The sequence below is a fragment of the Streptomyces sp. NPDC046727 genome, from assembly GCF_040645635.1.
In the GTDB taxonomy this organism is placed as follows: Bacteria; Actinomycetota; Actinomycetes; order Streptomycetales; family Streptomycetaceae; genus Streptomyces.
On the sequence record NZ_JBEYYR010000004.1, the window covers coordinates 339,318 to 381,633 of the forward strand.

31 protein-coding genes (1 of these 31 running past the window's edge) are annotated in these 42,316 nt (G+C 72.7%); 10 read left to right on the forward strand and 21 right to left on the reverse strand.

Annotation, left to right across the window (positions count from 1 at the left end; genetic code table 11):
* Nucleotides 1–523, forward strand: partial view of an SUKH-4 family immunity protein gene (locus ABZ937_RS07485; protein WP_361686928.1) — the 3' portion only. It extends 74 nt beyond the left edge of the window; the window shows 523 of its 597 coding nt (coding positions 75–597); the start codon falls outside the window, past its left edge; it ends in the stop codon at nt 521–523.
* Between the two features lie 3 nt (nt 524–526).
* On the opposite strand, the gene ABZ937_RS07490 is transcribed toward ABZ937_RS07485, so the two are convergent.
* Nucleotides 527–952, reverse strand: a complete 426-nt coding sequence (locus ABZ937_RS07490) for a hypothetical protein (RefSeq protein WP_361686931.1) — start codon at nt 950–952, stop codon at nt 527–529.
* 149 nt (nt 953–1,101) lie between these two features.
* Here ABZ937_RS07490 and ABZ937_RS07495 point away from each other — a divergent pair, with 149 nt between their 5' ends.
* Nucleotides 1,102–2,112, forward strand: coding sequence for a LacI family DNA-binding transcriptional regulator (locus ABZ937_RS07495; RefSeq protein ID WP_361686934.1), 1,011 nt, complete (start codon nt 1,102–1,104; stop codon nt 2,110–2,112).
* Nucleotides 2,113–2,187: 75 nt separating this feature from the next.
* On the opposite strand, the gene ABZ937_RS07500 is transcribed toward ABZ937_RS07495, so the two are convergent.
* The 4 genes from ABZ937_RS07500 to ABZ937_RS07515 form a co-directional block, all read right to left on the reverse strand.
* Entirely contained in the window at nt 2,188–3,048 is an 861-nt protein-coding gene (locus ABZ937_RS07500; RefSeq protein ID WP_361686937.1) for a carbohydrate ABC transporter permease, read from the reverse strand.
* Nucleotides 3,038–4,000, reverse strand: coding sequence for a sugar ABC transporter permease (locus ABZ937_RS07505; protein ID WP_361686940.1), 963 nt, complete (start codon nt 3,998–4,000; stop codon nt 3,038–3,040). Before ABZ937_RS07505 ends, ABZ937_RS07500 begins: the two co-directional genes overlap by 11 nt.
* Nucleotides 3,997–5,364, reverse strand: coding sequence for a sugar ABC transporter substrate-binding protein (locus ABZ937_RS07510; RefSeq protein ID WP_361686943.1), 1,368 nt, complete (start codon nt 5,362–5,364; stop codon nt 3,997–3,999). Before ABZ937_RS07510 ends, ABZ937_RS07505 begins: the two co-directional genes overlap by 4 nt.
* A 103-nt stretch (nt 5,365–5,467) precedes the next feature.
* The gene (locus ABZ937_RS07515) at nt 5,468–6,559 is read right to left on the reverse strand and encodes a glycoside hydrolase family 172 protein (protein WP_361686946.1); all 1,092 of its coding nucleotides are present in this window, start codon (nt 6,557–6,559) and stop codon (nt 5,468–5,470) included.
* A 240-nt stretch (nt 6,560–6,799) separates the two neighbouring features.
* Between ABZ937_RS07515 and ABZ937_RS07520 the strand changes: the two genes are divergently transcribed.
* The 3 genes from ABZ937_RS07520 to ABZ937_RS07530 all read left to right on the forward strand — a co-directional run bounded on the left by ABZ937_RS07520 (nt 6,800) and on the right by ABZ937_RS07530 (nt 11,214).
* Nucleotides 6,800–8,278 (forward strand): FGGY-family carbohydrate kinase, encoded by a 1,479-nt coding sequence (locus tag ABZ937_RS07520; protein WP_361686950.1) that lies wholly within the window; start codon nt 6,800–6,802, stop codon nt 8,276–8,278.
* 144 nt (nt 8,279–8,422) lie between these two features.
* Complete coding sequence (locus ABZ937_RS07525; protein ID WP_361686953.1) at nt 8,423–10,057, forward strand: fucose isomerase; 1,635 nt, start codon at nt 8,423–8,425, stop codon at nt 10,055–10,057.
* A 59-nt stretch (nt 10,058–10,116) separates the two neighbouring features.
* Nucleotides 10,117–11,214, forward strand: a complete 1,098-nt coding sequence (locus tag ABZ937_RS07530; protein ID WP_361686956.1) for a DUF4185 domain-containing protein — start codon at nt 10,117–10,119, stop codon at nt 11,212–11,214.
* 30 nt (nt 11,215–11,244) lie between these two features.
* Here the strand turns inward: ABZ937_RS07530 and ABZ937_RS07535 are convergent, their stop codons facing one another.
* The gene (locus tag ABZ937_RS07535; protein WP_361687054.1) at nt 11,245–12,141 is read right to left on the reverse strand and encodes an alpha/beta hydrolase; all 897 of its coding nucleotides are present in this window, start codon (nt 12,139–12,141) and stop codon (nt 11,245–11,247) included.
* Nucleotides 12,142–12,277: 136 nt separating this feature from the next.
* On the opposite strand from ABZ937_RS07535, the gene ABZ937_RS07540 reads away from it, so the two are divergent.
* The 4 genes from ABZ937_RS07540 to ABZ937_RS07555 all read left to right on the forward strand — a co-directional run bounded on the left by ABZ937_RS07540 (nt 12,278) and on the right by ABZ937_RS07555 (nt 18,375).
* On the forward strand, nt 12,278–13,048 hold the full coding sequence (locus ABZ937_RS07540; protein ID WP_361686959.1) for a maleylpyruvate isomerase N-terminal domain-containing protein: 771 nt from the start codon (nt 12,278–12,280) through the stop codon (nt 13,046–13,048).
* Between the two features lie 214 nt (nt 13,049–13,262).
* The gene (locus tag ABZ937_RS07545; RefSeq protein WP_361686962.1) at nt 13,263–14,798 is read left to right on the forward strand and encodes an AMP-binding protein; all 1,536 of its coding nucleotides are present in this window, start codon (nt 13,263–13,265) and stop codon (nt 14,796–14,798) included.
* Between the two features lie 305 nt (nt 14,799–15,103).
* Nucleotides 15,104–16,660 carry a GMC family oxidoreductase N-terminal domain-containing protein gene (locus tag ABZ937_RS07550; RefSeq protein ID WP_361686965.1) on the forward strand — a complete coding sequence of 519 codons (1,557 nt, stop codon included), beginning with the start codon at nt 15,104–15,106 and terminating at the stop codon, nt 16,658–16,660.
* A complete protein-coding gene (locus ABZ937_RS07555) occupies nt 16,660–18,375 on the forward strand; it encodes an aldehyde dehydrogenase family protein (RefSeq protein WP_361686968.1) in 1,716 nt (571 codons plus the stop codon). The genes ABZ937_RS07550 and ABZ937_RS07555 overlap by 1 nt, the downstream gene beginning before the upstream one ends.
* Nucleotides 18,376–18,450: 75 nt before the next feature.
* Here the strand turns inward: ABZ937_RS07555 and ABZ937_RS07560 are convergent, their stop codons facing one another.
* The 5 genes from ABZ937_RS07560 to ABZ937_RS07580 form a co-directional block, all read right to left on the reverse strand.
* A complete protein-coding gene (locus ABZ937_RS07560) occupies nt 18,451–19,008 on the reverse strand; it encodes an SRPBCC domain-containing protein (RefSeq protein ID WP_361686971.1) in 558 nt (185 codons plus the stop codon).
* A 53-nt stretch (nt 19,009–19,061) separates the two neighbouring features.
* A complete protein-coding gene (locus ABZ937_RS07565) occupies nt 19,062–19,754 on the reverse strand; it encodes an alpha/beta hydrolase (RefSeq protein ID WP_361686974.1) in 693 nt (230 codons plus the stop codon).
* A gap of 131 nt (nt 19,755–19,885) precedes the next feature.
* A complete protein-coding gene (locus ABZ937_RS07570; RefSeq protein ID WP_361686977.1) occupies nt 19,886–20,332 on the reverse strand; it encodes a type II 3-dehydroquinate dehydratase in 447 nt (148 codons plus the stop codon).
* Nucleotides 20,329–21,693, reverse strand: a complete 1,365-nt coding sequence (locus ABZ937_RS07575; RefSeq protein ID WP_361686980.1) for a cation:proton antiporter — start codon at nt 21,691–21,693, stop codon at nt 20,329–20,331. The genes ABZ937_RS07570 and ABZ937_RS07575 overlap by 4 nt, the downstream gene beginning before the upstream one ends.
* A gap of 34 nt (nt 21,694–21,727) precedes the next feature.
* A complete protein-coding gene (locus ABZ937_RS07580; RefSeq protein ID WP_361686983.1) occupies nt 21,728–22,501 on the reverse strand; it encodes an alpha/beta fold hydrolase in 774 nt (257 codons plus the stop codon).
* Between the two features lie 200 nt (nt 22,502–22,701).
* Here ABZ937_RS07580 and ABZ937_RS07585 point away from each other — a divergent pair, with 200 nt between their 5' ends.
* Nucleotides 22,702–24,360 carry a bifunctional 3-(3-hydroxy-phenyl)propionate/3-hydroxycinnamic acid hydroxylase gene (locus tag ABZ937_RS07585; protein WP_361686986.1) on the forward strand — a complete coding sequence of 553 codons (1,659 nt, stop codon included), beginning with the start codon at nt 22,702–22,704 and terminating at the stop codon, nt 24,358–24,360.
* 140 nt (nt 24,361–24,500) lie between these two features.
* Here the strand turns inward: ABZ937_RS07585 and ABZ937_RS07590 are convergent, their stop codons facing one another.
* From ABZ937_RS07590 to ABZ937_RS07635, 10 genes are all read right to left on the reverse strand, one after another.
* Complete coding sequence (locus ABZ937_RS07590; RefSeq protein ID WP_361686989.1) at nt 24,501–25,448, reverse strand: ROK family protein; 948 nt, start codon at nt 25,446–25,448, stop codon at nt 24,501–24,503.
* Nucleotides 25,424–26,119 carry an HAD-IA family hydrolase gene (locus ABZ937_RS07595; protein WP_361686992.1) on the reverse strand — a complete coding sequence of 232 codons (696 nt, stop codon included), beginning with the start codon at nt 26,117–26,119 and terminating at the stop codon, nt 25,424–25,426. The genes ABZ937_RS07590 and ABZ937_RS07595 overlap by 25 nt, the downstream gene beginning before the upstream one ends.
* A 53-nt stretch (nt 26,120–26,172) precedes the next feature.
* Nucleotides 26,173–27,270, reverse strand: coding sequence for a Gfo/Idh/MocA family oxidoreductase (locus ABZ937_RS07600; protein WP_361686995.1), 1,098 nt, complete (start codon nt 27,268–27,270; stop codon nt 26,173–26,175).
* Nucleotides 27,267–28,427 carry a 3-amino-5-hydroxybenzoate synthase gene (gene rifK, locus ABZ937_RS07605; RefSeq protein ID WP_361686998.1) on the reverse strand — a complete coding sequence of 387 codons (1,161 nt, stop codon included), beginning with the start codon at nt 28,425–28,427 and terminating at the stop codon, nt 27,267–27,269. The genes ABZ937_RS07600 and rifK overlap by 4 nt, the downstream gene beginning before the upstream one ends.
* A gap of 183 nt (nt 28,428–28,610) precedes the next feature.
* Nucleotides 28,611–29,456, reverse strand: a complete 846-nt coding sequence (locus tag ABZ937_RS07610; RefSeq protein WP_361687001.1) for a ThiF family adenylyltransferase — start codon at nt 29,454–29,456, stop codon at nt 28,611–28,613.
* Nucleotides 29,453–30,871, reverse strand: a complete 1,419-nt coding sequence (locus tag ABZ937_RS07615) for a 3-deoxy-7-phosphoheptulonate synthase class II (RefSeq protein WP_361687004.1) — start codon at nt 30,869–30,871, stop codon at nt 29,453–29,455. The genes ABZ937_RS07610 and ABZ937_RS07615 overlap by 4 nt, the downstream gene beginning before the upstream one ends.
* Nucleotides 30,868–31,944, reverse strand: coding sequence for a 3-dehydroquinate synthase family protein (locus tag ABZ937_RS07620; RefSeq protein WP_361687007.1), 1,077 nt, complete (start codon nt 31,942–31,944; stop codon nt 30,868–30,870). Before ABZ937_RS07620 ends, ABZ937_RS07615 begins: the two co-directional genes overlap by 4 nt.
* A 121-nt stretch (nt 31,945–32,065) precedes the next feature.
* A complete protein-coding gene (locus ABZ937_RS07625; protein ID WP_361687010.1) occupies nt 32,066–33,409 on the reverse strand; it encodes an NAD(P)/FAD-dependent oxidoreductase in 1,344 nt (447 codons plus the stop codon).
* Nucleotides 33,410–33,465: 56 nt separating this feature from the next.
* Complete coding sequence (locus ABZ937_RS07630) at nt 33,466–34,266, reverse strand: arylamine N-acetyltransferase (protein WP_361687013.1); 801 nt, start codon at nt 34,264–34,266, stop codon at nt 33,466–33,468.
* 43 nt (nt 34,267–34,309) lie between these two features.
* Nucleotides 34,310–42,301 carry a type I polyketide synthase gene (locus ABZ937_RS07635; RefSeq protein ID WP_361687015.1) on the reverse strand — a complete coding sequence of 2,664 codons (7,992 nt, stop codon included), beginning with the start codon at nt 42,299–42,301 and terminating at the stop codon, nt 34,310–34,312.
* Nucleotides 42,302–42,316 lie beyond the last annotated feature (15 nt).

The following is a 42,316-nucleotide window of genomic DNA, read 5'->3' on the forward strand; positions in this document are numbered from 1 at the left end:
CGCCTTCCCGCCCTCCGTCGCGGACAGTGAGGGCGCCCGCCTCCTGCAGACCGTCGGCGTCCCCACCGGGACGCTCTGGCTGCGCGAGCCCGACGAGGACACCGGCCGGCTGCCCCTCGTCCAGGACGTCGTCGACGCCGAGGACTTCGAGGACTTCGAGGACGCCTTGGAGGACCCGGGCGAATGGCCCGTCATCGGCTGGCTGCTCAACGCCCACCTCGCCCTCGACCCCGTATCCGGCAAGGTGTACGCCGTCGACCCCGACGAGGAGACCGTGCGGGAACTCCACACGGACGTCTCCTCCCTCGTCCAGGTCACCCTCCGGTTCCAGCGCCTGCTCGAAGAGTTCGCCTTCAGCGGCGACGACGGCGAGGAGGAGGCCGACTTCGAGCGCCTGGACGGCGAGGTCGATCGCATCCGGGAGGAGACGAGCAGCATCGACCCGCTCCCCTTCCAGGACGACGAGACCGTCTGGTCGGTAGTGGGCGATGAGATCGCCATGGGTCAGCGCTTCAAGGGCTGATGGTCAGCTACGGTTGCGCTGCTTGCTGGTCAGGATGCACGCGTTCATGTCGTCGGGATCCCCTACGGTCAGCGCCACCAGCAAGCGCCCCTTGTCCCGGTAAAGGTCGAATGGGGTGTGTTCATCCCCTATGACCAAATCGAGTTGCTGCTCGGCGCCGAACTCGTCGATCTTCCAGGTGCCGTCCCCGCTGACCCGCTGCGTGATCTTGCCGTCGAGTCGCATCTCGGTAGGGATGCCGGTGGCGGACGCCGATCCGTCCCGCTTCAAGGTCACCGTGGTGTCGCACTTCCGGGCGCGCCAGGTGCCGATGAGCTGAGACTCGTGGATGTTCTTCGCATGCGGATAGCCGCCCCATCCCATGCACGCCGAGACCGCCAGCGCCATCGGGGCCGAAACCAGCGCCCACTTCCATGCTCGGCTGCTCATCGCCCGACCCCTTCGTACTGGTGGCCTGATCCTAGGCTCGTACCGCTCCCAGTGCCTTCAGCGCCCCCTGGTGATCCTGGGACCCTTGATCGGGCCCGATGAAATCCTTTTCACGCAGGGGGTAGGCTGGTGCTCCACACGGTGAAAGGATGCGCACTCAGGTGGTGACGATCCATGACGTGGCGCGAGCCGCCGGGGTTTCCCCGGCGACGGTCTCGCGCGTCTTCAACGGCGGCAACGTAACGCCGGAACGCGCCCTGTCCGTCCGGCAGGCCGCCGAGGCCCTCGGCTTCGCGCCCAATCGGCTCGCCCGGTCGCTGCGCAAGCAGCGCTCCAGCGTGATCGCCCTGATCATCCCGGACATCGAGAACCCGTTCTTCACGTCGCTCGCCCGGGGTGTCGAGGACGCGGCGCAGCGCACCAGCCTCTCGGTGGTCCTGTGCAACTCCGACGAGGACACCGACAAGGAGCGCCGCTATCTGGAGGTGGCCCTCGGCGAGCAGATGGCCGGCGTGATCGTGGCCGCGGCCTCGCAGGACGAGACCGACCTGGGGCCGCTGCTCGCGCGGGGTGTGCCCGTGGTCGCCGTGGACCGCCGGCCGCACGAGGCGGAGGTGGACGCGGTGCAGGTGGACAACCAGCACGGCGGCGAGGCGGCCACCCGTCATCTGCTGAAGGCCGGATACCGCCGCGTCGCCTGCATCGCCGGCCCGCAGGGCGCGTCCACCTCCGAGGAGCGCCTGGCCGGGTATCGCATGGCGCTGCGGTCCGCGCCCGACACGGCTCGGGCCGGCGACACCTACGTACGGCACGGCGACTTCCGTGTCGAGGGCGGCCGGGCCGCGATGCGCGAGCTGCTGGCGCTGCCCGAGCCGCCGGACGCGGTGTTCGTCGCCAACAACCTGATGACGGTGGGTGTCCTGGACGTGCTCCGCGAGGCCGGGCGCACCCCGCCGTCCATCGGTGTGCTGTCCTTCGGCGACGTGCCGTGGGCCTCGCTGATACGGCCGTCCCTGACGGTCATGGAGCTGCCCTCCTACGAGCTGGGCCGTACGGCGGCCGATCTGCTGCTGCAGCGCATCGAGGGCAACCCGTCCCCGTTGCAGACGGTGGTGCTGCGCACCAGGCTGCAGGTGCGGGAGAGCACCGCGGGGCCGTGAGCGGAGGGAGCGTGCCAAGGGGCGCGGTACCGGTCGGGGGTTTCCGGTGCCGCGCCCCTTTTCGTGGGTCCGGAGCTACTTCAGCCCGGACGTCTTGATCGACTCCACGATCTGCCGCTGGAAGACGAAGAACAGGATCAGCATGGGGAGTGCCGCGACCGTGGCCGCCGCCAGGATGTAGTTCCAGTTGGAGCCGTACTGCGTCTGGAACGAGGCGATGCCGAGCTGGACCACCGTCAGCGACTGGTCGTTGGTGGCGACCAGGGGCCAGACGAAGGCGTTCCAGTTGGCGAGGAAGAAGAAGATCGCCAGGGCCGAGAGGATGGGGCGGGACATCGGCAGGACGATGTTCCAGTAGACCCGCCAGTGGCCGCAGCCGTCGACGATCGCCGCCTCCTCCAGTTCCTTGGGGAACCCCAGGTAGAACTGGCGCAGCAGGAAGATGCCGAAGGCGTTGAAGACGGCCGGGACGATCAGGCCGGCGTAGCTGTCGAGCAGGCCCAGCTCGCGAGCGACCAGGAAGAGCGGGATCAGCACGACGGGGGCCGTGACCAGCAGGGTCGCGAAGATGGCGCCGAAGAGCTTCTCACGGCCGGGGAAGCGCAGCCGCGCGAGCGCGTAGGCGGCCATGGAGTGGAAGAACAGGGCCGCCACGGTGATCACCGCGGAGATGAGGAAGCTGTTCCACAGATAGCGCCCGAACGGCACCTCGGTGAAGACGTAGACGAAGTTGTCGAAGGTGAAGTCCCGTGGGATCAGGTTTCCGTCGGTGACGGTGGCACGTGTCTTGAAGGACGACGTCACCATCCAGAGCACCGGGAAGACGCTGATCAGCGACAGGATGACGGCCAGGACCGTCAGTCCGGTGGCCGAGGACAGCGGCCGGCGCCGGCCGGCCGGTGTGTCGGCCCGGGTCGTCAGGGTGTCACTCGCCATCGTCGAACCTCCCGCCTCTCGTGAGCTTGAAGATCACGGCGGAGATCAGGACCATGATCAGCACCAGGAACGAGCCCATGGCCGACGCGTAGCCGTACTCGCCGAATCCGAATGCCTGCTGGTAGATGTAGAAGATCGCGAGCGAAGTGCCGTTGGCGGGGCCGCCGTTGGTGAGGACGAAGATCAGGTCCAGGCCGCCGGTGATGGCGGAGACGGTCGACATGAGCAGGACGAAGAAGCTGGTGGGGCGCAGCAGCGGCCAGGTGATGGTGCGGAAGGTGGTCCACGGGCCCGCGCCGTCCAGCTTCGCGGCCTCGTAGAACTCCTTGGGGATCTCCTGGAGCCCCGCCAGGAAGATGATCATGTAGTAGCCCATCATCACCCAGACCATGACGGCGATGACGCAGCCGAGGGCCAGGGAGGGGCTGCCGAGCCAGGACTCGCCGTCGAGGCCGGCCGCCCGCATGGCCCGGTTGACCGCGCCGGCCTGGTCGTCGAGCAGGAACTTCCACAGCACGCCGACCACCACGAGGCTGATGACGTACGGCAGGAAGAGCGCGGTGCGAAAGACGCCGACGCCGGGCAGCTTCTGCTTGACCAGCAGGCCGAGGCCGAGGCTGACGCAGAACAGGACGGGGACGAGGATCAGGACGTACTCGCCGGTGATCTTCATCGAGTCCCAGAACAGCGGGTCGTTCATCATCCGCCGGTAGTTGCCGAGCCCGATCCACTCGTACGAGCCGAAGCCGCTGACCTGGAAGAAGCTCAGGACGATGGACAGCACCATCGGGATGGCGACGAAGATCAGCAGACCGAGCACGTCGGGGGCGAGGAAGAGCCCCGCGGCCAGCCATTCGCGGTGTTTGCGGCTGAGTCCCGGCTTGCTCGCGGAAGCGGGTGCCTGCGCCGGGGCCGCGGCACGCCGGCTCTCTTGTGCGGCGACGCTGCTCATATCAGGCTCGCCCCCTTGTAGCTCTTGGTGTAGGCAGCGATGGACCGGGCGGCTCTCTCCGCCTCGCCGGCCACGCCGCGGCCGGCGAGCATGGTGCCCTGGATGGCGTCGGAGATGGCCTTGTAGACGACCGGGGGGTAGCGCGGCTCGGCGCGTCCGCCGGGGAAGATCTCGTCCTTGAACTTCTTCATGACCTCGGAGTCGTAGCCGCCCTTCGCGGCGCCGCGCTCCAGGGCACTGGCGCGGGGCGCCACGTCGGACTTGGCGCCGACGCACCAGTCGACCATCCGGTTGATCGAGTCGTCCTTCATGGATCCCAGCGCCCAGACGCAGAACTCGGCCGCCGCCTCGGGGTTGCGGCCCTGCGCGTTGGCGCAGAAGGACCAGCCGCCCAGCGTGGTGACGTACTTGCCGCCGGGGGGCACCGGCAGTTTGAAGACGCCGTACTTGTACTCGGGTGCGAACGCCTTGAAGCTGGAGACGTTCCAGATGCCCTGCTGCCACAGGGCGACGTTGCCGCCCTTGAACGCGCCGATCACGTCGCCGGCGGCGGGCAGGGTGCGCGGGGCGATGCCGTGGCGCACGGCGTCCTGCCAGAACCCGAGGGCCTGACGCGTGGCCTTGGAGTCGAACACCACGTTGCCCCGGTGGTCCAGCACCTCGCCGCCGCCCTGCCACATCCACGCGTACCAGGTGAAGTTCTGGTAGTAGCCGGGCTGGGTCTCGAAGACGAGGCCGGCCCGGGTCTTCGTGCGCAGCTTGTCGCCGATGTCGAGCATCTGGTCCCAGGTGACGGGGATGTCGGCCTCGGACAGGCCGGCCTTCTCCCAGACGTCCTGGGCGTAGAACATGGCGAGCGGTTCGACCTCCATGGGGAGGGCGTAGACCTTGCCGTCGACGGTGCGGCTGTCGAGTGCGGAGCCGAAGTCGTCGATGGCGGCCTTGTCCATGTACGGGGTCAGGTCGGCGAGGACGCCGCCGTTGTAGTACCGCAGGAAGTCGCCGGGCGAGAGCAGGAAGATGTCCGGGCCCTCACCGGTGGCGAAGGCGGACGGGAGCTTGAAGCCGTTCAGGTAGGTGGGCTGCGGCAGATGGACGAGGTCGATCTGCGCCTTGTGGGTGGCGTTCCACTTCGCGACCATGTCGACGAACCACTGGGACTGCGCGTTGATCGCCGGGTCGGGCGAGCGCTGGGGTCCGTAGAAGTTCCAGAACTGGAGGTTGCCGCCCTTCGCCTGGGCCGTGCCGCAGCCGGAGAGCAGGGGCGTGGCGGCGAGGGCCGCGCCGGCACCCGCCGTCGCGGTGAGGAAACGCCGGCGTGACGAGGTGGCCGGGCGACCGGCTTCGTTGCCGTGCTGGAGCATGCGTGCGCTCCTGTCGGAGTGGGATGAGGTCGAGCGGGACAGGGACTTGGGGAGAGGGCGTGCCGGGGACGGGGGTACGGAGACCGGGCCGGGGAGCGGGGACTCAGTCGACTTCGAGGGTGAGCAGGTCCGGTGTGGCGGGACGGGAGGCGGAGCTGGGGGCGTCCAGGTAGAACAGCGAGGTGCTGGCGATGTCGTCGCTGGTGTGCCGGTAGCGGTGCGGCAGGCCGTTGCCCTGGCCGGGGCCGATGCCGAGGCTCTGCACGGTGACGCGAAGGTCCTGCGAGAAGCGGACGGGATCCAGGACGTGCCAGCGGTACATCCCGAACCGCTGCTGGCTGCGGTAGAGCCCGTCGGGGCGCAGGATCTGGTTCAGGCCCAGGTAGGGGGTGGTGTAGGCGGTGTAGCCCTGCCCGGGGACGTCGAAGTTCCAGGCGCCGCCGAAGTAGTCCTCGGTGCCGGTGCCGCAGATCGTGGGGAACTCGTCGTCGCCGTCGAGGTAGAACTTCAGCTCGCCCTCGCCCCACCAGCCGGGGCTGTTGACGCCCCAGGCGAGGTAGGTACCCACATAGCTGCCGGCGCCGGTGACGCCGTCGAGCAGGGTGTGCACCTCGCCGTACGGGACCGGGTGGCTGCGGCGCCACTGGGCGTGGAAGTAGGAGGCGTCGTCGGTGACTTCGTCCAGTTCGTAGTCGACCTGGTAGTAGAGGGTGACCTTCTCGGCGGTCAGGTTCTCCAGGGTGATGCGTGCCCTGCGGCGGAACGGCATCGGCCAGTACGCGTTGAAGCCGCCGTTGGGGTTGGCGGCGACGGGCACGGACGAGACCTGGCTGAAGGTGTTCCAGCCGTTGCAGAAGAAGTCACCGAGCGGGACCTCGACGGCGGGGGTCTCCTCGCCCTCCCAGTACATCCGCAGCAGGGTGCCCCGCCAGGCCGTGTGCGGGTCGGTGGTGCACCACAGGTGGCGGATGGTGCCCGGCCCCTCGATGTCGGCGAGCACCGCCGTCTCGCCCGCGGCGATGTCGATGCTCGGGGAGATCTTCCAGCCCGGCCCCAGCCTGCTCGCCGCGACGGCTCCGGTGCCCTCGGTGGCGCGGCCGCCGCCTCCCCTGGCACCGGTGAAGTTCTCCGCGCTGATGGAACGGCTCACGGCACGCGTCCTGCGGGAGATGCCGTCGAGTCCAAAAGTCGTCATCGTGTCCGTGCCTTCAAGGGTGGGTGTGCGGGGCGGGCCCAGGGTGGGCCGCGCACCCCTGAAATCCATTTCAGCGAAACGTAAGACGGGCGTCAGAGGGTGTCAAGGGCTGAGACGGGAGCGAATGCCTCTGATGAGAGATGCCCAGGTTGCACGATTTAGGCCGACTCTTCTCAGCCACAAGGCGCAGAACTGCGCGGCCCCTTGACGCTGAAATCGATTTCTGCCAGCGTGCTCGTCATGCCTCGCAACGCAGTCATCGGTGTGGACATCGGCACATCGAGCAGCAAAGGCGTTCTCGTCGGTCTCGACGGCGTCCTGATCCGCTCGGCCGTGCGGGAGCACACCCCGGACAGACCGGGCCCCGGCCGCTTCGACATGGACGCCACCGTGTGGTGGCGCGAGTTCACGGAACTCACCCGCGAGCTGACCGGCCCGGACGACAGCACCGTCATCGCCGTCGGCGTCAGCGGCATGGGCCCGTGCGTCCTGCTCACCGACGAGCACGACACCCCGCTGCGCCCCGCGATCCTCTACGGCGTCGACACCCGCTCGGTCCGCCAGATCCACCGCATCGAGGAACAGCTCGGCGCCGAGGAGATCATCCGCCGGGGCGGCTCCGCGCTCACCACCCAGGCCGCCGGTCCGAAGATCGCCTGGGTCGCCGAGGAGGAGCCCGAGGTGTACGCCCGGGCCCGCCGGCTCTACATGCCGAGTTCCTGGCTGGTCCGCAAGCTCACCGGCGCCTATGCGCTGGACCAGCACTCGGCCAGCCAGTGCACCCCGCTGTACGACACGCTCGCGGGCGAGTGGTACGGCCCCTGGGCCGCCGAGGTGGCCCCCGGCATCGATCTGCCGCCGCTGCGCTGGCCCGGCGAGGCGGCCGGCACCGTCACCCCCGAGGCCGCCCGGGCGACCGGGCTGCCCGTCGGCATCCCCGTCACCACCGGCACCATCGACGCCTGGGCCGAGGCCCTGAGCGTGGGTGCGCAGCACACCGGCGATCTGATGCTGATGTACGGCACCACCATGTTCCTGATCCACACGGTGCCGAAGCCACTCACCAGCCCGTCCCTGTGGGGCACGGTCGGCGCGCTGCCCGGCACCCGCAACCTGGCCGGCGGCATGGCCACCTCGGGAGCGGTCACCAACTGGCTGCGCGACCTGTTCGCCGGGGGCGACCACGCCGAACTGACCAGGCTGGCAGCCGAGTCCGGACCCGGCGCGGGAGGCCTGCTGATGCTGCCGTACTTCTCCGGCGAACGCACCCCGATCATGGACCCGGACGCCCGCGGTGTCATCGCCGGACTCACCCTGTCCCACACGCGCGGCGACCTCTACCGGGCCGCGCTGGAGGCCACCGGGTTCGGGGTCCGCCACAACATCGAGGTCATCGAGGAGGCGGGCGGCGACATCCGCCGCGTGGTCGCCGTCGGCGGCGGCACGCAGGGTGCCTTGTGGACACAGATCGTCTCCGACATCACCGGGCGGCCGCAGGAGCTGCGCACCACCACGATCGGGGCCAGCTACGGCGGTGCGCTGCTCGCGGCGCGGCTCGTCGGGGACGCCGACATCGACGTCTGGAATCCGGTGCGCGAGACGGTGATGCCGCGTGCCGAACACATCGAGCGGTACGACGAGTTGTACGGCCTGTACCAGCGGCTGTACCGCGAGACTTCGGCGACCGTGCATGCGCTGGCCGCGCGCCAGGAGCGCTGAGCTCGAACTCGCCCAGGCAAGGGGCTCCGCCCCTTGACCCCGCCAGGGGGCTCCGCCCCCTGGACCCCCGCCCTATGCCCACCCACCACCCGACTCGGTCGGCCGGAGGGTGGTCGTCGTACGCACATCCCCAACGGAGATCGCATGACCACGTACACCCTGCCCGAGCCCCACCGGCCGCCCGCCGCCGAGCCGCGCACCGTCTACACCGTGGCCAGCGGTGACCTGCGCCCCGCCGCCAATGTCACCTGCTGGCCGACGCAGGAGAAGCTGGAGAACGACATCGCCGCGGCGCTGACCGACCTCGGCTGGCGGGTCCGCCGTGGTCATGCCTTCGACGCGGCCAAGGGGCACGGCTTCATCGACAGCCAGCGCGCCGGCATCGAGGTCTTCAAGACGCTGCCCGAGGACGCGCCGCTGATCGTCGTCGAAGGTGTCTGGCAGTACAGCCATCACGTGCTGGCCGGACTGCGCAGCCACCGGGGCCCGATCCTGGTCGTCGCCAACTGGAGCGGCGAATTCCCGGGTCTGGTCGGCCTGTTGAACCTGGCCGGCAGCCTCACCAAGGCCGGCCGGCCGTACTCCGTGCTGTGGAGCGCCGACTTCACCGACGACTGGGCCCGCGACGGCCTGCGCACCTGGCTGGACACCGGATCCCTCACGCACGACACCAGCCATGTGCGACCCCTGCCGCCGCTGCCCGAGGACCCCGAGACGGAACTCGGTGTGGCCCTGGCCCGGCAGCTGCGCGACGAGAAGGCGATCATCGGCGTCTTCGACGAGGGCTGCATGGGCATGTACAACGCCATCATCGACGACGAGTTCCTCAACCCGCTCGGCATCTACAAGGAGCGCCTGTCGCAGAGCGCCCTGGTCGCCGAGATGCAGAAGGTCTCCGACGCGGAGGCCCAGGCGGTCCGCGCCTGGCTCGACCACGCCGGTATGCGGTTCCACACCGGTACCGACGAGGCCACCGAACTCACCGACGCGCAGCTGCTCAGCCAGTTCAAGATGTACATAGCCGCGCTGCGCATCGCCGACGACTTCGGCCTCGACGCGGTCGGCATCCAGTACCAGCAGGGCCTGAAGGACACCGTCCCGGCGAGCGACCTCGCCGAGGGCCTGCTCAACAACGTCCAGCGCCCGCCGGTACTGAGCCGCGACGGCGCCCGCGAGCTGTACCCCGGCGCGCCGCTGCCGCACTTCAACGAGGTCGACGAGGGCGTCGCCGTCGACTCCCTGGTCACCAACCGCGTCTGGACCGCGATGGGTCTCGACCCGGCGACCACACTGCACGACATCCGCTGGGGCGAGGAGTACGACGGCCGGTTCGTCTGGGTCTTCGAGATCTCCGGCTCGGTGCCCGCCTCCCACCACGGCGGCTACCACAAGTCGTACAGCATGCGGCAGCCCCCGATGTACTTCCCGCTCGGCGGCGGCACCCTCAGCGGCGTCTCCAAGCCCGGCGAGATCGTCTGGTCACGCGTGTTCCTGATGGACCGTCATCTGCACGTCGACCTCGGCCGTGCCACCTCGATCGAGCTGCCCGACGAGGAGACCCGGCGCAGGCTGGAGGCCACCACTCCGCAGTGGCCGATCATGCACGCGGTCCTGCACGGCGTCTCCCGCGACCAGTTCATGGCCCGCCACCGCGCCAACCACCTCAACGTGGCCTACGCCCCCGACGCGGCGACCGCCGACAAGGCGCTGCGCGCCAAGGCGGCCCTCTTCGCCGAGCTGGGCTTCGAGGTCCACCTGTGCGGGGACGTGGCGCTGTAGCCGGCCCCGCGGGCGCGGGCGTTCCCATGCAAGGCCCCTACGATTCCGAGGAGTTCGGCATGACCGGTGCACCACGCTCCCACCCCGCCCCGGCCGCCGACGGCCCGAGCCGGCGCTCGCTGCTGGGCGCCGGCCTGGGCCTCGCGACGGCGGCGACCGGACTCGCCGCGGGGGCGGCACCTGCGAGCGCCGCCCCCGCCGTCACCGGCACGAAGGTCCGCAACCTCACCGGTCCCGCCGAGACCGGCCGGTTCGCGGCACCGTGGACCGACCTGGGCATACCCGCCCGCTGCCCCGACGGCACGATGCTGTTCGTCTGCGGCGACACCTTCGACGGGGCGGGCGTGGGCGGGCCGGACTGGCGGGCCCCGGTGGGCCTGCGCGCACGCCGCCCCGACGTCGACCACCTCGTCATCGACGACAGTGTGGGCGGCTCGCACGCCGTCGGCCTGGTCCCGGAGGGCCACCAGAACAACACGACCGCCATCCCGTCGGACGTGTTCACCATCGGCGACACGATGTACATGCACCTCATGCGCGGGGTGCTCCACCAGACCCACCACTCCGACTTCTGGCGCTCCACGGACAACGGGGAGACGTGGGAGTACCTGTGCCTGTGGCCGGGGGACCAGTACGGCGGCCGGTTCCAGCAGAAGACGTACGCGGTCGCGGACGACGGCCACTGCTACGTCCTGTCGACGGTCTTCAACCGGGACATCGCCTCCGACCTGCTGCTGCACCGCGTCCGCCAGGACCAGGTGGGCAACCCGGCGGCGTACCAGCCATGGGGCTACGCGAACGGCTCCTGGGCCTGGGGCAACTACCCGACCACGATCACCGCCCGTCGCCGCCGGGGCGAGATCTGTTTCCGCGCGATGGGCGGCAAGTACGCCCTGACCTGGCTGAACATGGACCCCGTGGGGATACGGGCGCAGATCTTCCCGCTCCCGACCAGCAACCTGTTCACCACGCCGGAACAGACGGTCATCGTCCCCACGAGTCCCGGCAACGAGTGGGGCAACGCGGTGGCCAGCCCCTACGGCGGCTTCATCGTCCCCGGGTCGACCTTCGCCGACTTCCACATCAACGTCAGCCAGTGGTACGACGACCAGAACTACCGGGTGATGCAGTACCGGATCAGCGGACTCGCTGTCTGAGGACCGGACGGCGTCGGCGGCACCCGCTGGTCACCGGCGGACAGGAGTCGTTCCCTCGGCCAGGCGGACGATCGCCTGCGCCGTGGCCGCCGGCGCCTCCCGGGGCGGGAAGTGACCGACGCCGGGCAGCAGGACCCGCTCGTACGGGCCGGCGAACAGCTCGTCCTTGCCCTCGGTCGTCCCGACGAGGTTGTCCCCGTCACGCTGGCCGTGCAGCACGACACTCGGGACGCGCACCGGCGGCGGCTCGGCCAGGCGGTCTTCGATGTCCTGGTAGGCCGGGTCGCCGTCCGCCTCACCCCAGCGGTGCAGGTAGGCGTGGACACTGATCTCGGCCCAGTCGGGGTTGTCCCACGCCGCGGCCGCCTGGTCGAACGCGGCCTCGGTGAAATCCCACCCCGGTGACCAGGAGCGCCACAGGTACCGGCACAGAGCGCGCCGGTCCCCCTCCAGCGCCGCCCGGCCGCGGGACGTCGCCGTGTACCACTCGTACCAGTACGCGTGCGCCAGCGGATAGGGAACCGCGCTGTCGGGGCGGTTGGTCGCATAGCCCGCGGACAGGGCGGCAAGCGCACGGATCCGGTCCGGGAACAGCGCCCCGGCCACGTACCCGGCACGAGCGCCCCAGTCGTGGCCCGCCACCACCACGTCGCCGAGGTCCAGGCCCTCGAGGAAATCGGCCAGATCCCGGCCGAGCGCGCCGATCTGCCCGCTGCGCGGGCGGGCCGGATCACGGAATCGGGTCTCCCCGAAGCCGCGGAGGTAGGGACGGTACACCCGGTAACCGGCCCGGTGCAGGTGCGGCAGAACGGCCTCCCAGCAGTGGATGTCGTCCGGCCAGCCGTGCACCGCCACCAGGGGCCGGCCGTCCGCCGGGCCGCTGTCGTCGTAGGCGATCCGCAGGACCGCCGTGTCCACATGCCCCATCATGAGCGGCCGGGTAGCCCTCGTCCGGCGCCCGAAACACCCGCTCGCGGGCCAGCGTGCGACGAATGTCGCTGTATGTCCAGTCTGTCGGGTGCGTGCTGGTTTGCGCGATCTGTGCCCAGGTTACTCATGGCGCATGCTTCCCTCCCGGGTCGAGGAGACCCTCCCTGAACTGGCTCCCTTCGTCCACGCCGTGCAGGGCCGTCGACCCGACGACGGCACCTGGTGCGAAGCATGGACGGTACGCGACGTCCTGATCCACCAGACGGGCAACGCCGAGGAACTGGCCCGGGTCCTCCAGGCGTTCATGTCCGGATCGCCGGTGGAGACCAGGGGCTTCGAGCGGGAGGCGCCCTATCGGCGGATGTCCGACGCCGAACTCTGGTCGGCGTTCCTGAACCGGTGTGAACACCTCACCGAGGTCTCCGCGGCCGCCGCGCGGGACCTGTCCCCGGACACGGAGGTGAGGTGGACCGGCCGGACGGTGACGGTTCCCTTCTTCGCGGAGCACATGCGTGAGGAGCTGATCCTGCACCGCTGGGACCTGACCGGCGACGACCGCACGGCGGTGCAGGCGCTCAACGAGCCGTGGATGACGCGGCACAGCGTGGTGCAGGTGGGCCTGCCCCTGCTGGCCAAGGGACGCGCCGGGCTGGATCTGGGTCCCGAGGGGCGGGTCGAAGGACGCCTGCGTACGCCGGGCACGGACGACGTCCTGGTGACCGCCGATGCCGACGGCACCAGCATCCGCCTCGCCGCGCCGGAGGGACCCGCCACCATCGAGAGCGACGCGGCCGTACGCGTCCTGCTCCTGTGGGGACGCCGCCCCGCCAACCCGAACCGCTGGCACAGCTCCGCCGGTCCCGAGGCCATCCGCCGGGTACGGGCCCTCCTCAGCGGCTACTGAGGGCTGCTCCCTCCCGGAACGGGGCGCTCCGAAGCGCGGCGGAACGCCGCGCTCGTCAAGTCCGCCCTCCGGTCGAGTCCGTGCGGGGCGATTCTTCGGTGGGCTGGGCGGGCAGCGTCCCATCGGTCGCGCGGTCATACTCGACCGAGCCGCCACCAGGAACGAACCATCCGGCGTCTGCCGGCAACCCACGCCACTGTTCGGAGGCCACCGAATGCACCGTCCCGTCATCGAAGTCACGCGCGTGCGCAACCCCTTCCAGCAGGAGGCGGTGACCAGGGACGGCGACGGCGTCCCGCGCTACGCGGATGTGCCTGCGACGCTGCTCGACCTGCTGCGGGCGCAGGTCGACGCCCGGCCCGACGCCGAGGCGGTGGTCGAACTCGGCGGCGACCGGCTGACGTACGCGCAGCTGTGGGAGCGCGCGGCACGCGTGGCCGGCGGGCTGCGGGCCGGCGGTGTGCGGCGCGGGGACCGGGTGGCCGTGCGGTATCCGGCGGGGACGAGCTGGGTGCTCGCCTTCTGGGGCACCGTGATGGCCGGCGGTGTCGCCGTGGCGGTCAACACCCGGTCGGCGCCGCCGGAAGTGGAGTTCGTCCTCGGCGACGCCGGCGTGACGGTCGATCTGTCGGCCGGCACTCCCCTGCCCGACGGCGATCCGTACGTGACGCGGGACCTGGTCGCCACCGATGTGGCCGCGTTCTTCTACACCTCCGGCACGACCGGGCGCCCCAAGGGTGTGCCGACGACGCACGAGGCGTTCGTCACCAACGCCGAGAACATGATCCGGTGTTTCGGCCTGCCGCGTGATGCGGGGCCGGCCCTGCGGACGCTGATCTCCGTGCCGTTGTTCCATGTCACGGGCTGCAACTCGCAGTTGCTGGTCGCCGCGTACGTCGGCGGAGCTGCCGTGATCATGCCGACGCTCGGACTGCCGGAGCTGGCACGGGCGTTGGCGACGGAGCGGATCTCCTTCATGGTGACCGTGCCCGCGGTGTACTCCTTGCTGCTGCGGCACCCGGCCTTCGCCGACGCGGACGTGTCCGGGGTGCGGACGGTCGCGTACGGCGGTGCGCCGATCGCGCCCTCCCTCGTACGGTCGTTGCGGAAGGCGTTCCCGGGCGCTTCGCTGGTGAACGGCTACGGCATGACCGAGACGGCCGCGCTGATCACGGCCCTGCCGGACCAGGACACGGAGGAGCACGCGGACTCCGTCGGGTACGCGGCGCCCTCGGTGGACCTCGGCGTCGTACCGATCGGCGCCGACCCCAACGTCGGTGAGCTGGTGGTCCGCGGCGCCAACGTGACGACGGGGTACTGGGACAGGCCGGAGGCCACCGCGGAGACGGTCGTGGACGGGTGGCTTCACACCGGTGACATCGTCCGGGTCGACGACGCCGGACGCGTGCACATCATCGACCGCAGCAAGGACATCATCATCCGCGGCGGAGAGAACGTGTCCAGCGTGGAGGTGGAGGCTGCCCTGCTCTCCGCTCCGGGAGTGGCCGACGCGGCGGTGCTCGCCGTGCCCGACGACGTGATGGGCGAGAAGGTGGGCGCCGTCCTCGTCGCGGACGGGGAGCCGATCGACGTCGATGCCGTGATCGCGCACTGCCGGGACCTGCTCGCCGACTTCAAGGTCCCGCAGTACGCCACGGTCGTCACCGAGGCGCTGCCGCGCAATGCCGGCGGCAAGCTGCTGAAGAACCAGCTGCGCCGGCAGGTGCGGTGGGGCGCTCCGCTACGCTAGCCGTCCGTCCGCCGTCCGGGACGGTTCACCTCCCGGACGGCTCACCACGTCAGCAAGAGTCAAGGGTGAGATCGAGCCCTTCTACGCCTTCGCCGCGGTAGGTAAGAATCCGGTCAATGTCGCCAGGGCGGAGATCGTCGGTGTGCCCAATCTCGCATGCGCGCCCGGCCGCACCAATCTCTCATGAACACTCAAAGTGGACCTTGCGTGCGAGCGTTTCTGCCGGATTCTCGACTACATGGACACCCATGGCTACGGCATTGTCGAACCCGTTCTCGACAAGCCGGACATGGAGCGGGGATCACATGAGCATCTACGACTACGTCATCGTCGGCGCCGGATCCGCGGGCTCAGTGCTGGCGTCACGGCTGTCGGAGGACCCCGAGGTCCGGGTGGCGCTGATCGAGGCGGGCGGCCCCGACACCGCGCAGGAGATCCACGTCCCGGCCGCCTTCCCCCAGTTGTTCAAGAGCGACCTCGACTGGGACCTGGACTCCGACCCGGAGCCGGGGCTCGGCGGCCGGCGGACCTATCTGCCCCGGGGCCGCACCTTCGGCGGGTCCAGCTCGATGAACGCGATGATCTACATGCGGGGCAGCCGCGCCGACTACGACGGCTGGGCCGCGGCCGGGGCCACCGGCTGGTCGTACGCGGACGTCCTGCCGTACTTCCGGCGCTCCGAGGACAACGAGCGCGGCGAGGACGAGTTCCACGGCGTGGACGGGCCGTTGACGGTCAGCGACGGCAGGTCCGGGCACCCGCTCACGTCGGCCTTCGTGCAGGCCGCCGAGCAGGCCGGGCACAAGGCGAACGACGACTTCAACGGCGAGACGCAGTTCGGTGTCGGGCGCTACCAGGTGACGCAGCGCGGCGGCATGCGCTGCAGCGCGGCCGTCGCCTATCTGCACCCGGCCCTGGAGCGGCCGAACCTCACCGTGCTGCCCGCCGCCCGGGCACAGCGCGTGGTGATCGAGGGCGGCCGGGCGACGGGTGTGGAGGTGGAGCGGGGCGGCACCGTCGAGGTGGTCCGCGCCGAGCGCGAGGTGATCCTGTCCGCGGGCACCTACGAGTCCCCGAAGCTGCTCATGCTGTCCGGGATCGGGCCCGCCGCCGCCCTGACCCCCTTCGGCATCGACGTCGTACGCGATCTGCCGGTCGGCCAGGGCCTGCAGGACCACTACATGACGCTGCTGAACTTCCGTACCGATGTCGAGTCGCTGCTCAGCGCGGCGAGCCCGGAGAACGCCGAGCTCCTGCAGAGCGCCGGGCGTGGCCCGCTGACCTCGAACATCGGCGAGGCCGGCGGCTTCTTCCGCAGCCGGGCCGACCTGGACGCCCCGGACCTGCAGTTCCACGCCGCGCCCGTGCTCTTCCACCAGGAGGGGCTCGGCGCGCCCACCGAGCACGGCTTCGCCTTCGGCCCCTGCGTGCTCGCCCCGACCAGCCGCGGCGCGGTCACCCTGCGCTCCGCACGCCCGGACGTCGCCCCCCGCATCGTCCACAACTACCTGACGACGGCCGAGGACCGGGACTGCATCGTCTCCGGGATCCGGATCGCCCTGGAGATCGCGGCACAGCAGGCGGTGGCCGACATCTCCAAGGGCCCGTACGGCGACGCGCCGGCCTCGGACTCCGACGCGGACCTCCTCGCCTGGGCGCGGCGGACGGGGCAGACGCTCTACCACCCGACGTCGACCTGCGCCATCGGCGCGGTGGTCGACCCCGAGCTGCGTGTGTTCGACGTGACGGGTCTGCGGGTCGTCGACGCCTCGGTGTTCCCGACGGTGACACGCGGGAACACCAACGCGCCCACGATCATGGCCGCGGAGAAGGCGGCCGACCTCATCAAGGGAGCCGTGTGATGACAACCTCCCAGCCGGACACCGACCGGATGTGGGCGATCGACCGGGCCGTCGACGACCTGGCCCGCGGCGAGGAGACGTGGGCCGCGTGCGGTCTGGCGAAGCGGCGTGCGCTGCTGGAGCAGGTGGCCGCGGCCGTCACCGAGCAGGCGGAGGCGTGGGTGCGCGCGGCCGTCGCGTACAAGCGGCTGCCGGACGGCAGCCCGCTGATCGGCGAGGAGTGGATCAGCGGCCCGTATCCGGTGCTGACCTCGGCGGGCGCGCTCGCCGAGACCGTCAGGGCGCTGGAGGAGGGCCGCAGCCCGGTCGACGGGTTCTCCGTCCGCGGGGCGCCCGGCGGGCGCGTCGCGGTCCGTGTCCTGCCGCACGGCATCTGGGACCAGTTGCTGCTGAACGGCTTCAGCGCCGAGGTGTGGATGCCGCCCGGGGTCAGCCGGGAGACGGTGCGCGACCGCGCCGGCCTGGCCCTGCGACGCCCGGCCGACACCCAGGGCGTGGGCGTCGTGCTCGGCGCGGGGAACATCACCTCGATCCCGATCCTGGACGTGCTGTACGAGCTGTACGCGCACAACCGGGTGGTGGCCCTGAAACTCAACCCGGTCACCGACGGCCTCCTCGACGTCTTCAGCCGCGTGCTCGCCCCGCTGGTCGACGTCGGCGCGGTCCGGATCCTGACCGGCGGCGCCGACGTCGGCGCGTACCTCGTGCACCACCCGAAGGTCCGCCATGTCCACATGACCGGCAGCGCGGCCACCCACGACGCGATCGTCTTCGGTACGGGCCCGGAGGGCGCCGCCCGCAAGCAGGCCGGTACGCCGCTGCTGGACAAGCCGGTCACCAGCGAACTGGGCGGTGTGTCCCCGACGATCGTGCTGCCGGGCGACTGGTCCGAGGCGGACCTGCGCTACCAGGCCGACCACATCGCCACGCAGCGGCTGCACAACGGCGGCTACAACTGCGTGGCGAGCCAGGTGGTCGTCATCGCCTCCGACTGGCCGCAGAAGGAACGCTTCCTCGCCCATCTGCGCAGGTCGCTGTCCGCCGCCCCCGCCCGTCCCGCCTACTACCCGGGCAGCGACGACCGGGTGGCGCACGCTCTCCGGGCCTACCCGGACGCGGAACGCGTCGGCGAGGGCCGGGTGCTGATCAGGAACCTCGATCCCCTGGCGCCCGGCCCGGCACTGACCACCGAGTACTTCGCGCCGGTCCTCGGCGTCCTCGAACTCCCCGGTGACGCCCGGCTGTTCCTCGACGACGCGGTCCGCACCGCGAACGAGAGCTTCACCGGCACGCTCGGCGTGAACCTCGTCGCCCACCCGCGCACCATCGCCGCCCTCGGCCCCGCGCTGGACCAGGCCGTCGCCCGACTCCGGTACGGCACGGTGGCGTTGAACGCCTGGACCGGCGTCGGCTATCTGACGGCGACCGCCAGCTGGGGTGCCTTCCCCGGTCACACCCTGGACGACGTGCAGAGCGGCATCGGCGTCGTGCACAACGCGCTGCTCCTGGACGGGCCGGAACGCACCGTCGTACGGGGGCCGTTCCGTCCCGCGCCGCGGGCGCTCCTGCACGGGCAGCTGGTCATGTCCCCCAAGCCCCCGTGGTTCGTCACCAACCGCACCGCGGCCACCACGGGCCGGCTCCTCGCCGGCTTCGCCGCGGCGCCCCGCTGGTCCGCGCTACCGGCGCTGTTCGCCTCGGCACTGCGCGGCTGACCCGGGCGCGGGGACGCGCTCGGCGGCCCCGGCGGGCAGCGAACCACCGCCGGGGCAGGCCGCGGTGGGCAGTGGCTACGGCCGGGGCAGGCCGCGGTGGCGGTCGGGGTTCACGACCGTGGACAGGCCGTTGAGCAGGAGGCGGGTGCCGCCGCGGAGGTGGGCGACGTCGTGGCTGCCGTCCCCGGTGGGCACGAGCCAGGTGAACTGCTCGGTCCAGGTCAGGCGGGAGCCGGCGGCCTCGTCGGTCAGTTCGACGGTGACGAGGGAGATCCAGCGGCGGCTGCCGTCGACCACGGCCTCGTAGACGTAGACGATCCGGGTGTCCGGCACGATGTCCAGGAACCGGGAGTGGTGGGCGAGTTGCTCCTCGGTGTCGCCGGAGACGAAGACGTTCCGGATGGTCTCGCCGCCGCCGACCCGGAAGTCCAGCTCGCGCTCGGCCGTGGAGGAACCGCCGGGGAGGCGGAACCAGCGGCACCGCAGGGACGGGTCGGCGAAGCCGCGGAAGACCTCGGCCCGCGGCACCGAGAAGTCCACCTCTACAGAGAACGAGCCGTGCCGAGCGGGGGGTGTGGGATCAGCGGCCGGGGAACTCCCCGACTCCACCTGCGCGAGGTGACCTGCGTCCATTGGATCAACCTAACACGGGCGCGGCGCCCGCCCGGGGCGCCGCCGCCCCTCGGTCAGAGCCAGCCGTCCAGCGACTTGAGGAAGCCGTCGAGATCGTCGCGGTGGACGCAGTGACCGGTGTCCGGGACGTACACCACCTCGAAGCCTCGTCCCCGCAGCCGCTCGGCCAGCTCGTCGGGGACCAGGTGGTGATCGCCGGCGCCCTGGACCAGCGAGGGGACCTCGGCCCGCGCGGGGATCAGGTCCCGGTCGCTCTGCAGCCACTCGATGGCCCGGACGTCCCAGCGGGCGTACCCGGCCAGCTCCGCCTCGATGTCCTCGGGCAGCCAGCGGGGGCACAGCTGCCGGATGCTCTCGGCGGTGGCCGACTTGGTGGCCTCGGCGAACTCCCGTACCTCGTCCACCGATTTGGCGCCGAGCTTCCACGCCGGGTCGCTGTAGACGACCTTGGCCGGGCGCAGGCCGGGCACCGCGAGGGCGAGCACGGGTGCGCCGAAGGAGTGGGCGAGGGCGAGGTCGACGCCGGCCGGGACCGACTCCACGAGGTCGGCCGCGAGCAGCTCGGGGGTGTACTCGTCGGCGTGCGGGCTGTCGCCGTGGCCGCGCAGGTCCGGCATGATCACGCGGTAGCCGCGCTCGGCGATGAGCGGCGCGACCCGGCGCCAGGTGGTCGCCGACGACATCACGCCGTGGACGAGCAGCACCGTCCGGTCGCCGTCGCCGACCTCGTGCAGTGCGAGCTTCATGATCGGGGGTGTCCTTTCGACACGTGGTGGCGGTCATGCGGTTGCCATCGGGCGTTGGCCGACACGTGTTGGCCATCAGGTGTTGGTCATCAGGTGTTGGTCATCAGGTGTTGGCCAACACCTGACGGCCCTCAGCTGTTGGCCGGTGCGACCAGCTCCAGCAGCGCCTTCGCCGCCAGTCGGTAGCCCAGGGGGCCCAGGCCGACCACGATGCCGGACGCCAGCGGGGCGATCACGGACTCGTGCCGGAACTGCTCGCGTGCCCACACATTGCTGAGGTGCACCTCGATCCAGGGCTGCGGATAGGCGGCCAGGGCGTCGCGCAGGCTCCAGCCGGCGATCATCAGCGCGCCCGGGTTGACGATCGCGCCGACGGTGTCGAAGTGGTGCCGGTGGATGTCGCGGACCAGGTCGCCCTCCGAGTCGTGCTGGAGGGAGAGCACCTCCCAGCCCGCGCCGCTCACCTCCGCGGCGACGGCTTTCTCGATGTCGGCGAGGGTGTCGGTGCCGTAGATCTCGGGCTCGCGCCGGCCCAGGATGCCCAGGTTGGGGCCGTTCAGCAGGAGCAGGGTGCTCATGGGTTCACCTCACTGTTGGACGCGTCGGGCCGTCCGGAGTGGTGCCGGGTGCCGGCCGGGCCGGAGTCGTGGTCGTTCAGGGCGAGTTCGGCGTCGGCGGCTTCCTCGGCGCGGGTCATGGCGTACCGCAGGACGGGCGGCGTCATCAGCGAGGTCACGATCGCGACCAGGACGATGATGGTGTAGGCGTCGGTGTCCAGGACGCCGAGCCGCAGGCCGGTCATCGCCACGACGACCTCGACCACGCCACGGCAGTTCATGCCGGCCCCGAGGGCGAGCGCCTCCCAGCGGTTGAGGCGGCTGAACCGGGCGCCGAGGAAGGCGCCGGAGAACTTGCCGATGACGGCGACGGCGAGCACGGCGAAGGCCGCGCCGAGGACGGCCGGCCGGCGCAGGCCGGTGAGGTCCATGCGGAGCCCGGCGGTGGCGAAGAACAGCGGGGCCAGGAAGGACAGGACGCTGGTCTTCAGCGGTTCCAGCTTCTCCCGGTTCAGGTCCTTGCTGGTGCCGACCAGCACACCGCAGACGAAGGCGCCGAAGATCGCCTCCAGCTTCATGGCCTGGGTGGCGGCGGCGCTGAACATGACGAGGACCACGACCGTCGTGATCGTGGGCGCGGAGCCCTCGCCGCGCCCCGCCCAGCGCAGCGCGGCGCCCACCAGCGGGCGGCCGATGAGCAGGGCGAACAGCACGACGCCGACCGGGTAGAGCACGGAGGTCGCGACGACGCCCGCGGTGAGTCCGGCGGTGGCCATCGCGGAGACCACGGACAGCAGGAACCAGCCGACGATGTCGTCCACGACACCGGCGGACAGGATCAACTGGCCGATGTCCCGGTGCAGCAGCTTCATGTCGAGGAGCGTCTTGGCGATCACCGGAATGGCGGTGACGCACATCGCGACGCCGAGGAAGAACGCGAAGACCTTGGAGTCGACGCCGTCGGGCATGAGGACGCCGCTCAGCGCGAAGCCGGTGGCGATGCCGAGGCCGAGCGGCAGCACGAGTCCGGCGATGCTGACCCGGGCCGCGGTGACGCCGCGCTTGCGGACGAGGCCGAAGTTCAGCTCGGCGCCGGTGACTCCGACGAGGAGCAGTACGCCGAGCTGCCCGGCCGCGTCGAGCAGGTGCATCTGCTCCGGCTGCCGGGGCAGCAGCCAGTGGGAGAAGGCGGGCAGCACGTGCTGGAGCACGGACGGGCCGAGCAGCATGCCCGCGCACAGCTCGCCGACGACCGCGGGCATGCGGAAGCGCTCGGCGAGCCGGCCCAGGACGAGTGCGAACAGCAGCAGGAACGCGATCTGGAGGAGGAAGACCAGGAGTGAGTGGGGCGCCATGGTCGGCACCGGGTTGGCGAGCGTCACGGGCTCTTCCCTCGTCGGAGCGGTTCGATGGGGGTCAGCGGGTGCTGTCGGCGCCCTGACCGCTCAGGCTGCGGGCGAGGAGGGCGACGACCTCGGCGCTCCGTTCGACGTGGAAGAAGTGGCCGCCCGGGAAGACCTGTACGTCGGTCGGCCCGGTGGTGTGCTCCTCCCAGGCGCGCGCCTCGTCCAGCGAGGTCCGGGGGTCGGCGTCACCGGTGAGCACGGTCACCGGGCAGTCGAGCAGCTTGCCGGGGTCGTGCCGGTAGCTCTCGATGGCGGTGTAGTCGCTGCGGATCGCCGGCAGGAACATCGCCAGCACCTCGGGGTCGGCCAGCACGGCCTGGTTGGGGCCGCTGAGGGTGCGCAGTTCGGCCAGGACCTCCTCGTCGGTCGCCGCGTGGACGCGTTCGTCGCGGTACTGGGAGGGGGCGCGCCGGCCGGAGGCGAACAGCCGTACCGGGGAGGGCAGTCCGGCCTGCCGCATGCGCAGGGCCACCTCGTAGGCGAGGACGGCGCCCATGCTGTGCCCGAACAGGGCGAGGGGGCGGTCGTCCAGGTGGCGCAGCGCCGCGAAGATCTGGTCGGCGTAGTCGGGGATGTTGTCGATGCCGGGTTCGTGCCGGCGTGTCTGCCGGCCCGGGTACTGGACGGCCAGGACCTCCACGGTCGGCGTGAGGGCCGTGGCGACCGGGAAGAAGAAGCTCGCCGAGCCGCCGGCGTGCGGCAGGCAGACGAGGCGTACCGCGCTGTCCGGCGAGGGGCGGAAGACGCTGACCCACTTCTCGAACTGTGCCGTTGCTCCAGGCATGCCGGATGGCTCGCTTTCACGTCGGAAATCAGCGTCTGATGCGGGGACTTGGGCAGCGTAGGTCGCCCCGGTCGGGGGCCGGTATCCCTCAACCTGATAGCCCGCGGCGGATTCCCGCCGGACGCGGTCGCCGGGCCCGTACGCTCACCACCAGTCACCCGAGCAGGGCCCGTCAGCCGGGCAGCACCGAGGGGGTTTCCATGTCCGATGTGTCACCGAACGGCGCGGCGGTGTCCGGCGGTTCGCCGCAGGCGGGGCCGGAGACGGATGTGCTCGTCGTCGGGTACGGGCCGGTCGGCTCGGTGCTGTCCGTGCTGCTGGCCCAGCGCGGCTGGCGGGTGACCGTCCTCGAACGCCGCCGGCGGCCGTACACGCTGCCCCGGGCGACGAGTTTCGACGGGGAGACCGCCCGGCTGCTGGCCGGCACGGGCGTCGGCGGGGAGCTGGGCCGGATCACCGAGCCGGGCACCGGGTACCAGTGGCGCACGGCGGACGGAAGAACGCTGCTGGACATCGAGTTCACCACCGAGGGCCCGTACGGCTGGCCCGACGCCAACACCATGCACCAGCCCGCGCTGGAGGAGCTGCTCGCCGCCCGTGCCGCGGACCTGCCGAACATCACGGTGCTGCGCGACCGCCGGGTCGTGGACCTCGCCGACGGTCCGGACGGGGTGACGGTGACCGCGGAGGACGAGGAGGGGACGGCGCAGACGTTCTCGGCGCGCTGGGTGGTGGGCTGCGACGGCGCCAACAGCTTCGTACGGGACCGGATGGGCGTGTCCGTGACCGATCTCGGGTTCTCGTACGAGTGGCTGCTGTGCGATGTGGAGCTGCGTGAGCCGCGGGAGTTCGTGCCGACCAATGTGCAGGTCTGCGATCCGGCCCGGCCCACCACGCTGGTCGGGAGCGGGCCGGGGCACCGGCGCTGGGAGTTCATGCGGCTGCCGGGCGAGCGGGCGGCCGACCTGAACCGGGAGGAGACGGCGTGGCGGCTGCTGGCGCCGTTCGGCGTCACCCCGGACACCGCCCGGTTGCTGCGCAGCACCACGTACATCTTCCAGGCGCGCTGGGCCGACGACTGGCGGGCGGGGCATGTGCTGCTGGCCGGGGACGCGGCCCATCTGATGCCGCCGTTCGCGGGGCAGGGCATGTGCTCGGGGGTGCGGGACGTGGTCAATCTGGCGTGGCGGCTGGACCTGGTGCTGCGCGGGAGTGCCCCGGAGTCCCTCCTCGACACCTACACCGAGGAGCGCAAGGCGCAGGTGCGGGAGTCGATCCTGGCGTCGGTGCAGCTGGGGCGGCTGATCTGTGTGACGGACGCGGCGGCGGCCGAGGAGCGCGACGCGACGGTGCTGGCGAACCGGCGCGGGCGGGGGCCCGGCCGGCCGGATCCCGCGCGGCCGATCACCTGCGGCCTGCTGCACCGCCCGGACGACGCCGCCGGCCGGATGCCCCCGGTGGGCGAGGTCCTGCCGCACGGCCGCCTGCTCGGCCCGTCCGACGCGGAGCCGTTGCGGGATCCGGTGGGTGCCGGTTTCGTCCTGTTCCTGGCGCCCCGGGCGGAGTTGGACCTGCCCCCGGACCGGCTGTCGTTCCTGCGGGACCTCGGCGCCCAGGTGATCCGCCTCGGGCCGGCCGCCGGATCGTACGACGGCACGGACGGCGTGGCCGACGCGGTGGACGCCGACGGGGTGCTGCGCGGATACCTCGACCGGTACGGCGCGACCGCGCTGCTGGTCCGCCCCGACTACCACGTCTTCGGCACGGCGTCCGACCCGTCCGGGGTCACCGCACTCGTGGACGACCTGCGCGCCCAGCTGACCGCACCGGCCCCGGCCACGGCGGGCCGCGCAGGCTGAGCGGGGCGGGGCAGTCGCCCGGCGGAGGCCGGCCCGGGTCGACGGCTGCGCCAGGCGGGAGCGGGCGCGAACGACCGAGCCGCCGGAGGAATCAGGGAGAGCGGGCCCGGCGGGTGAGCCTTCCGGCGGCAGCCGGGTTGTCAGAGTTGTCGGGCCAGGAGGAGCGCTCCCCGCAGGGATGACAGGCCGCCCAGGTGGGCCGGGCCCAGGGGCGGTGTGGGGTGGCCCGGGCGGGTGAGGGTGGTCAGGTGGGTGGTGACGGCTTCCAGGAGGGCGGGGATGCCCGCGGCGAAGCCGCCGCCGAGCAGGGCGCGTTCGGGGTGCAGGAGTTCGCTGACGCCGGCGACGGCCGTGGCGAGGGCGCGGGCCGTGCGGTCCAGCGCGGCGACGGCCCAGGGAAGGTGGTCGCGCAGTCCGGTGCGCAGGTCGTCGAAGGTGACCGGGGCGCCGCGGAGTGCGGTGGCGTGGGCGAGGGTGGCCGGGCCGGACGCGGTCGCCTGGAGACAGCCCCGTCGGCCGCAGACGCACGCGGGACCGTCCTGGTCGACGACCAGGTGGCCGATCTCGAAGGAGCCCCGGGCGGGGCCGGGGCACAGCCTGCCGTTCAGGACGAGTCCGCCGCCCACTCCGGTGCCGACGCCGACGTAGAGCAGGTGGGCGCAGTCGGCCGCGTCCGCCTCGGCGAGCGCGCCCAGGTCGCCGTCGTCCGCCCAGGCGACCGCCGCGCCGGGGAACAGCGCGCGCAGAGCCGGGCCGAGAGCGAGGCCGGTCCAGGCCGGGCGGCTGGGCCAGGCGGTGATCCGTTCGTCGGGGCCGACGGTGGCGGGCATGGCCACGCCGACGGCCCGTATGCCGGACCGGCCCGGGAACTCCTTCAGGTGCCCGGCGAGGTCGGCCAGGTCGCGGTCGGCGTCCCGGTGCGGCCCCCAGGTGAAGGACGACTCCTCGGTCCGGCCGTCGTCGGTCTCCGCGCGGAAGGCGACCTTGGTGCCGCCGATGTCGATGCCGAGACAGCCCGGCGCCATGACGGCGCCGGGCTGCTGGTCCCGGGGTGCGCGCACGTTCAGTCGCCCGGTACGGCGGGGCACAGCGCGAGCAGATCGCTGGGCCGGCGCAGCACCGCGTCGGGTTTCGCGGCGAGCAGTTCCTCCTCGTCGGGGCCGACCCACAAGGCGGCGGCGGAGGCGACGCCGGCGCCCCGGGCACTGGCCAGGTCGGTGGGCGCGTCGCCGATCATGATGGCCTGCTCGGGCGGCACGTCCAGCAGGTGCAGCGCGCGCTGCACGATGTCGGGCGCGGGCTTGGGCCGGGGCACCTCGTCGGAGCCGATGACGTGGGCGAAGAACGGCAGCAGGCCGAGTCCGTCGAGCAGGGAGCGGGCGCGGTCCCCGGCCTTGCCGGTGGCCACGGCCAGTCGCAGGCCGCGCACCCGGAGGGTCAGCAGGAGCTCGAGGACGCCGTCGAAGACCTCCACGCGGTGGGCGAGCCGGTAGCTCTCACGGACGAAGGGCTCCTCCATCTCCAGCGGCAGCCCCATGATCCGCATGATGTCGGGGAAGTACCGCCCCTGGTGGCGCACGTACTCCTCGAAGGGGGCCGGGCCGTCGCCGACGACCTCCGCGTAGGCGACGGCGAAGGCCTCCCGCATGACCGGGAAGCTGTCGACGATCACCCCGTCCAGGTCGAAGACGACCGCCCGCCGGGGTGCCGTCAGGAGGTCGGCCGGGACGACGGGCCGGTCGGTCGAGTGGACTGTCATGGGGGCCTCATCTGCTGGTCCGTCTGCTGGTGGGCTGCGGGTGGTCTGTCGGTCTATCCGCTGGTGGTGGGCTGGTGGACGGGTTCGCCCGGTCCCGCGCGGCCGACGGCCCGGGCGGAGGCGTAGATGCGCTCCATGAGCCGTACGGTGGTACGGGCCTCGGCGACGGCCCGGCCGCGGCCGGCCGGGTCGGCGAGGAGGGCGGGCACTCCGTCCAGCTGTCGCCCGTACTCCGCGCCGATCGGTTCGGCGGGCACCGGCAGCCGGCGGGTGGTGCCCTCGCGGGTGAGGGTCAGGACGGATTCGGGCTGCCGGTTGGGGCTGAAGCCGAAGGTGCAGCGCAGTTCGGCGGTGCCGGCGCTGCCCTCGATCCGGATCAGGGAGAGGTCCCGGGCCTCGTGCGAGGCCCAACTGGCTCGTAGGGACACGGAGATGCCGTCCTCACGGAGCAGGAACCCGCGGGCGGTGTCCTCCACGTCCCCGGTGAGGGCGGCGGCGGGCTGCTCGCGGCGCCAGGCCGCGGACCACTCGCCGGCGTTGAGGAAGTCGTCCGAGGTGGCGCCGACGGCCTCGCGGACCGGGGACGGGCCGAGCAGCGCGGTCAGGGTGTCCACGAGGTGCCAGCCGAGGTCGACCAGGGCGCCGCCGCCGGCCTCGCTGCGCCGGGTGAACCAGCCGCCGGCCCGCGGCACCCCGCGGGCCCGTACCCAGGCCAGGTCGACATGCCGGACGCGGCCCAACTCGGGTAGCAGCGCGGCCAGTTCGAGGACGTCGGCGCGGTGCCGGGCGGCGCTGCCGGCCAGCAGCACGCCGCCGTCCCGCTCGGCGTCGGCCAGGGTGTCGGCCTCGGCACCGGACAGGCACACCGGCTTCTCCAGGAAGACGTTCACGCCCCGGCCGAGCAGGCCGGCGGCGACCGTGGTGTGCAGATGGTTGGGTACGGCGACGACGGCGAGGTCGACGGACCGGGCGTCGAGCGCGTCGGGTTCCGCGTGGGCGGGCGTGCCCGTCGCCGCCCCGACGGCCGTCCGGGCGGCGGGGTCGGGGTCGACGACGGCGACCAGGTCGAAGTCCGGGTGGGAGCGCAGCCGGGGCAGCCACAGCTCCCGCCCCGCCCAGCCGAGCCCCACCACGGCGGCCCGTACGCTCATATGGCGGCCACTGCGTCCGCGATGATCTCGGCCGTGATCTCCAGGTCCCGCTCGCCGGCGAGGAGGGTCCGGTGGTGCAGCCAGACGCAGTCGCCGCTGATGGCCTCGGTGTTCGGGCAGCGCTCGGCGATCTGCTCCACGGTCTCGTCGGGGGCGCCGATCTCCCAGAAGGCGTCGGTGCGGTAGATGGCGCGGAACGCGGCGAACGCGGGCAGCCCGGCGTCGACCAGCCGGTCGACCAGGGTGTTGCGGTCCTCCTCGGTGATGCCGGGGATGCGGAACATCGCCATGTAGTGCGTGTTCTGGTCGGCGCGGACGTCGCCGCCCTGCGGGACGACGCCGTCGATGGCGCCGAGCAGCCGGGACAGCAGTGCCCAGCGCTTGTCGCGCAGTTCGGTCTGGGCGGGCAGGCGGCGCAGCTGGGCGCGCAGCACGGCGGCGGAGAACTCGTTGAGCCGCATGTTGGTGCCGGCGACCTCGTGCAGGTAGCGGCGGTCGGTGCGCGGCCGGCCGCAGCTGTGCCGCAGGAACGCCGCCTCGTACCGGTCGCTGTCGGGGAAGACGACGGCGCCGCCCTCGCCGGCGGTCATCAGCTTGCCGTTCTGGAAGGAGAACGCGGCGACCGTGCCGAGTTCGCCGACCCGCTTGCCCTGCCAGCGGGCACCCTGGGCGTGGGCGGCGTCCTGGAGGATCGGCACGCCGGTGTCGGCGGAGAGCTTGCCGAGGGCGTCCATGTCGGCCATCAGACCGGCCATGTGCACGGGCATGATCGCCCGGGTGCGTGGGGTGATGGCCGCGGCCGTCGCGGCGGCGTCGATGTTGTACGTGTCCGGGTCGACGTCGACGGGGACGGCGACCGCGCCGATGCGCTGGGCGGCCTGCGAGGAGGAGATGAAGGTGAAGGCCGGCACGATGACCTCGCTGCCCGGTCCGACACCCATGACCTGCAGGGCGAGTTCGAGGGCGTGGGTGCCGTTGGTGACGGCCAGGGCGTGCGGGGCGCCGTGGAAGTCGGCGAACTCGCGCTCGAAGGAGTCGACTTCCTCTCCGCCCATGCGCCACCACTGGCCCTGCTCCAGGGCCCGGATCAGTCCGGTCCGCTCGGCGTCGTCGTACTGCGGCCACTCAGGGAATACCGGTGCCGGTCGCGCGTTCATGGTTCTCCAAATCTCCGTCGGGAACGGGCTGGGCGAGGGTGAGCGGGCGAGGCGAAGGGGGCGAGGCGAAGGGGGCGGAGAGCCGGTCCGGACGGTTCGCGCAGTGCTGGCCGTCCTCAGACTAGGACGCGGCGTTCCGGCCTCCCATCCCTCGGTCTGGTAGTCGGCCGGGGGGCGGCCCGGCTAGGACGTGTGCAGTCCGAAGAAGGCGCGGTAGGAGTCGATCTGTCCGGTGAGCATGTGGCTTCCGTGGTGTACGGGGAGTCCGTGTGCGGCGGCCTCGCGCAGCAGCCGGGTGTCCCGGGGCTTCATGATGATGTCGGCCACGACGGCGCCGGCCGGCAGCGCGTGGGGCGGGAAGGGCAGTGGGTCGTCCGGGCGCAGGCCGAGCGGGGTGGCGTTGACGGCGATGTCGGTGTCCGCCAGGGGCGGGCGGGCGGCGGTGTGCACGCGGCCGGGCCAGTGGGCGGCCAGCCGGTCGACGAGGGTGGTCAGCCGCGGGGTGTCGGGATCGGTGACGGTCAGCCGGTCGACGCCGGCGCCGAGCAGGGCCGCCGCGATGGCGCTGCCGGCGCCGCCCGCGCCGACCAGGGCGACCCGTGCGCCCTTCGGCCGGTGGCCGGCCCGGACGAGGCCCGCGACGAAGCCGGAGCCGTCGAAGTTCTCGGCGAGCCAGCTGCCGTCGGCCTCGCGCCGGAGCGCGTTGGCGCTGCCGGTGATCTCGACGGTGGGGCTGCGCCGGTCGGCGAGCAGGGCGGCGGCCGTCTTGTGCGGGACGGTGACGAACAGGCCGTCGAGGTTGCCGACGCGCTGGAGTCCCCGGACGACCGTCTCCAGGTCGGCGGCGCGGGCGTGGACCGGGACGAGCACCGCGTCGATGCCGAGGCGGGCGAAGAGCGGGTTGAGCAGTCCCGGGGACTGGACCTGGCCGACGGGATCGCCGAGGACGGCGTACAGCCGGGTGGTTCCGCTGACCAGGGTCTGCTGCGGGGTACCGGTCACCGGGGGCTGCTGCGGGGTGTCGGTCATCGTCGTGCCTCCGTGCTGTGCGCCGCCGCGCTCGCGAACAACTCCGCGACGGCGAAGGCGAGTTCCATGGACTGTTCGGCGTTGAGGCGGGGGTCGCAGGCGGTGCGGTAGCGGGTGGGCAGGTCCGCCTCGGACAGGCCGCGGGCGCCGCCGGTGCACTCCGTGACGTCCTCCCCGGTGGCCTCCAGGTGCAGGCCGCCGGGGTGGGTGCCGAGGGCGCGGTGCACCTCCAGGAAGCCGGTGATCTCGTCGAGGATGTGGTCGTAGTGCCGCGTCTTGTAACCGGAGTGCGTGGTGCGGGAGTTGCCGTGCATGGGGTCGCACTGCCAGATCACCTGGCGGCCGGAGGCGGTGACCTTCTCCACGATCGGCGGGAGCACCTCGCGCACCCGGTCGTGGCCCATCCGGCTGATCAGGGTGACCCGGCCGGGCACGCCGTGCGGGTCGAGACGGCGTACGTACTCCACGGCCTGCTCCGGAGTGGTGCCGGGGCCGATCTTCACGCCGATGGGGTTGGCCAGCAGTTCCGCGAAGGCGATGTGCGCGCCGTCGGGCCGCCGGGTGCGCTCGCCGATCCACAGGAAGTGGGCGAGCCCGCTGGACAGCCGGGGTTCGGGGCCCTCGGTGTCGATCCACAGCAGGGTGCTCTCGTAGTCCAGCAGGAGCGCCTCGTGACTGGTCCAGATCTCGCCGAGCCGTGGGGCGGGGGCGCCGACGCCGGTCATGAAGCGCAGCCCGCGGCCGATCTCCGCGGCCCGCGCCCGGTGCCGGCGGCCGCCGGGCGCGGTGCTGACGAAGCGCCGGTTCTCCTCGTGCAGGGCGTGCGCGTCGGCGAGGTCGCCGGGGGCGAGGCGGCGGACGACGGCCATCGCCTCCCGGGCGTGGGCGTGGGCCCGTGCCATGCGCTCCGGGTCGGGCGTGCGGGCCGCGTGGGTGGGTTCGCCGGAGTTGATGATGTCGCCCCGGTAGACGGGCAGCCCGTGGGCGTCGACGGTCGCGGAGCGGGGTTTGGCGTACTGTCCGGCGGCGCGTGCCACGGTGACCACGGGCAGGCCGGCGGCGTGGGTGAGGACGAGCGCCATCCGCCGGAGCAGCCCGAGGTTGGCCCGCAGGTGTGGCTCGGTGGTGTCGGCGAAGGTCTCCGCGCAGTCGCCGGACTGCAGCAGGAGGGCCTCGCCGCGGGCGACGGCCCCGAGCCGGTCGAGCAGCCGCCGGGTCTCGGCGGGGGTGACGAGGGGTTCGCCGGCGGTCAGCCGGCGGACCACGGCCCGGGCCCGGTCGGGGTCGGGCCAGCCGGGCTGCTGTGCGGCGGGCCTGGCCAGGGCCGCTTCGAGCCGGTCGGCGAGTGTGCGCTCGACGGCCCGCCGCCGGATCCGCCCCGGGGTGCCGGGCGGCCACCGTGGTGTGTACGTCATGTCACCGCCGCCTCCGTTCCCGTGGCGCCGGCCGGGGCGGTGGCGACGAGCCGGTCGAGGGGGGCGCGCTCCATCCGGTCCAGGGTCTTCGCGACGGCCTGTTCGGGCACGTCGGCGACGAGTTCCGCGCCGGCCGGGCCGTCCAGGACGAAGGTGAGGCCGGAGCGGGCCTTCTTGTCCCGGCGCATCAGGCCGATGAGCGTGCCGGGTTCGGCGCCGTCGGGCAGGGCGGTGGGCAGGCCGTAGGAGGCGACCACCTCGCGGTGTTCGCTCACCCGGTCGGGCGGGATCCGGCCGAGGGTGCCGGCGAGCAGGCCCGCGAAGACGGTGCCGATGGCGACGCCCTCGCCGTGCCGCAGGGCGAAGCCGGTGGCCGCCTCCAGGGCGTGGCCGAGGGTGTGGCCGTAGTTGAGGAGGTGCCGCAGGCCGGTGTCGCGTTCGTCGGCGGAGACGATGCCCGCCTTGAGTGTCACGCTGGCCGCGATCTGCTCGGCGAGCGGGAGTCCGTGCAGGCCGGGGGCGCCGATGAAGTGGCAGCGGGCGATCTCCCCGAGTCCGTTGCGCAGTTCGCGGGGCGGGAGGGTGGTCAGGTAGTCGGTGTCGCACAGGACGGCGGCGGGCTGCCAGTAGGCGCCCACCAGGTTCTTGCCCTCGGGCAGGTTGACGGCGGTCTTGCCGCCGACGCTGGCGTCGACCTGGGCGAGCAGGGTGGTCGGCAGGTGCAGGACGGGCACGCCGCGGTGGTAGAGCGCGGCGGCGAGGCCCACGACGTCGGTGGTGGTGCCGCCGCCGACGGAGACGACTGCGTCGGAGCGGGTGAGGCCGAACCGCACGAACGCGGCGCACAGGGCTTCCACCGTGGCGAGGTTCTTGTCCGGCTCACCGTCCCGGGCGGGCAGCAGCAGTGTCTCCGCACCGGTGTCGGGCACCCATTCGACGGGGCGGGCCGAGACCACCGCGACGCGCCGGGCGCCGAGCTTGTCGATGATCCCGGGCAGGGCGGAGCGCGCTCCGGGGCCGATGAGCACCTCGTAGGACCGGTCGCCGAAGCGCACCGGGACTCTTCTTGTCACTTCCGCTTCACCTTGTTCGGTCAGCGCTCGGTGGCGCGCGGTCTCGGTCTCTCGCCCGGAGCCCGGCCGGCGGCGGCGCACACCGCGGCCGGGCTTCGTGGCGGGTCGGCCCCGTGGGGGGCTACTGGCCGGCGGTCACCCGGCGGATGCGGGACTCGGCGCGTTCCTTGCGGTCGTGCTCGTCCAGGTGCGGGTAGGACGGGCAGCCGAAGACGCGCTGGAACGGCGCGAAGGTGTCCCACTCGGAACGCCGGCGCATCTCCTGGGCGACCGCGTTGTGCTCGCTCCAGAAGTCGCCGCCGATCAGCCGGATCATGTAGCGCTCCAGCGCCTCGCGGTCGGTGGTGCGGCCGGCGTCGGCGGCGACCGCGACCAGTTCACCGTCGTAGAAGGCGTGGATGAGCCGGATGTAGGTGTCGTAGCCGGTCTTGAAGAAGTTGGCGTACTCGTCGATCAGCCGGTCGGCGTCCTGCGGGTTCTTCAGGGCCTCGCCGATGGTCTCGGCGGCGCGGACCGCGGTGGCCGAGGCGACGAGGACACCGCCGGAGAACATGGGGTCGCCGAAGCAGCCGGCGTCGCCGACCATGACCCAGCCGGGGCCGGTGACGGTGTCGGTGTGGTAGCAGTAGTCGGTCTCGACCTTCAGGTCCATGGTCGGGCGGGTGCCGGTCAGCCGGGCGGTGATCCGCGGCACCCGCGCCTTGTGCTCCTCGAACACCTGCTCAGGGGTGGAGGCGCGGAAGACGTCGCGGGGCATGACGGTGCCGACGCTGATGACGTCCTTGGACAGCGGGATGGCCCACACCCAGCCGTCGGCGTGCGCGCCGACCTGGATGTCGCCCTCGACGCCGAGGTTGTGCTTCTCGTCCAGGCCCTCGTAGTGCCGGAACACCGCGACCATGCGGAGCTTCTCCAGCGTCTTGCGCAGCCCGAACTTGTGGGCGATGCGCCCGGCGCGCCCGCTGGCGTCGATGACGTACCGCGAGCGGACCTCGTGCTCCTCGCCGTCCTTGGTGTAGCGGGCGCCGACCATGCGGTCGCCCTCCATCAGCAGTTCGCCGACGGTGGCGCCGAAGTGGATCTCGGCGCCGGCCTTGCCGGCCTGTTCGACGAGCATGCGGTCGAACTTGGCCCGCTCGACCTGGAACGCCCGGTCGTACCGGCCCTCGCCCTGCTTGCCGAAGTCGGCGCGGAAGACGCCGGAGAAGAACTTGGTCTCGGTCGGGTCGATGAACTCGCCGCCGAACTTCGGGACGTAGCCCTTGGTCTCCACCTCCTCCCGGATGCCGATGCGGTCGAACAGGCCCATCATGTACGGCAGCAGGGACTCGCCGATGTGGAAGCGCGGGTTCTCCTCGCGCTCCAGGAGCACCACGGAGTGCCCCTGCTTGGCCAGCACGTAGGCGCTGACCGCGCCGGCCGGTCCCCCGCCGATGACGACCACGTCGGCCGAGTTGTTCGCCATGGAATGTCCTTCCGTACGTTCGCTGGTGACGATGGATTGGTCGGTGTGCCGCCGGGTCACGTGAGGTCGCCGGGGTCGAGGTCGCCGCTGAGGATCGCGGCGACGAGCCTGCGGTGTTCGTCGTCGTCGACGACGGTGCGGACGCGTTCGCGGCCGTCCCGGACGACCAGGTACCGGCGGCCCTTGAGCACGGCCTGGCCGTTGTCGAAGGTCCGGCCGCACAGGATGCCCTGGCCGCCGTCGTCCTCGGAGGCGGTGGCGTGATGGGCGCGGGCCCGGTCCTCCAGTTCCTTCCAGTCGTGCCACTGGCGGGCCAGCAACCGGAACGTGTAGACGGTGCCCCACCGGGTGACGCGCCCGCGTCGCTGCAGGGCGATCGTGCCGTCGTCCCTGCGGACGAGCCGGTACTGGCAGCCGTACTGGGTCTGCACCTCGTCACTGACGCGCAGCGGTTCGAGGTACGAGGGGCCGGGGTAGCCGACGTCGACGAGCCATTCCTCGCCGTCCAGGACGGCCCGGATGAACATGTGCTCGATCTCGGTGCCGAAGTTCTCCCGGCCCTCGGCGGTGCTCGCGGCGAGCAGGGTCACCTCGTAGCCCAGGGCGGTCAGGAGCCGGTGGAAGAGCCGGTTGAGCTGGAAGCAGGTGCCGCCCTGGCCCTCCATGACGCCGGTGCGGAACACCTCGTCCTCGTCCACGTCCACGAGGTGCACACCGTCGGCGAAGCCCTGCCCCGCGACGTTGTACGGCAGTGTCATCAGGTGGAGTTTGTGCAGCGTGCGCAGGGTGTCGAGGTCGGGCCGCGGCATCTGCCCGGTCCAGCCGATGCGGTCGAGGTAGGCATCCACGTCGAACATGCGGTCAGCTGCTCCTTTCGGTCGGTGGGGTGGGGTGGACGCCTCAGACGGAGAGGGCCACGGGCCCGGTCGCGTCCTCGCCGTACATGCGCTCGGTCAGATGGGCGACGATCATCACCGGGGTCGGATGGTCGAAGACGAGGCCCGCGCCGAGCTTGGTGCCGGTCAGCTCGCTGAGCCGGTTGCGCAGTTCGAGGGCGGTGAGGGAGTCGAAGCCGATCTCGAACAGGCCCTGGTCGGCGTCGAACCGGTGGTCGGCGGCGTAGCCGAGGACGACGGCCACCTGGGTGCGCACCAGTTCCAGCAGGGCCTCGGTCCGCTCCCCGGCCGGCAGCCCGGCCAGCCGTTCGGCCAGCCGGCGGCGCTCGTCCCCGGTGACGGCGGTCCGCGCCGACTGCCGGCCGGCGCGGACGAGTCCGCGCAGCAGGGGCGGCACGGTGGCCCCGGCGGTCGCGTCGGCCCGCAGTCCCCGCAGGTCCAGCTTGGCCGGTACGAGCAGGGTCCGGTCGCTGTCCAGTGCCGCGTCGAAGAGCCGCATGCCCTCGTCGGGTGTGAGGGCCAGCACGCCACCGCGTCGGCTGAGCCGGCCGCGGGTGAGTTCGTCGGTGCGGGCCGCCATGCCGGTGGTCTGCTCCCACAGTCCCCAGGCCAGGGACTGGGCCGGGAACCCGGCCGCCCGGCGGCGCGCCATCAGCCCGTCCATGCAGGCGTTCGCGGCACCGTAGCTGCCGGTACCCGCACCGAGGAACACCGCGGACACCGAGGAGTAGGTGACGAACGCGTCCAGGTCCGGGGCGAGTTCGCGGGTCAGCTCGTCCAGGTGCTCGACGGCCGTGACCTTGGGTGCGAACACCCGGGCGAGCCGCTCGGGTTCGATCTCGCCGACCACGCCCGCGTCGTAGAGGCCGGCGGCGTGGACGACGGCGGTGAGGCGGGGGCCGGTCAGCCCGGTCAGCAGCGCGCGGGCCGCCTCCCGGTCGGTCACGTCACAGGCGGGCACCGCGACCGACTCGGCACCCAGCGCCTCCAGCTCGGCCACCAACTCCCGCGCCCCGTCGGCTTCCAGACCCCGGCGGCTGACGAGCACCAGATGCCGTACACCGTGCCGCTCGACCAGATGCCGGGCCAGCAGACCGGCCAGCGAACCGGTACCACCGGTGACCAGCACCGTGCCCGCCGGATCCAGCACCGGCCCGGCGGAGCCGACCGGGACGGCGCGGGCCAGGCGAGGCACGTACAGCGCCGAGTCACGCACCGCCAGCTGCGGTTCACCGGTGGCCACGACGGCGCCCAGCAGCGCCCCGAGGTCGTCGCTGTCCGTGTCCGTGTCGAGCAGGACGATCTGGTCCGGGTTCTCGGCCTGCGCGGCGCGGATCAGGCCCCAGACGGCCGCGCCGCCCGGGTCGGTGACCGTCCCGTCGCCGCCCGCGGGCACCGCGCCCCGGGTGAGCACGACCAGCCGGGTGTCCTCCAGGCCGCCACCGGCGAGCCAGGTCTGGACGACTTCCAGGGCGCGGTCCGTCACGGCGAGCGGGGTGTCGTCGGGGCCAGCCGTCGTGGCCTCCAGGACGACGGCGCGGGGCAGTTCGGCGCCGTCCTCGGTGTCCTCGGCGAGGGTGGCCACCTCCTCGGCGGTGGACAGCCGCAGCCAGGCCGGTGTCGTCGTGCCCTCGGGCCGGGGCAGCGGGACCCAGTCGACACCGAAGAGCATGTCGCCGCCGCCGGTGCCGCGCAGCTGCTCGGGGGCGACCGGGCGGAACACCAGCGAGTCGGCGCCGAGCACCGGGCTGCCGGTCTCGTCGGCGGCTTCCAGGGACAGCGCGTCCGGGGCGGGCCGGGTGACCCGGATCCGCAGGGCCGTGGCCCCGGAGGCGTGCAGGGTGAGCCCGTTCCACGCGAAGGGCAGCATCGTGCGGTGCTCGCCCGTGCTCAGGAACGCCTTGGTGTGCAGGGCGGCGTCGAGGAGCGCGGGGTGCAGGCCGTACTCGGCGGCCGAGCCGTGCTCCTGCTCCGGCAGGGCGATCTCGGCGAAGAGTTCGTCGCCGCGCCGCCACACCGCGCGCAGGCCGCGGAAGACCGGGCCGTAGCGGTAGTCGTGGTCGCGCAGTCCGGCGTAGAAGTCCTCCGGGGTCACGTCGACGCGCTCGGCGCCGGGCGGCGGCCAGGTGGTGAGGTCGGGGTGGGCGGCGGCGCGGGTGCGGGGGGCTGGGGTGAGGACGCCGGTGGCGTGCCGGGTCCAGCCGTCGGCGCCGGCCGCGCCGTCGGGCGTGGAGTGGATGGTGACCGTGCGGTTGCCGCTGTCGTCGGGGCCGCCGACGCTGACCTGGACGCGTACGCCGCCCTGCGCGGGCAGGATCAGCGGGGCTTCGATGACGAGTTCGTCCAGGGTGGCGCAGCCGGCCTCGTCGCCGGCGCGGACGGCGAGTTCGACCAGGCCGGTGCCGGGCAGCAGGACGACGTCGCCGACGGCGTGGTCGGCGAGCCAGGGGTGGGTGCGCAGGGACAGCCGGGAGGTGCAGAGCACGCCGCCGGTGTCGGGCACCTCGACCACCGCGCCGATGAGCGGGTGGTCGGCGCCGGCCAGGCCCAGCGAGGCGGCGTCGCCCCTGGCGGCCGGGGCGGGGAGCCAGTAGTGCTGGTGGTCGAAGGCGTACGTCGGCAGGTCGACGGGGCGGGCGGTGTCCGGCAGGGCGCCGGTCCAGTCCACCGGGACGCCCTTGACGAACAGTTCGGCCATCGAGGCGAGCAGCCGTCGGGGGCCGCCGTCGTCGCGGCGCAGGGTGCCGGTCACCAACACGTCGGCGCCGTCGGCGGTCTCGCTGATCGCCGGGGCCAGCACCGGGTGGGCGCCGACCTCCACGAACACGGTGTGCCCGGAGGCCAGCAGGTCGGCGACGACGGGGCCGAAGCGCACAGGCCGGCGCACGTTCCGGTACCAGTAGTCGGCGTCCAGGACGCCCGCCTCGGTGACGCGCTCGCCGGTGACGGTGGAGTGGAAGGGGATGACGGGGGCCTGGCCCCGGACGTCGGCGAACGCCTTGGCGAGGGAGTCGCGCACCGCCTCCACGTGCGGGGTGTGGGAGGCGAAGTCGGCGGCGATCCGCCGGGCTCGCACGCCCTGCGCGGTCAGCGTCGCGACGACCTCGTCCAGCACGTCGGCGTCTCCGGCCACGACGGCCGAGGTGGGGCTGTTGACGGCGGACACGTGCACGCGTCCGGCCCAGGCTTCGAGGGCGGTGGCCGCCTCGGCCTCGGGCAGCGCCACGGCGACCATGCCGCCGTGCCCGGACATCCGCTCGGCGATCACCTGGGCGCGCAGGGCCACGAGCCGTGCCGCGTCCTCCAGGGGCAGCGCTCCGGCCACGCACGCAGCGGCGATCTCACCCTGCGAGTGGCCCACCACCGCATCCGGTACGACGCCCGTGGACGCCCACACGGCAGCGAGGCCCACCATCATGGCGAAGCTCGCCGGCTGGACCACGTCGGTGCGTTCCAGCAGCTCGGCCGGTGCCTCGCCGCGCAGCACGTCCTCCAGTTCCCAGTCCACCCAGGGCTCCAGCGCCCGGGCGCACTCGGCGATCCGCTCGGCGAACACCGGGGAGGCGTCGAGGAGTTCGCGGCCCATGCCGGCCCACTGGCCGCCCTGGCCGGGGAAGACGAGGACGACCTTTCCGGCGCCGGACGGGACGGGGCTGCCGGTCACCACGGCGGGGCTGCTCTCACCGCGGGCGAGCGCGTCCAGTCCGGCCAGGGCCTCCGCGCGGGTGCCGGCCATCACGACGGCCCGGTCCGGCAGGACGGCCCGCCGGGTGACCAGCGCGGTCGCGATGTCCGCCGGCGCGGCGCCGGTGTCCCCGAGGAACGCGGCGAGCCGTGCGGCCTGCCCGGCGAGCGCGCCGGTGCCGCGGGAGGACACCACGAGCGGTACGACAGCGGCCGGGGCGGCCTCGGGCGTCTCCTCCTCGGGCAGCGCCTCCTCGGGAGCCTCCTCCAGGATGACGTGCGCGTTGGTGCCGCTGAGCCCGAAGGAGGACACGGCGGCCCGCCGCGGCCGTCCCGGGTCGGTCCACTCCCGGGCCTCGGTGAGCAGGCGGACCGCGCCGGCCGACCAGTCGACCTGGGAGGAGGGCGCGTCGACGTGCAGGGTGGCGGGCATCTCGCGGTGGCGCAGGGCCTGGACGGCCTTGATCACGCCGGAGACCCCGGCGGCGGCCTGGGCGTGCCCGATGTTCGACTTCAGCGAGCCGAGCCACAGGGGCTGTTCCGGATCCCGGTCCTTGCCGTAGGTGGCGAGGAGCGCCTGCGCCTCGATCGGGTCGCCGAGGACGGTACCCGTGCCGTGGCCCTCGACCAGGTCCACGTCCGCCGGGGTCAGTCCGGCGGCGGCGAGCGCCTTGCGGATGACGCGCTGCTGCGAGGGCCCGTTGGGGGCGGTGAGCCCGTTGGAGGCGCCGTCCTGGTTGACGGCGCTGCCCCGGATCACGGCGAGCACCGGGTGGCCCTTGCGCCGCGCCTCCGACAGCCGCTCCAGGACGACCACACCCGCGCCCTCGGCCCAGCCGGTGCCGTCGGCGGCGTCGGCGTACGACTTGCACCGCCCGTCGGAGGCCAGCGCCCGCTGCCGGGAGAACTCCATGAACATGCCGGGCCCGGCCATCACCGTCGAGCCGCCGGCGAGGGCGAGGGAGCACTCGCCGCCCCGCAGGGCCTGGGCGGCGAGGTGCAGGGCGACCAGGGAGGAGGAGCAGGCGGTGTCCACGGTGACGGCGGGGCCTTCGAGACCGAAGACGTACGACACCCGGCCGGAGGCCACGCTCGCCCCGGCACCGGTCAGCGCGAAGCCGCCCACTTCCTCCGGCACGTCGCCGCCGGAGTAGTAGTCGACGCCCATGATGCCGCTGAACACGCCGACGTCCGTGCCCTTCAGCGCGAGGGGGTCGATGCCGGCCCGTTCCAGCGCCTCCCAGGAGGTCTCCAGGAGCAGCCGCTGCTGCGGGTCCATGGCCACCGCCTCACGGGGCGAGATCCCGAAGAACAGCGGGTCGAACAGGGGTGCCTCGTGCAGGAACCCGCCCTGGCCGACGTACGACGTCCCGGCGTGCTCGGGGTCGGCGTCGAAGACGGTGTCGAGGTCCCAGCCCCGGTCGGTGGGGAACCCGGTGACGCCGTCGCGGCCCTCGCGGACCAGGCGCCACAGATCCTCGGGGCTGCCGACCCCGCCGGGCAGCCGGCAGGCCATGCCCACGACGGCGATCGGCTCGTCCGGGTCGTGCACCACGGCCGGCTGCGCGGAGGCGGCCGGGGTGACGCCCTCGAACTCCTCGTGCAGATGCCGGGCGAGCGCGAGCGGCGTCGGGTAGTCGAAGACGGCGGTGGCGGGCAGGTTCAGGCCGGTGGCCTCGCGCAGGCGGTTGCGCAGTTCGACGGAGGTGAGGGAGTCGAACCCGGCGTCCTTGAAGGCGGTCTCGGCCCTGACCCGGTCCGGTCCGGTGTGCCCGAGGACGTTGGCGACATGGGTGCGGACCAGGTCCAGCAGCAGCGCCTCCCGCTCGGCGGGAGCCAGCCCGGCCAGCCGTCCGGCCAGTCCGTCCCGGCCCTCGCGTCCGCTCCCCCGCGCGGCACGCCGGCCGGCGCGGACGAGCCCGCGCAGCAGGGGCGGCACGGTGGCCCCGGCGGTCGCGTCGGCCCGCAGTCCCCGCAGGTCGAGTTTGACCGGCACGAGCAGGGTCTGCCCGCTGCCGAGCGCCGCGTCGAACAGTTCCATGCCCTCCTCGGGCCCGAGCGGCAGCACACCGCCACGGCGGCTCATGCGGCTGCGGGACAGGTCGTCCAGGTCGGCGCCCATGCCGCTGGTCTGCTCCCACAGTCCCCAGGCCAGGGACTGGGCCGGGAACCCGGCCGCCCGGCGGCGCGCCATCAGCCCGTCCATGCAGGCGTTCGCGGCACCGTAACTGCCGGTACCCGCACCGAGGAAGACGCCCGAGACGGAGGAGTACGTGACGAACGCGTCCAGGTCCGGGGCGAGTTCGCGGGTCAGCTCGTCCAGGTGCTCGACGGCCGTGACCTTGGGCGCGAACACCCGGGCCAGCCGGTCGGCGTCGATCTCGCCGACCACGCCCGCGTCGAAGACACCGGCCGCGTGGACGACGGCGGTGAGGCGGGGGCCGGTCAGCCCGGTCAGCAGCTCCCGCACCGCCTCCCGGTCGGTCACGTCACAGGCGGGCACCGCGACCGACTCGGCACCCAGCGCCTCCAGCTCGGCCACCAACTCCCGCGCCCCGTCGGCCTCCGGCCCCCGGCGGCTGACGAGCACCAGATGCCGTACACCGTGCCGCTCGACCAGATGCCGGGCCAGCAGACCGGCCAGCGAACCGGTACCACCGGTGACCAGCACCGTGCCCGCCGGATCCAGCACCGGCCCCACGGAACCGGCCGGGGCCACCCGCGCCAGCCGGGGCACGTACAGCGCCCCGTCGCGCACCGCCACCTGCGGCTCACCGGTCGCCAGCGCGGAAGCCAGGTCGTCGGTGTCGCCGTCGACGAGGACGATCCGGTCGGGATGCTCCGCCTGCGCGGCACGGACGAGGCCCCAGACGGCCGCGCCGCCCGGGTCGGTGACCGTCCCGTCGCCGCCCGCGGGCACCGCGCCCCGGGTGAGCACGACCAGCCGACCGCCCTCGGTGCCCTGGTCCGCGAGCCACGCCTGAACGGCCTGCAGCACGCGGCCCACCAGCGCCACCGGCGTGTCGTCGCCCCCGCCGGTACGCGCCTGGACCACCGTCACCGCCGGCACCTCATCGCCGCCGGACACGGACGGCAACGCGCTCCACTCCACCCGGAACAGCGCGTCGGTGCCGGGTGCGCCGGCCGCCGCTTCGAGCTGCTCACCGGAGACGGCCCGTGAGACCAGCGAGTCCAGTGTCAGGACCGGACCGCCGGTGTCGTCGACGGCCTCCAGCGACAGCGTGTCCGGGTCGGGCCGCAGCAGCCGCACCCGGATCGACGCGGCGCCGGAGGCGTGCAGCGTCAGCCCGTTCCAGGCGAACGGCAGCCGCACCACCGGCTCGTCCTCCGCCACGGAGCCGTCGGTCACCTCGGCCGCCGCGTCCAGGATGCTCGCGTGCAGTGCCGCGTCGAGCAGCGCCGGATGGATGCCGAACCCGGCGGCGTTCTCCCGCTGATCCTGCTCCACGGCCACCTCGGCGAACAGCTCGCCGTCGCGCCGCCACACCTTCCGCACGCACTGGAACGCCGGGCCGTACCCGTATCCCGCCCGCGTCAGCTTCTCGTAGCCGTCGGAGATGTCGACCTGCTGGGCGCCGGGCGGGGGCCAGGCGGTGAAGTCGAAGATGTCGGTGGTACTGACGGCCGTGCTCAGGGTGCCGCTGGCATGCCGGGTCCAGGCGTCCGTACCGCTCTCCGCGTCGACGTCCTGGCGGGTGGAGTACACCTCCACGCTCCGCGACCCGGTCTCGTCCGGCCCGCCGACGGCGACCTGGACCCGTACGGCGCCCTGCTCCGGGACGACCAGGGGGGCCTCGATGACGAGTTCGTCCAGCACTCCGCAGCCGACCTCGTCACCGGCCCGGACGGCGAGTTCCACCAGCCCGGTGCCGGGGACCAGGACCACTCCGCCGATGGCGTGGTCGGCCAGCCAGGGGTGGGTGCGCAGGGACAGCCGGGACGTGAGGACCAGCCCGTCCGACTGCGGCAGCTGGAGCACCGCACCGAGCAGCGGGTGATCCGCAGCGCCCTGGCCCAGAGCGGTGGCGTCCATGAGGGGACGGGGCGCCGGAAGCCAGTAGTGCTCGTGGTCGAAGGCGTACGTCGGCAGGTCCACATGGGCCGCGGTGGCGCCCGCGGGCAGGACGGCCGCCCAGTCGACCTTTGCTCCGCGTACGAACAGCTCGGCGACGGCCCGCAGGAGCGTCCGCACCTCACCACGGTCGTCCCGGAGGGCCGGGACACTCACCGCGTCCTCGCTCGCCGACTCCGCTATCGCACCGGTCAGCGCTCCACCGGGGCCCAGCTCCACGAACAACGACCCACC

What these genes read in the sequence shown, in the direction of transcription:
- ABZ937_RS07585 (WP_361686986.1), top strand. Translation starts at nt 22,702, where the DNA reads ATGTCCGATGTGTCACCGAACGGCGCGGCGGTGTCCGGCGGTTCGCCG.
- ABZ937_RS07555 (WP_361686968.1), top strand. Translation starts at nt 16,660, where the DNA reads ATGACAACCTCCCAGCCGGACACCGACCGGATGTGGGCGATCGACCGG.
- ABZ937_RS07625 (WP_361687010.1), bottom strand. Translation starts at nt 33,409, where the DNA reads ATGGCGAACAACTCGGCCGACGTGGTCGTCATCGGCGGGGGACCGGCC.
- ABZ937_RS07505 (WP_361686940.1), bottom strand. Translation starts at nt 4,000, where the DNA reads ATGAGCAGCGTCGCCGCACAAGAGAGCCGGCGTGCCGCGGCCCCGGCG.
- ABZ937_RS07600 (WP_361686995.1), bottom strand. Translation starts at nt 27,270, where the DNA reads ATGAGCGTACGGGCCGCCGTGGTGGGGCTCGGCTGGGCGGGGCGGGAG.
- ABZ937_RS07580 (WP_361686983.1), bottom strand. Translation starts at nt 22,501, where the DNA reads ATGCCTGGAGCAACGGCACAGTTCGAGAAGTGGGTCAGCGTCTTCCGC.
- ABZ937_RS07565 (WP_361686974.1), bottom strand. Translation starts at nt 19,754, where the DNA reads ATGAAGCTCGCACTGCACGAGGTCGGCGACGGCGACCGGACGGTGCTG.
- ABZ937_RS07500 (WP_361686937.1), bottom strand. Translation starts at nt 3,048, where the DNA reads ATGGCGAGTGACACCCTGACGACCCGGGCCGACACACCGGCCGGCCGG.
- ABZ937_RS07535 (WP_361687054.1), bottom strand. Translation starts at nt 12,141, where the DNA reads ATGGGGCATGTGGACACGGCGGTCCTGCGGATCGCCTACGACGACAGC.
- ABZ937_RS07595 (WP_361686992.1), bottom strand. Translation starts at nt 26,119, where the DNA reads ATGACAGTCCACTCGACCGACCGGCCCGTCGTCCCGGCCGACCTCCTG.
- ABZ937_RS07520 (WP_361686950.1), top strand. Translation starts at nt 6,800, where the DNA reads ATGCCTCGCAACGCAGTCATCGGTGTGGACATCGGCACATCGAGCAGC.
- ABZ937_RS07525 (WP_361686953.1), top strand. Translation starts at nt 8,423, where the DNA reads ATGACCACGTACACCCTGCCCGAGCCCCACCGGCCGCCCGCCGCCGAG.
- ABZ937_RS07530 (WP_361686956.1), top strand. Translation starts at nt 10,117, where the DNA reads ATGACCGGTGCACCACGCTCCCACCCCGCCCCGGCCGCCGACGGCCCG.
- rifK (WP_361686998.1), bottom strand. Translation starts at nt 28,427, where the DNA reads ATGAACGCGCGACCGGCACCGGTATTCCCTGAGTGGCCGCAGTACGAC.
- ABZ937_RS07630 (WP_361687013.1), bottom strand. Translation starts at nt 34,266, where the DNA reads ATGTTCGACGTGGATGCCTACCTCGACCGCATCGGCTGGACCGGGCAG.
- ABZ937_RS07490 (WP_361686931.1), bottom strand. Translation starts at nt 952, where the DNA reads ATGAGCAGCCGAGCATGGAAGTGGGCGCTGGTTTCGGCCCCGATGGCG.
- ABZ937_RS07550 (WP_361686965.1), top strand. Translation starts at nt 15,104, where the DNA reads ATGAGCATCTACGACTACGTCATCGTCGGCGCCGGATCCGCGGGCTCA.
- ABZ937_RS07510 (WP_361686943.1), bottom strand. Translation starts at nt 5,364, where the DNA reads ATGCTCCAGCACGGCAACGAAGCCGGTCGCCCGGCCACCTCGTCACGC.
- ABZ937_RS07610 (WP_361687001.1), bottom strand. Translation starts at nt 29,456, where the DNA reads ATGACCGACACCCCGCAGCAGCCCCCGGTGACCGGTACCCCGCAGCAG.
- ABZ937_RS07495 (WP_361686934.1), top strand. Translation starts at nt 1,102, where the DNA reads ATGCGCACTCAGGTGGTGACGATCCATGACGTGGCGCGAGCCGCCGGG.
- ABZ937_RS07570 (WP_361686977.1), bottom strand. Translation starts at nt 20,332, where the DNA reads ATGAGCACCCTGCTCCTGCTGAACGGCCCCAACCTGGGCATCCTGGGC.
- ABZ937_RS07560 (WP_361686971.1), bottom strand. Translation starts at nt 19,008, where the DNA reads ATGGACGCAGGTCACCTCGCGCAGGTGGAGTCGGGGAGTTCCCCGGCC.
- ABZ937_RS07545 (WP_361686962.1), top strand. Translation starts at nt 13,263, where the DNA reads ATGCACCGTCCCGTCATCGAAGTCACGCGCGTGCGCAACCCCTTCCAG.
- ABZ937_RS07540 (WP_361686959.1), top strand. Translation starts at nt 12,278, where the DNA reads ATGCTTCCCTCCCGGGTCGAGGAGACCCTCCCTGAACTGGCTCCCTTC.
- ABZ937_RS07515 (WP_361686946.1), bottom strand. Translation starts at nt 6,559, where the DNA reads ATGACGACTTTTGGACTCGACGGCATCTCCCGCAGGACGCGTGCCGTG.
- ABZ937_RS07615 (WP_361687004.1), bottom strand. Translation starts at nt 30,871, where the DNA reads ATGACGTACACACCACGGTGGCCGCCCGGCACCCCGGGGCGGATCCGG.